The 57671-nt window shown below is 45.5% G+C and carries 56 protein-coding genes (1 of these 56 running past the window's edge); 28 read left to right on the top strand and 28 right to left on the bottom strand.

What is annotated here, in order from left to right; translation table 11 throughout:
• The 3 genes from ACVBIL_RS07960 to ACVBIL_RS07950 form a co-directional block, all read right to left on the bottom strand.
• A protein-coding gene (locus ACVBIL_RS07960; protein ID WP_447166443.1) for a hypothetical protein crosses the window boundary here: on the bottom strand, nt 1-228 show its 5' portion. It extends 75 nt beyond the left edge of the window; the window shows 228 of its 303 coding nt (coding positions 1-228); it begins with the start codon at nt 226-228; its stop codon lies beyond the left edge, outside the window.
• A gap of 137 nt (nt 229-365) precedes the next feature.
• Nucleotides 366-2534, bottom strand: coding sequence for an MGH1-like glycoside hydrolase domain-containing protein (locus ACVBIL_RS07955; RefSeq protein WP_447166442.1), 2169 nt, complete (start codon nt 2532-2534; stop codon nt 366-368).
• Nucleotides 2535-2733: 199 nt separating this feature from the next.
• The gene (locus tag ACVBIL_RS07950; protein WP_447166441.1) at nt 2734-3330 is read right to left on the bottom strand and encodes a YhgN family NAAT transporter; all 597 of its coding nucleotides are present in this window, start codon (nt 3328-3330) and stop codon (nt 2734-2736) included.
• 217 nt (nt 3331-3547) lie between these two features.
• Here ACVBIL_RS07950 and ACVBIL_RS07945 point away from each other — a divergent pair, with 217 nt between their 5' ends.
• Nucleotides 3548-5179, top strand: coding sequence for a metal transporter (locus ACVBIL_RS07945; protein ID WP_447166440.1), 1632 nt, complete (start codon nt 3548-3550; stop codon nt 5177-5179).
• Nucleotides 5180-5278: 99 nt separating this feature from the next.
• The gene (locus ACVBIL_RS07940) at nt 5279-6040 is read left to right on the top strand and encodes an NRDE family protein (RefSeq protein WP_447166439.1); all 762 of its coding nucleotides are present in this window, start codon (nt 5279-5281) and stop codon (nt 6038-6040) included.
• Between the two features lie 214 nt (nt 6041-6254).
• Here ACVBIL_RS07940 and ACVBIL_RS07935 read toward each other — a convergent pair whose 3' ends face one another.
• Nucleotides 6255-6677, bottom strand: a complete 423-nt coding sequence (locus ACVBIL_RS07935) for a YybH family protein (RefSeq protein ID WP_447166438.1) — start codon at nt 6675-6677, stop codon at nt 6255-6257.
• A gap of 140 nt (nt 6678-6817) precedes the next feature.
• On the opposite strand from ACVBIL_RS07935, the gene ACVBIL_RS07930 reads away from it, so the two are divergent.
• Nucleotides 6818-7369, top strand: coding sequence for a lysophospholipid acyltransferase family protein (locus ACVBIL_RS07930; RefSeq protein WP_447166437.1), 552 nt, complete (start codon nt 6818-6820; stop codon nt 7367-7369).
• 111 nt (nt 7370-7480) lie between these two features.
• Nucleotides 7481-8107 (top strand): LysE family translocator, encoded by a 627-nt coding sequence (locus tag ACVBIL_RS07925; RefSeq protein ID WP_447166436.1) that lies wholly within the window; start codon nt 7481-7483, stop codon nt 8105-8107.
• 112 nt (nt 8108-8219) lie between these two features.
• On the opposite strand, the gene ACVBIL_RS07920 is transcribed toward ACVBIL_RS07925, so the two are convergent.
• Nucleotides 8220-9473: a mechanosensitive ion channel family protein gene (locus tag ACVBIL_RS07920; RefSeq protein WP_447166435.1), complete on the bottom strand. Its 1254-nt coding sequence runs from the start codon at nt 9471-9473 to the stop codon at nt 8220-8222.
• 452 nt (nt 9474-9925) lie between these two features.
• Between ACVBIL_RS07920 and ACVBIL_RS07915 the strand changes: the two genes are divergently transcribed.
• From ACVBIL_RS07915 to ACVBIL_RS07890, 6 genes are all read left to right on the top strand, one after another.
• Nucleotides 9926-10462 carry a TonB-dependent receptor gene (locus ACVBIL_RS07915; RefSeq protein WP_447166434.1) on the top strand — a complete coding sequence of 179 codons (537 nt, stop codon included), beginning with the start codon at nt 9926-9928 and terminating at the stop codon, nt 10460-10462.
• Between the two features lie 562 nt (nt 10463-11024).
• Nucleotides 11025-11690 carry a DUF3157 family protein gene (locus ACVBIL_RS07910; RefSeq protein WP_447166433.1) on the top strand — a complete coding sequence of 222 codons (666 nt, stop codon included), beginning with the start codon at nt 11025-11027 and terminating at the stop codon, nt 11688-11690.
• A gap of 306 nt (nt 11691-11996) precedes the next feature.
• On the top strand, nt 11997-12737 hold the full coding sequence (locus ACVBIL_RS07905) for a sulfite exporter TauE/SafE family protein (protein ID WP_447166432.1): 741 nt from the start codon (nt 11997-11999) through the stop codon (nt 12735-12737).
• Nucleotides 12738-12836: 99 nt separating this feature from the next.
• Complete coding sequence (locus ACVBIL_RS07900; protein WP_447166431.1) at nt 12837-13856, top strand: D-cysteine desulfhydrase family protein; 1020 nt, start codon at nt 12837-12839, stop codon at nt 13854-13856.
• Between the two features lie 110 nt (nt 13857-13966).
• Nucleotides 13967-15373, top strand: coding sequence for a Na+/H+ antiporter NhaC family protein (locus ACVBIL_RS07895; RefSeq protein WP_447166430.1), 1407 nt, complete (start codon nt 13967-13969; stop codon nt 15371-15373).
• 79 nt (nt 15374-15452) lie between these two features.
• Nucleotides 15453-15839, top strand: a complete 387-nt coding sequence (locus ACVBIL_RS07890) for a RidA family protein (protein WP_447166429.1) — start codon at nt 15453-15455, stop codon at nt 15837-15839.
• Nucleotides 15840-15905: 66 nt separating this feature from the next.
• Here ACVBIL_RS07890 and ACVBIL_RS07885 read toward each other — a convergent pair whose 3' ends face one another.
• The 4 genes from ACVBIL_RS07885 to hutC form a co-directional block, all read right to left on the bottom strand.
• On the bottom strand, nt 15906-16841 hold the full coding sequence (locus tag ACVBIL_RS07885) for a LysR substrate-binding domain-containing protein (protein ID WP_447166428.1): 936 nt from the start codon (nt 16839-16841) through the stop codon (nt 15906-15908).
• A gap of 149 nt (nt 16842-16990) precedes the next feature.
• A complete protein-coding gene (gene hutH, locus ACVBIL_RS07880) occupies nt 16991-18523 on the bottom strand; it encodes a histidine ammonia-lyase (RefSeq protein ID WP_447166427.1) in 1533 nt (510 codons plus the stop codon).
• Between the two features lie 40 nt (nt 18524-18563).
• Nucleotides 18564-20228: a urocanate hydratase gene (gene hutU, locus ACVBIL_RS07875; RefSeq protein WP_447166426.1), complete on the bottom strand. Its 1665-nt coding sequence runs from the start codon at nt 20226-20228 to the stop codon at nt 18564-18566.
• Between the two features lie 179 nt (nt 20229-20407).
• Nucleotides 20408-21112, bottom strand: a complete 705-nt coding sequence (hutC, locus tag ACVBIL_RS07870; RefSeq protein WP_447166425.1) for a histidine utilization repressor — start codon at nt 21110-21112, stop codon at nt 20408-20410.
• Between the two features lie 176 nt (nt 21113-21288).
• On the opposite strand from hutC, the gene hutI reads away from it, so the two are divergent.
• The 3 genes from hutI (at nt 21289) to ACVBIL_RS07855 (ending at nt 25065) form a co-directional block, all read left to right on the top strand.
• Nucleotides 21289-22533, top strand: a complete 1245-nt coding sequence (hutI, locus tag ACVBIL_RS07865; protein WP_447166424.1) for an imidazolonepropionase — start codon at nt 21289-21291, stop codon at nt 22531-22533.
• A 569-nt stretch (nt 22534-23102) separates the two neighbouring features.
• The gene (locus tag ACVBIL_RS07860) at nt 23103-23246 is read left to right on the top strand and encodes a hypothetical protein (RefSeq protein WP_447166423.1); all 144 of its coding nucleotides are present in this window, start codon (nt 23103-23105) and stop codon (nt 23244-23246) included.
• A 769-nt stretch (nt 23247-24015) separates the two neighbouring features.
• On the top strand, nt 24016-25065 hold the full coding sequence (locus ACVBIL_RS07855; protein ID WP_447166422.1) for a murein transglycosylase domain-containing protein: 1050 nt from the start codon (nt 24016-24018) through the stop codon (nt 25063-25065).
• 136 nt (nt 25066-25201) lie between these two features.
• On the opposite strand, the gene ACVBIL_RS07850 is transcribed toward ACVBIL_RS07855, so the two are convergent.
• A complete protein-coding gene (locus ACVBIL_RS07850; protein WP_447166421.1) occupies nt 25202-26350 on the bottom strand; it encodes an alpha/beta hydrolase-fold protein in 1149 nt (382 codons plus the stop codon).
• A gap of 391 nt (nt 26351-26741) precedes the next feature.
• Between ACVBIL_RS07850 and mtnC the strand changes: the two genes are divergently transcribed.
• Nucleotides 26742-27422, top strand: a complete 681-nt coding sequence (mtnC, locus tag ACVBIL_RS07845) for an acireductone synthase (protein ID WP_447166420.1) — start codon at nt 26742-26744, stop codon at nt 27420-27422.
• A 54-nt stretch (nt 27423-27476) separates the two neighbouring features.
• Here the strand turns inward: mtnC and ACVBIL_RS07840 are convergent, their stop codons facing one another.
• Both ACVBIL_RS07840 and ACVBIL_RS07835 read right to left on the bottom strand, forming a co-directional pair.
• Entirely contained in the window at nt 27477-28406 is a 930-nt protein-coding gene (locus ACVBIL_RS07840; protein WP_447166419.1) for a hypothetical protein, read from the bottom strand.
• A gap of 148 nt (nt 28407-28554) precedes the next feature.
• A complete protein-coding gene (locus ACVBIL_RS07835) occupies nt 28555-29304 on the bottom strand; it encodes a DUF4344 domain-containing metallopeptidase (protein ID WP_447166418.1) in 750 nt (249 codons plus the stop codon).
• 120 nt (nt 29305-29424) lie between these two features.
• On the opposite strand from ACVBIL_RS07835, the gene ACVBIL_RS07830 reads away from it, so the two are divergent.
• Nucleotides 29425-29859, top strand: a complete 435-nt coding sequence (locus ACVBIL_RS07830; RefSeq protein WP_447166417.1) for an acyl-CoA thioesterase — start codon at nt 29425-29427, stop codon at nt 29857-29859.
• Between the two features lie 49 nt (nt 29860-29908).
• Nucleotides 29909-30181: a GNAT family N-acetyltransferase gene (locus ACVBIL_RS07825; protein WP_447166416.1), complete on the top strand. Its 273-nt coding sequence runs from the start codon at nt 29909-29911 to the stop codon at nt 30179-30181.
• Nucleotides 30182-30230: 49 nt separating this feature from the next.
• On the opposite strand, the gene ACVBIL_RS07820 is transcribed toward ACVBIL_RS07825, so the two are convergent.
• The 5 genes from ACVBIL_RS07820 to ACVBIL_RS07800 all read right to left on the bottom strand — a co-directional run bounded on the left by ACVBIL_RS07820 (nt 30231) and on the right by ACVBIL_RS07800 (nt 35578).
• Nucleotides 30231-30635, bottom strand: coding sequence for an acyl-CoA thioesterase (locus ACVBIL_RS07820; RefSeq protein ID WP_447166415.1), 405 nt, complete (start codon nt 30633-30635; stop codon nt 30231-30233).
• A 285-nt stretch (nt 30636-30920) separates the two neighbouring features.
• Nucleotides 30921-32717: an AMP-dependent synthetase/ligase gene (locus tag ACVBIL_RS07815; protein ID WP_447166414.1), complete on the bottom strand. Its 1797-nt coding sequence runs from the start codon at nt 32715-32717 to the stop codon at nt 30921-30923.
• Between the two features lie 292 nt (nt 32718-33009).
• Nucleotides 33010-34314: a hypothetical protein gene (locus tag ACVBIL_RS07810; protein WP_447166413.1), complete on the bottom strand. Its 1305-nt coding sequence runs from the start codon at nt 34312-34314 to the stop codon at nt 33010-33012.
• On the bottom strand, nt 34311-35153 hold the full coding sequence (locus tag ACVBIL_RS07805; RefSeq protein WP_447166412.1) for an ABC transporter ATP-binding protein: 843 nt from the start codon (nt 35151-35153) through the stop codon (nt 34311-34313). The genes ACVBIL_RS07810 and ACVBIL_RS07805 overlap by 4 nt, the downstream gene beginning before the upstream one ends.
• Before the next feature lie 50 nt (nt 35154-35203).
• On the bottom strand, nt 35204-35578 hold the full coding sequence (locus tag ACVBIL_RS07800; RefSeq protein WP_447166411.1) for a GntR family transcriptional regulator: 375 nt from the start codon (nt 35576-35578) through the stop codon (nt 35204-35206).
• A 91-nt stretch (nt 35579-35669) separates the two neighbouring features.
• On the opposite strand from ACVBIL_RS07800, the gene ACVBIL_RS07795 reads away from it, so the two are divergent.
• The 5 genes from ACVBIL_RS07795 to ACVBIL_RS07775 all read left to right on the top strand — a co-directional run bounded on the left by ACVBIL_RS07795 (nt 35670) and on the right by ACVBIL_RS07775 (nt 39788).
• Nucleotides 35670-37256, top strand: coding sequence for an alpha/beta hydrolase (locus ACVBIL_RS07795; RefSeq protein ID WP_447166410.1), 1587 nt, complete (start codon nt 35670-35672; stop codon nt 37254-37256).
• A 10-nt stretch (nt 37257-37266) separates the two neighbouring features.
• Nucleotides 37267-38001, top strand: a complete 735-nt coding sequence (locus tag ACVBIL_RS07790) for an ABC transporter ATP-binding protein (RefSeq protein WP_447166409.1) — start codon at nt 37267-37269, stop codon at nt 37999-38001.
• Nucleotides 38002-38026: 25 nt separating this feature from the next.
• Nucleotides 38027-39172, top strand: a complete 1146-nt coding sequence (locus ACVBIL_RS07785) for an ABC transporter permease (RefSeq protein WP_447166408.1) — start codon at nt 38027-38029, stop codon at nt 39170-39172.
• Nucleotides 39173-39258: 86 nt separating this feature from the next.
• Nucleotides 39259-39510, top strand: a complete 252-nt coding sequence (locus tag ACVBIL_RS07780) for a superinfection immunity protein (RefSeq protein ID WP_447166407.1) — start codon at nt 39259-39261, stop codon at nt 39508-39510.
• A gap of 47 nt (nt 39511-39557) precedes the next feature.
• Nucleotides 39558-39788, top strand: a complete 231-nt coding sequence (locus ACVBIL_RS07775; protein ID WP_447166406.1) for a hypothetical protein — start codon at nt 39558-39560, stop codon at nt 39786-39788.
• A 324-nt stretch (nt 39789-40112) separates the two neighbouring features.
• Here the strand turns inward: ACVBIL_RS07775 and mog are convergent, their stop codons facing one another.
• Entirely contained in the window at nt 40113-40646 is a 534-nt protein-coding gene (gene mog, locus ACVBIL_RS07770) for a molybdopterin adenylyltransferase (protein ID WP_447166405.1), read from the bottom strand.
• Nucleotides 40647-40993: 347 nt separating this feature from the next.
• Here mog and ACVBIL_RS07765 point away from each other — a divergent pair, with 347 nt between their 5' ends.
• Together ACVBIL_RS07765 and ACVBIL_RS07760 are read left to right on the top strand one after the other, a co-directional pair.
• Nucleotides 40994-42319: a BamA/TamA family outer membrane protein gene (locus ACVBIL_RS07765; protein ID WP_447166404.1), complete on the top strand. Its 1326-nt coding sequence runs from the start codon at nt 40994-40996 to the stop codon at nt 42317-42319.
• Between the two features lie 23 nt (nt 42320-42342).
• Nucleotides 42343-43272 carry a hypothetical protein gene (locus tag ACVBIL_RS07760; protein WP_447166403.1) on the top strand — a complete coding sequence of 310 codons (930 nt, stop codon included), beginning with the start codon at nt 42343-42345 and terminating at the stop codon, nt 43270-43272.
• Nucleotides 43273-43334: 62 nt separating this feature from the next.
• Here ACVBIL_RS07760 and ACVBIL_RS07755 read toward each other — a convergent pair whose 3' ends face one another.
• On the bottom strand, nt 43335-43805 hold the full coding sequence (locus ACVBIL_RS07755) for an NlpC/P60 family protein (RefSeq protein WP_447166402.1): 471 nt from the start codon (nt 43803-43805) through the stop codon (nt 43335-43337).
• A gap of 173 nt (nt 43806-43978) precedes the next feature.
• On the opposite strand from ACVBIL_RS07755, the gene ACVBIL_RS07750 reads away from it, so the two are divergent.
• Nucleotides 43979-44113: a hypothetical protein gene (locus tag ACVBIL_RS07750; RefSeq protein WP_447166401.1), complete on the top strand. Its 135-nt coding sequence runs from the start codon at nt 43979-43981 to the stop codon at nt 44111-44113.
• A 355-nt stretch (nt 44114-44468) separates the two neighbouring features.
• Here the strand turns inward: ACVBIL_RS07750 and ACVBIL_RS07745 are convergent, their stop codons facing one another.
• The 7 genes from ACVBIL_RS07745 to ACVBIL_RS07715 all read right to left on the bottom strand — a co-directional run bounded on the left by ACVBIL_RS07745 (nt 44469) and on the right by ACVBIL_RS07715 (nt 51240).
• A complete protein-coding gene (locus tag ACVBIL_RS07745) occupies nt 44469-45614 on the bottom strand; it encodes an ABC transporter permease (RefSeq protein ID WP_447166400.1) in 1146 nt (381 codons plus the stop codon).
• A complete protein-coding gene (locus tag ACVBIL_RS07740; RefSeq protein WP_447166399.1) occupies nt 45611-46576 on the bottom strand; it encodes an ATP-binding cassette domain-containing protein in 966 nt (321 codons plus the stop codon). The genes ACVBIL_RS07745 and ACVBIL_RS07740 overlap by 4 nt, the downstream gene beginning before the upstream one ends.
• On the bottom strand, nt 46573-47526 hold the full coding sequence (locus tag ACVBIL_RS07735) for an HlyD family secretion protein (protein ID WP_447166398.1): 954 nt from the start codon (nt 47524-47526) through the stop codon (nt 46573-46575). Before ACVBIL_RS07735 ends, ACVBIL_RS07740 begins: the two co-directional genes overlap by 4 nt.
• Before the next feature lie 261 nt (nt 47527-47787).
• Nucleotides 47788-48972, bottom strand: coding sequence for an NAD(P)/FAD-dependent oxidoreductase (locus ACVBIL_RS07730; protein WP_447166397.1), 1185 nt, complete (start codon nt 48970-48972; stop codon nt 47788-47790).
• Between the two features lie 96 nt (nt 48973-49068).
• Nucleotides 49069-50085, bottom strand: coding sequence for an NAD(P)H-dependent glycerol-3-phosphate dehydrogenase (gene gpsA / locus ACVBIL_RS07725; protein ID WP_447166495.1), 1017 nt, complete (start codon nt 50083-50085; stop codon nt 49069-49071).
• Between the two features lie 4 nt (nt 50086-50089).
• Nucleotides 50090-50575 (bottom strand): protein-export chaperone SecB, encoded by a 486-nt coding sequence (secB, locus tag ACVBIL_RS07720; RefSeq protein ID WP_012275179.1) that lies wholly within the window; start codon nt 50573-50575, stop codon nt 50090-50092.
• Between the two features lie 230 nt (nt 50576-50805).
• On the bottom strand, nt 50806-51240 hold the full coding sequence (locus ACVBIL_RS07715) for a rhodanese-like domain-containing protein (RefSeq protein ID WP_447166494.1): 435 nt from the start codon (nt 51238-51240) through the stop codon (nt 50806-50808).
• 238 nt (nt 51241-51478) lie between these two features.
• On the opposite strand from ACVBIL_RS07715, the gene gpmM reads away from it, so the two are divergent.
• Genes gpmM through ACVBIL_RS07695 form a run of 4 tightly spaced genes read left to right on the top strand, consistent with a single transcriptional unit; the run spans nt 51479 to nt 56168 of the window.
• A complete protein-coding gene (gene gpmM / locus ACVBIL_RS07710) occupies nt 51479-53023 on the top strand; it encodes a 2,3-bisphosphoglycerate-independent phosphoglycerate mutase (protein ID WP_447166396.1) in 1545 nt (514 codons plus the stop codon).
• A gap of 10 nt (nt 53024-53033) precedes the next feature.
• The gene (locus ACVBIL_RS07705) at nt 53034-54167 is read left to right on the top strand and encodes a murein hydrolase activator EnvC family protein (RefSeq protein ID WP_447166395.1); all 1134 of its coding nucleotides are present in this window, start codon (nt 53034-53036) and stop codon (nt 54165-54167) included.
• A 33-nt stretch (nt 54168-54200) separates the two neighbouring features.
• A complete protein-coding gene (locus ACVBIL_RS07700) occupies nt 54201-55406 on the top strand; it encodes a S41 family peptidase (protein ID WP_447166394.1) in 1206 nt (401 codons plus the stop codon).
• Nucleotides 55407-55412: 6 nt separating this feature from the next.
• Nucleotides 55413-56168 carry a divergent polysaccharide deacetylase family protein gene (locus ACVBIL_RS07695; RefSeq protein WP_447166393.1) on the top strand — a complete coding sequence of 252 codons (756 nt, stop codon included), beginning with the start codon at nt 55413-55415 and terminating at the stop codon, nt 56166-56168.
• Here the strand turns inward: ACVBIL_RS07695 and ACVBIL_RS07690 are convergent.
• Nucleotides 56154-56603: an Rrf2 family transcriptional regulator gene (locus tag ACVBIL_RS07690; protein WP_447166392.1), complete on the bottom strand. Its 450-nt coding sequence runs from the start codon at nt 56601-56603 to the stop codon at nt 56154-56156. The genes ACVBIL_RS07695 and ACVBIL_RS07690 overlap by 15 nt on opposite strands.
• A 53-nt stretch (nt 56604-56656) precedes the next feature.
• Complete coding sequence (locus ACVBIL_RS07685) at nt 56657-56911, bottom strand: YkgJ family cysteine cluster protein (RefSeq protein ID WP_447166391.1); 255 nt, start codon at nt 56909-56911, stop codon at nt 56657-56659.
• Nucleotides 56912-57671: the final 760 nt, after the last annotated feature.

Here is a 57671-nt window from a genome sequence, read left to right as displayed (position 1 = left end):
TTCAGCGTCGGTCATCTGCTCTGTGATCAAGCCTCGCTCTTTAAGATTAGCTTTTAATTGACTGGTATCGTGAATAGGTGGTGTTGAACTGCACAAGACGGGCTTGCGAGGTACATCATTATGAGAGTCAGTAACAATAGACTGCTGCTGGATGTCTTGAGAGTGACTATTGCAAGCCGACACAAAAACAACGCTAAGAAAAACAAACACAAAAACCGAAACTTTCATAGACCACCCGACACTGCTGAATCACAAAACAATAACAACAACAGCATCACATTAACAGCGTGGTTAATGTATTTAGGTGGCAAAATCAAATATAGCAGTATAATCCACCGAAATTCATGTAGTTAGCAGCAACACCTTCATAATTGATTATTATTCACATCGGCTAACCATGTCTGATAAATAAGCAGTAGTACTGAGGCGGACCAACTAAAATTGGTGCAATGCAGCCCCTCACCAGTAAGCGGGTTATAATTTTCTCTGATCGGACTTTGGCCTAAGATCCCCTCGCCCTGCAGCACTAATTGCTGGGCTAATGCCTTTGCTTGCTGTTGATATCCGTAACGCTCAATTCCCTCAAGACCAAATAGCGCCTGATCCAACCACACTGGGCCGCGCCAATATTGAGCCGCTGCAAAGTTAGGGCTATCAGCACTCACAGTAGGAAATGGAATTAAGGTACCAAATCGGTCGGCCCCAAGATGCCGCTCAACCATAATCTTGGCCTGGGCGTCACTCGCAGCTCCAGCCCAAAGAGGAAGCCAGCCTTCAACCCCTTTCCCTTGTTCTATCATCAACTCAGTACCTGTTACGGCATAACGAATATCATAGAAAAAACCAGACTCTGGGTCATACATATTCATCTGGATCTGCTTAGCTAACCGAGCTGCCTCTACATCCCATTTCTGCTGTTCACCATTACTTAATACATCAGCCATCTGCTGTAGGAAACGCTTTTCGGCATAAAGATAGGCATTAAGATCAACTGATTCCTGTGATACCGAATAGCCCACTAGCTGACCTGCACTATGGTTTTGCCACACAGCTAATGCACCATCCACATCAAATCGAGGCGCATTATCCATACCCGACTCCCATGCAGCAGCTTCAATAACGGCCTCAACATTAATTGAGCCGTCTTCATTAAGGTGCATCGGATGTAGGTTAGCGCCATACTCGGCTAACCCATTGTCATTATTGTCACGGTTGCGATACCACCAGTCATGATAGGCCACCAATTTAGGGTACATAGTCTTAAGAAAGGCAGCGTCTTTATCTTGTTCATAGATCTGCCACACTGCCCAAGCGGCCAGTGGTGGCTTACCATTACGCTCGTTCCAGTTGCCCCCTTCACCTCCGCGCAGACGATCTTTATTGTAGAAAATGGCATCGGGCAGATTACCTGCATCTTGCGGCCTAACGGCGTCTTGCGCCGTAAATTGATATTCGAACATGGCGAGTACATTAGACTTTGCCAGCTCAGTATCGAAACGAGCTAAGGCAACGGCCTGCTTCCAAGTGTCCCAAGCCCATACACCGTTAAACCACTTGTAGGTTATTGAAGGCGTAATCGCATCGTGTTTTAGTGCCCCCGCTGGACTACGCCAATTGTGCAACAAGGTCAGCATGCTTTTTACGCCCAATTGACGGGCCGCTTTATCACCGCCTTGAATAACGTTATCCATTCGCTGCTGCCACTTAACGCGATTATCAGCCCGCTGAGTGTCGATCAGGGTCCAGTTTGGCTCCTTATGCGCCGAGCGCTCGGCTTGAGTATGAAAATAACGCTGCGCCGATACAAAAACATGTTGTTGCCCAGCCGCTAGGGCTACGGGTTCAGCAATGGCGCGATAGCCCGATTTATCATTGAGATTGATCTTCATATCGCGATCAAACCACAAGTCATACTCAGCATCGGCCAACTGAATTCGCCAGGTTTCCATTACTGGATTAAGCTGCCAGCTTACATGGTTCGATCCCGCCTGCACTTGCTTTATCAAGTGGTAGTCAGGTTGCGAAGAATCGGAAGAAAACGGAGTACCGTGCCACACGAGTTGCCAATCTTGTGACTTATTCGACAAGTTAATTAACTCGGTGCGGATCACTGCGGTGCGGTTGTCGCTATAGCTTAGACTGAGATTGACTTGCAGATCAGACCAAGTAAAAGACTGCACTAGGCCATCAGGCTTACTATAAATTTCAATCTTATTGGCGCTTTCAAACGCAATAAACTCATCTTTATCTAAGTTAATCAGCTGCAAGCGCTGCAAACTATCACTTAAATGCAGGCTGTATTCTTGGGCAATAAACAGGGGGCCAGTAAAACTCGCGTAATAATCTGCATTATCAGGCAAGTGAAAACCATGCCAAGCACCTTGGTCGGTATACACGGAGCCAATAGCTAAATTGCCCTTATTATCACGCTGCTCCATTGAGCTGGGGGTGCCCTGGTAAGGCAACAGATTTTGATAATCGGCAGAATCGAGTGAAGACAGGCTTGCGATACAGAGTAAGAGACAATTCAGCATGAGTTATTGTTATTTTTGAATATTATATCCCAAGTATTACAGGCTAAAATTTGTTCTGCAAGCAAGTTTAACTTTAGTTCAACTAACAGCTTCTACATTAGACTTTAATCTATTTATATCTGCTAATAATTGCTGATGGAATCAGTAAGCAGCAATACCATCAGTCTGTTCATTAGAATAAGTGCTGTAAATATCGATCTTACTTGGCAGTGTGGCTAATATAATTGCCCACACCATCGAGGAACATCTGCACCGAGATCATCACCAGCACCATACCCATTAGACGTTCGACAGCCGTTAGACCTTTCTCACCCAAGACTTTAGTAAAGACTTTATAGAACAACAGAATGATGGCGCTGACGCCCCAAGCCGATAGCAGTGCGATAGTCCAATCGAGCATGCGTTCATTGTCCGTGTGCGCCAGTAAAATCAATGCTGCTAACACAGAAGGGCCAGCCATTAACGGAATCGCCATGGGCACGATAAAAGGCTCTTCACCTGCCGCCAGACCAACCACACCGCCGGGTTGTGGAAAGATCATTCGAATTGCGATCAAAAATAAAATGATACCGCCAGCAATACTCACAGATTCCGTGCGCAGATTCAGAAAGTTAAGGATCGCTTCACCTGCAAACAGAAATAACATCATGATCACCAGCGCAAACAGCAACTCACGGATCAACACACCACGACGCTTTTTAGGTTCAATATGACGTAATATCGACGCAAAAATAGGTAAATTACCTAAAGGGTCCATAATAAGAAATAACATGACTGCCGCAGAGAAAGTATCCATAATTAACTAATTCTATTCGCTGTAAAATATAATATTCTATAGTGTTTAACAGGTAACGTAACAAATGGAAGCGAAATAACACTACAAAAATTTACAATTAACGTGAATTAGTTGCGGCTGAGTTTCAATGTAAATTCAACATTGCACTCTGCTAATTAGCCACAACACTGATATACTGTGGCGTTTTTTTCGTGCTGCCGGTTTAATTTGGAACTCCATGCTGTATCTCTTAGCTAGCTGTATCGCACTTTTATTAGGTCCGCTGTTTTATCGATTTTTTTCGGAAGGCAATGGATTACAAAAAGGCCTAGACGGATTTATATTCGTGTCTCTGGGCGGCTTAGTGCTGATCCATATTCTGCCGGAGCTGTTAGAACATGGCGGGTTTCTTGCCATTGTATTTGTGGTTATCGGCATGTGGGGTCCCACTCTCAGTGAACGCCTATTCCACCGCTATTCAGAAGTGACCCACAACCTCACCTTGATTTTAGGTGTTGGCGGCCTATTGCTGCATACCATCACAGATGGTGGTGCGATGATCTTAGCTCAGCAAGAAGGCAACTCCATCTTGCTGGCGCTCGGAATTATTCTACATAGACTGCCTGTAGGCGTAGCGATCTGGTGGCTACTTAAACCACAAGTGGGTAGCCGTTGGGCCATGATCGTATTAGTCGCCATGATGCTATTAACCTGTGTCGGCTATTTTGCTGGTGAGCAGCTACTATCACAACTAACTCTAGAAAATACCGTTTACTTACAAGCCTTTGTAACCGGATCTATTTTGCATGTGGTGTTGCATCAGCCTCACGGCTCAACAGACACCGACAAGCAAGGAAAATACGAATACCAAGCAGGTATTGGCAGCTTGCTGGGTATCGTTTTGCTGGTGCTACTGCTAATGATGGATTCTGGTGGTCACGAGCATCATAACCATAGCCACTCTACCGAACATCTACTCGACTGGATGCTGACGATAGCACCAGTGTTATTACTGGCTTATGCCGTGGCGAGTCTGCGCTTTCATTTTGGCCTCACGCCTCATGATCAGCAGTTAAGCCGCCTTTGGTTGCAACGATTATTAGGACCTGAGGCCATTATCATTACAGGCCTGCTATTAGGCCCAATGTTTGCGCTATTACAAGCTATCTCAGTACTGGCTATTGGCTGGCAACTGACACGCTGTGATGTTCAGCCGACGGATCCCCACGACCACCTTCCCGATTCAGCGTGGCGCTTTGGCTTCGCACACTTAGTTGATCGCAGTGCGCCATGGATCCTATTAAGTTTAGTGTTGGCAAACCTAATTGGTCACCCAGCAGTGCCATTATCTAGCCCGCTTGTGCAGGTTATTGTGTTGCTATTAGTGTTTTTACCGATGCGTTTCTGTAATTTGGGCGCCGCTGTACTATCTTTGTCGTTAGCCTACAGTGGCTGGACAACGACAGCGGTAATGCTGCCATTAATTGCCGCCCCAATATTTAATTTAGCCCAGCTAAAACTGATGAATTGGACGCAAAAGGCCAGCCTGTTTGCGCTACTCATCACCTTGCTTGGTGCCATTGAGTTACTCCATCCTAAATGGCAAGGCTTGGTGCATCTGCCAGCAACGCTTAACAATATTAGCTTAGTTATAGTGGCCATTTTGTTTGCTAGCAGCTTGCTTCGATTAGGGCCACGTAAATTCTTAAGCCGATTAATGCTACTCAAGCCTAAGTCGCATGACCATGACCACGCTCATAGCCACTCACATGCAAACCCGCATGCACACGAGCACGGCGATAGTCATGCCCATAGTAAGAGCCATAGCGTCAGCCATGAAAAGAAACATAATCACAAACATCACCACTAGGCTTTAGACATTAGACTTTAGGTTCTAAACCTCTAGTCGCTAGCTTTTCTAAGTCATGGGCATTAACCTGTATCCATGACTTAGATTTGAGCTTTGTTTATGTGCATTCTATTTGTAGCCCTGCAAACCCACCCCGAGTTCCCGTTAATTATCTGTGCCAATCGCGATGAATTTCACTATCGCCCAACCGAAGCTGCTCATTTCTGGCCCAGCTCAAATAAGCTGTTAGCAGGTAAAGATCTCGAAGCTGGGGGCACTTGGCTTGGAGTGAATCAACAAGGCAAAATTGCAGGCCTGACTAATATTCGCGCACCTGAACTTAATCAAAACGATATGAAAAGCCGCGGTGAACTCGTGCTAAAAGCCTTAGAGGGTGATGGTATAACTCACGACTGGTTAATCCGCTATAGCCGTTTCTACAATCCATTTAACTTACTGTTCGGTGATGAAAACCAGCTGCAATGTTTCGATAGTCGCAGCCAAATTTTAAGCTCTCTCACTCCCGGTTTTCATTCCATCAGTAATGGCGCACTCGATGATATTTGGCCCAAGATGGCGCGCGGGACTCAAGCGATAGAACATCACATAGGCAATAACACCGCACCCGATATCGATGCCCTATTAAATATAATGACCGACAATACCCAAGCACCCGATACCGAGTTACCCGCAACGGGTGTGAGTTTAGAATGGGAACGCCACCTATCGTCAATCTACATTCAACATGAAGAGTACGGCACGCGATCGACCAGTATTATTTTGAAAGACAAACAGGGCAAGGTACATTTCACCGAAGTGAGGTATGACGGTAAAGGGCGTAACTTAGGTAGGGATGAATTCGTTATAGAGCCAACAAATTAAGCTCGCTCTTTATTTACCTTACATTTGGCTCATCTTACATCTAACTCAAGCAATAGTAAGATGAGCATCTAACACGCTAGCCTTTTGAGCCACGCTCATTTATTACAGCGTGCCCGATCAAAAAGAGTGAACCGATAACCAGCACTGTCGCCGGTAATAGAAACGCCATAAAAACTCCTTTTGCTATAGTGAATGTAGCTTAAGTCTAGTTGATTCAATCCGATGTATGGTCGTGAGTGATCACCCAGCGATCATCAATTTTCTCAACCAACAAACTAAACACACCATTAGGGTTATCTTTAGCTCGCTCTAATGACCAACGACCGACAACAATCGCCGCATAATTGCTGAGCATTTTAATTTCTTTAATCGTAAAAGTAAGCGTTCCTAAGGTCGCCTTGTCTGGGTAATGTTTCTTGTACGCGGCAAGTGTTTCTACCCAGCCGTAGCGAAACTTACCATTGGAAACAAAACGCATTTTTTCGTTATTCCAATATCCTTGCATATAAGCATCTAGGTCACCGCGGTTCCATGCAGCTTGTTGTTCCGCCAATATATTTGCAATATCATCAGTCGGCACCGCGTTAGCGTTAAATGCCAAACACAGCAATAAGACACTGATTGCTTTTTTAAACATTGCCACTCTCCAATTGGGCTTTATTCGGTGTACTATAACCCATCTCTCTGTCTGACGTCTTGCCGCTAATCATAGCTAACGATTGGCTAAAACTGCAGAAAACAACAATACTCATAAAAAGGCCGAAAGGTTTCCATTATATGTTTCAATTATTTTGCAAAGGGCTGCTAAAGCTCATTGGCTGGAAAATTTCCGGCGATCTACCTAAAGATAAACAATTCATTGCAATTGTCGCCCCCCACACCAGCAACTGGGATTTCATCATTGGGGTTATCGCCCGCGGCGCGCTAGGCGCACAAGTCAACTTTTTGGGTAAACACCAACTGTTTATTCCACCTTGGGGCTGGTTCTTCCGTGCCATTGGCGGCACACCAGTGGATCGACGCAAAAGCAATAATCTGGTCGATGCTGTAGTGGAACTATTTAAAAGTAACCCTAAATTCAGTCTAGCCTTGGCACCAGAAGGCACTCGCAGCCCGGTAATTCGCTGGAAAACGGGCTTTTATCATATCGCCAATAAAGCCCAAGTCCCTATTATTACCGTTGGACTCGATTTCGGTAGCAAGACCGTCGTGATTGCCGAAGGTAAAACACCAACGGGTGATATTCAGCTTGATATGAATGAGGTAGTCGACTTCTACCGTTCGATTCAAGGTCGCCACCCTAAGGTCATTCCAGACTATAAGGCCTAATTGCAGGCCAAGCCTGTCATTAGGTCATTACTGACTTTATCCCTGTCTTGATTGCCTAAATAATGTCTGGCGGCTATAGTGCTGCCAGTCATTCCAAATTGTATAAAATCTATGAGCTTTGATACCTGGTTACTCTACCTGTTCGCCATCTTGTTGATTGCAGTGTCTCCCGGCACCATGGCGGTTCTATCAATGGGCCACGGCATTCATTATGGTAAAACTCGCAGCATAGCCACTGCATTTGGCAGCGTAACTTCGGCCTTGATACTTATGATGGCGTCGGCAGCAGGCCTAGGTGCATTGTTAAGCGCAACGGAATATGGCTTTACCCTATTAAAATGGTGTGGCGCGGTATACCTGCTATTTCTTGGGATTAAATTACTGCTCACCAAGGGCGATGGTAAAGGCTTAGAGCTTAAGACAACCCAAGGTAAAGGCACGCCAAAACAACTATTCAAACAAGCCTTTCTAGTGGGGATTAGCAATCCCAAAGATCTACTATTCTTTGCGGCATTGTTCCCACAGTTTATCGATATTACAGCGCCTCAAGGGCCACAACTGGCCATACTCGCAACGACTTGGGCAGTGGTAGATTTCAGCTTTGTGATGATCTACGCCAGCATGGCGAATGTGCTCGCACCAACATTAAAGTCGAGTAATAAACTGCATTGGTTCGACAGAACCAGTGGCGGGGTATTTGTCGCATTAGCGGCGATTCTAGTGACGAGAGAAAACTAACTATCCGCCGTACAATAGCACCAATCGGAACAAAGCCAGCATTGAGCTGGCTTTCTGCATTTTTAACCGCGACTTAATGACCTCGGTGACTTAAGCGGTTAATGCTTAGCCTTTAGTGTTTCAAGCTGCGCACATCTGATCCGGTAGGCCCCTGGAATACTCTCAGACCGAATTCAGGCAATATCGCAAACAGGTGGTCAAAAATATCAGCCTGAATACCTTCGTAAAAATCCCAGCGGGTATCGTTAGTAAACATATAAAGTTCGATAGGCACACCGAGCTCAGTTGGTGCGAGTTGACGCACCATCAAGGTCATATCTTTACGGATCTTATCGTGCTGAGTTAAGTACTCTTGGATATAAGCTCTAAAGGTACCTAAGTTGGTTAGGTGGCGACTATTAACATACATGTCAGCATCTGTTACTTGGGCATTATATGTAATGATCTCCGCCGATTTTGCAGAGAAATAGTCTTTAAGATGATTGATCTTGTTTAAACTGCGCATGTCGTCTTCTGTTAAAAAACGCACCGATTGAATATCAATTTGTATTGCGCGTTTAATTCTTCGGCCACCAGATTCAGACATGCCACGCCAGTTTCTGAAGGAACCAGAAACCAAGGCGTAAGCGGGTAACATGGTCAGGGTTTGGTCAAAGTTACGCACTTTAACTGTGGTTAGCGATACCTCTTCTACCGTACCGTTGGCACCAAAGTTGTCCATTTCAATCCAATCACCAGGACTCACCATACGGTTAGCTGCAAGCTGAATTCCTGCCACAAAGCCTAAGATGGTATCTCTAAATACCAACATAACCAAACCCGTAGCAACACCTAAACCACTTAAGAAATAGACAGGCGATTGGTTTGCTAAAACTGAAATAGAGATGATGATAGCCACAAAGAACATGAACAGTTTAGCCAGCTGCACAAAGCTCTTAATCGGTAATCTGCGGCTCACTAAATTATAATCTGCAATTTCATTGGCAGCATCTAATGAGCTATAAATGGCGCGAACGAGTAACACCACAATCGTCACGTCGAGTAATCTATCGCTCAGGCTACTAAGTACTTTTTGGTCACTCAACGCCAGTGGCATCAATATATTCAAGATAAGAACGGGTACCAGTATCGCTATCTTCTCTAGCACTTGATGACGCATGAAAATATCGTCCCAATGGGCTTTAGAACGCAAAATAACCATATTCATGGTGGTCACTACGCCGCGCTTCACAAAGAAGTAACCAATAAAAGCAATAATAAGGCACGCAATCACCATAATTGCGCTAGACATACCATCAGAGGGCTGAGCATCGATACCGATTTTTGTAAGCCACTCCACTATCGATGAGCGTAATTCTTGATCCAAAGTCTCTCTCCAATATTGATCGGCCCCACCCGGAGCATATACCCAAACGACTTAAACATGCTCATTTCAGAGGCCTTGCGCGAGTTCAATTCTAGGCGTATTAGCGTAGGAATGGTAACTCCCTTTTAAGCTAGTGCAACAACGAAGTGAGCTTGCGCAAAGCCTTCTTCGATGGGGTTTAATGCACTTTCTGCTGCGTTATTGATCTTGCTAAGGGAACAACCATTAACTGCAATCAACGCCTTGCTTAAAGCGCATTAAATTCCCACTGAACCCTGCATCTTCAGGTGGCTTGGGTATAGATCTAAACAAAGTCCAACATCAGCGTCAAACAAGTTCAACACTGCTATTACAAACCTCTATTATTTCAGCTATTTTAACACTGTTGGTTGACTGTAAACAAAAGATTTAGAACAATATATCATCATATATCTGACGTTTAAGAGATAAGCATGAGTAGATTATTAGTAGCCAGCTTTGTCATTTTTTTTAGCCTTAACGCTATGGCAAATGATTACAGCCAAGACGAAGCTATCAAACCTACTCCGGTTATGGCTATAACTGTAGACTATATTCCCGCAGCGGAAAATATGTACGGAATCACTTTTGCTCCTCGTCATTATGACCGCGACTATGCCGACTGGGGCTATTACATAGGTTATGCCCAGAGTAAAAAAGAAGACGTTTATGTTGAGCCACCAGGTGAAGCCTACACCCGTGATACCCTCTGGCGCTTTGGCCTTAGCTATTCACTCACAACCGATCTCAGTTTCTATGGCGGCGCCGCGGCCTATACGACAGAGTACTCTTCAACTACCAATATCGTGCCTTATGTTGTTGGCGCCGAACCCGTCTGGGAAACCGATAAAGACACCCGATGGGGTGCCGAAATCGGCCTACGTTACGTTATTGGTAAACACCTGATGCTAGGTGCGGGCTATAACTCAGCCACCGAATCTGCCGTATTGAGTATCGGTTACTCTATGTAGCCATACCATTAATATCGATAGGTAGAAGACGGCCTAAATTACACTATTGGTTACGTCATTGGTAAACACCTGATGCTAGGTGCGAGCTATAACTCCTCAATGGAGTCTACCGTATTGAGTATTGAGTATCGGTTACTCCATGTAGCCATACCATGTAATATCGATAGGTAGAAGACGGCCTAAATTACACTATTGGTTACGTCATTGGTAAACACCTGATGCTAGGTGCGGGCTATAACTCCTCAATGGAGTCTACCGTATTGAGTATTGAGTATCGGTTACTCCATGTAGCCATACCATTAATATCGATAGGTAGACGTCGGCTTAAATTACACTATTGGTTACGTCATTGGTACACACCTGATGCTAGGTGCGGGCTATAACTCCTCAATGGAGTCTACCGTATTGAGTATCGGTTACTCTATGTAACGATAACCCTATCATTTAACGTAAATAATCTGGCCACTTTTGTGATGGCCACAGTCTAATTTAACTGTGATAGGTGTTAATCCTGCAACAGTTTGTCTATGCTAGGCCAATCTACGTTAATAGGTTAGCACTCATGTATAAAACCCTACGAACCTACGCCTCGATTGCGTTACTGATGTTTTCAATTCCCGCGCTTGCCGAAGAAGTGGCAAGAGTCACCTTAGACAATGGTGCCACTGTTAAACTCAACGACGACTTTACATGGGAATATGTCATTTTTGAGAGCCAAAGCAAGCCAGATACCGCTGTCCCTGTAACCTTGCCAGCAACCATCGCCACTGTAGCCGTGGCAGAAAGTAGCACGCCAGTAAAAAGTGAACCGAAAGTCACGACCGACGCAATACCAACAACACTGCCTGCCAACACAGAAACACTGACTTCGAGCGCTATCGCGCAATCTGCATTACTAAAATCAACCGCCAAAAGCGGCGTAAAAGTCAGCGTTCTTGATAGCCAATGGGATGATGACCGCCTAGGCCTGACCTTCGAACTTAGCAGCAACAGCCCAGAACATTACGTGATGATAGAGCTAGAGGTCAGCTTGTTTGCCGACTCAGGTATATTAATCAAAAAAGAAACCGTCAAAGTATGGCAAGCCGTTTTCAGAATGCCTGACACTTACCTGCGTAAAGGCCAGACTCGCGAAAGCCGTGTATTCTGGATTGAAGGTATCGACAAGGCTCAGTGGACTAAGCAGCTTATGAGTTTGAAAATGGGTGAAATGGACTCACGCATGTAAGCCATATTTAAAGTTAACGCCCTAATATCCAAAACGAAAGCCAGCCGTGATAGCCACGACTGGCTTTTTAATTTAATGACGTTTAAAGCTTAAAGAGTACGCTTTCTTTAGTTTGCAGCCCCACCCCCGCTCAATAAATGCGCCAGCATTCATCCTACAATAAAGATAAAAAAATCCGCTAAAACTGTGAGTTTACAAGTCAGCATAACATTTAGTTATACCTGTCTAAACGATAGTCAATTGACTCATACTAGGTACAGAACCATATAATCAGCGCATAGATTAATTATATTATCCGGTTAAGTTATGGAACTATCATTATTATTAATGACAGTATTTTTCGCGGCAACGTTACAAGCTGCAACAGGCTTTGGATTTGGTTTAATTGGCGTTAGCTTTTTACTTGTATTATTACAATCAAATTCAGCCATTCAAATTGTTATTATATTAACGCTCGCAATGTCATTAGTTCACTTTATTAAAATCCGCAAAATAGCACCAATGGATTTAGTCAAAAAAATAATGTTTGGTTGCGCGCTTGGTTACCCTATCGGGATCATTATATTTAGTAATTTCGACCTCACTGCACTTAAAATTTCTGTCGCGGTACTTATTCTAGCGATTACCGTTCAGAACATCTTAGAGATGATTAAAACCCATAAGGGGCATGAAACGACTCCTGCGAGCATGGGCAAAGGTTCCTGTTTTGGAGTGGGCACTATGTCCGGTGTGATGGCGAGTGCTATGGCGATGCCAGGCCCTGTTGTCGTTGCATACCTAACTCGCAGTGTGCTCTCTAAAGATCAAATTAGAGCCACTGTCATCACCTGCTCTACCTTCTCTTACATAGTGGCATTAGGCCTTCAAGCTTCTTTTGTCGGGATAGAAACTCAGACACTTAAAACATCAATGATGTTAATTCCTGCAACCTTTATAGGCGCATTCTTCGGGGATTACATATCTAAATACATCAACCCAAAGTTATTTAAAAAAATCACCTTGTTTGTTTTATTCGGTAGCGGACTAAACATTCTAATAAATATATAAAACAGAAAAACCGTTTTAATTAAAAACCAACAGCATTAACAAACTAATTTTTCTTACACATATTGATAAAACAATAAATTAATATCAAAGGAATCGAACATGCTTACTGATAAATATCCAAAAGCTAAATTGGCACACACACCTACACCTTTTGAATTTATGGCTAATATGACCAAAAAATTCGGTGGTCCAAAATTATGGATTAAGCGTGATGATGCTACTGGTCTAGCAATGGGCGGCAACAAGGCGCGTCAGCTAGAATTTTATGTTGGTAAGGCTCAATCTGACGGTTGTAACGCCCTACTCACCACAGGTGCGGTGCAGTCTAACCATGTTCGTATGACAGTTGCAGCAGCTCGTAAGATGGGCTGGCATATAGAAGTTCAGCTAGAACACCGTGTAGATGGCAGATTACCTGAATACGAAAACAGTGGTAACCCTTTCCTAGATAAGATCATGGGCGCAAAAATCCATAATTACCCCGTCGGTGAAGATGAAAATGGTGCCGATCAAGTGATGTACGACCGAGCAGAAGAACTTGCCGCCGAAGGCTATAAGCCATTCGTTATCCCGTTAGGTGCTGTAGGTAAAACGCCATGGGGTGCACTAGGTTATGTTGACTGTGTTGAAGAGTTATTGCTTCAAGCACAAGCGACTGGCATGAAGATCGATGCCATCGTACTACCGACAGGCTCTGCTAACACTCACGCAGGTGTTTTAGCGGGCTTAATCGCCCTAAACAGCGATATCCCAGTATACGGTTTCTGCGTTCGCCGCGACAAAGTGGCTCAGTTCGAGCGCGTATTAATTAAGACTCGCAAAGTACTGCAACTACTTGGTGTTGACGAAAATAAAGCGACTCACGACTTAGTTAAGTGTGAAGACTGGGTGCTTGGCCCAGGATATGGCCAATTGACGACTGAAGTTCATGAAGCAATCGAGATTTTAGGTCATGAAGAAGGGATATTATTAGACCCTACCTACACAGCTAAGAGCATGGCTGGCATGATCGGCATGATCCGCGACGGTCAATTCACTAAAGAGCAGAACGTGGTGTTTTTACATACAGGTGGTACACCAGCCCTATTCGGCTACCCAGAACTGATTGCCAATAAGTAAAAAATTAAAAATATGCCTGAGCGTTTTCTCAGGCATTTTGGCCAAAATTTTTATTCCAAGCATGGAGAGGCTAAGCCTCTTGCATCGCGACGGGATAGGTAGAATCAATTATGTCTCAGTCAACTAAGCTTGAGTTTCATATTGGAAAAATAGGTGGCATGGTTCCACTATTGACCATGGTTGGTCTAATGCTACTGCTTACCTTTAATGGCGTTGGAGGCCCAAAATCTGCTTGGGCTCCTGGCTTTATCGCCATCATCTTAGGTATGTTTCTGGTTAAGAGTAAGCGTGATTATTTTCAGTCTATTTTAGATGGCATCGCCGATAAAACCGGAGTGGTAGTGATCACCGCTTGGATTTTTGCAGCAGTTCTAGGCTCATTAATGAAGGCCGGCGGTCTAGTAGACGGTATCTTATGGTTTGGTATGTCTACCGGTATTCAAGGCAGCATGTTCCTTATCATCGTATTTATGTCTACCGCAATATTTGCTATGGGTACCGGCTCCTCAAATGGTGCCAATTTAGCCTTAGCACCCATTCTATTCCCAGCCGGTGTGTACCTAGGCGCAGATCCCGCCTTCGTTGCTCTAGCGCTTCTATCAGGCGCAGTATTTGGCGATAACGTTGCCCCAATTTCAGATACCACCATCGTAGGCTGTACCACACAGGGAGCCGATTTTGGCGCCACGGTTCGCCAACGTATGCCACTGTCTTTAACGGCGGGCGCTATTGCACTGGTAGCCTTGGTATTCTTTGGTCAAGGTGACGGTCTAGTCGAAGCCGCTGGTCAAAGCGGTGACAGCGCTCGTCCAGAAAGTTTACTGATGTTGCTCTCTGTTGCTGCCGTGGTTTTCTTCGCGCTTAAGGGTCGTCACCTATTGGAAGCCCTTAGCTACGGTATCTTAGTTGCTACGGTTGTTGGACTGGGTATCGGCGCTTTCGCGGTAACAGATCTGTTCACCGTTCCTTCTGAGCGCGGTGTATCGAATGGTATCATCGAAGATGCGATTGCGGGTGTAACCGGTGCTGTAGTATTCGTTATCTTAATCTTGGGTGTTATCAAGATTTTCATGAATAGCGGCATTATTGATGACATTCTCAAGTTCATCACTGAACGCGTTTCAAACAGCACTCGCAGCACTGAACTATTGATGTTCTTCTCGACTTCTGTGTCATCACTATTAGTCAGCTCAAATGCGCCATCTCAGTTGCTAGTGGGACCAACGCTTATTAAACCACTAGGTGAGAAGAACAATATTACTCCTGAGCGTCGCGCAAACTTGATGAGCGCCTCAGTGTGTTCAATCTTCTACATGATGCCTTGGTGTCTAGCGGTTATGGTCTGGTACTCGGCTGTTGAAACCTCAGCCATCTCTTCAGGCCTAGCGGTTCCAAGTGCATCAATCAGCTTTATGGCGCCATACCCTTGGGCACTATTGTGCGTAATGATGTTCTCAATCATCACAGGCTGGAAACGCTACGGCAATCAGGCTCAAGCTCAAGTACAACCAGCCTAATTTACAACTAATAACAATAAACGAATGACAAAAGCTGTGGCGGCGTAGGCCGCCACAAGTAAAAAAATAGGAAATAAAAATGACTAAAGTACTTAACACTGAATCAGCACCAGCAGCTATCGGCCCATATGTTCAAGGTGTTGACCTTGGTAGCATGATCTTTACCTCTGGCCAGCTACCAATCGATCCAGCAACAGGTGAAATGTCTGCAGATGTGGCAGAGCAGGCACTACAGTCACTAAAGAACGTTCAAGCTATCGTAGAGTCTGCGGGTCTAACTATGGCTAACGTGTTTAAGATGACAGTATTCGTAAAAGATCTAAACAGCTTCCCTATCGTTAACGAAGTTTACCAAAACTTCTTCGACAACTTAGGCGCTGCTTACCCAGCACGCTCTTGTGTTGAAGTTGCACGTCTTCCAAAAGATGCGCTAATCGAAATCGAAGCGATTGCAATAAGAAGCTAATCAGAATTGATTGATCAAATACCGCAGCATGCTGCGGTATTTTTTTGGCTTTTTATCATGTTCACATTAGCTTTCAGGCTCTTTATTCAGTGCCGGGCTTTCAAAATACTCAAATAAGATGTCTAAGAAAGCATTCACCATCCTAGGAGTCTGAATCCCTTTTGCCTGAACCACGTGGTATTCCCACTCAGTCACAGGTTCAAATGGCCGACTTACAATGCCATCCGCACCAGACTGCAGTACGAAAGGGTCTAAAATTGCGATACCCACGCCCTTCTTCACTAGCTGAAACAGAGTACTTTGCTCTCTCGCCTCAAGAATAATATTACGCTTAACGCTCTGCTTAAGAAACGCATCCTCGACTCGCGTTCGAAATGGACTGCCATAGGCCAAGGTCATAAAGCGTTCATGTTTCAGATCGATCGGTGAGAGTGAGCTTTTTTGTGCTAATGGATGTCCCTCATGGAGTAAAACCACCGCTCGGTGTCTGCGCAGAAAGCGACAGTTGAACTCCTCTTCATCCGCTTCAACGTTAGTGGTTATTGCAATATCGATTCTGTGGCTACGCACCATTTCCAATAGCTGAATTCTTGATGCCGACTCCAATTCAATCGACACATTAGGGTGCTCACTTAAAAATGCTGCGATCACGTCTGGCATAAAACTATTAGAGCAAATAGGCATCACGCCGACGCGCAGTCGACCCTGGTTATTGCGAGCAATGGCATCAGCCGAAGAAGCTAAACTGTTCATCCCAATAAAGACCCGATTAACATCTTTATAGAATAATTTCGCCTCTGGCGTTGCTTCTAATTTATTGTGTGTACGCACAAATAACGGAAAACCCACTCGATACTCAAGTTCAGACAGCAAACGACTCACCGCGGGTTGAGAAATATAGAGTAACTCTGCTGCGCCAGTGACGGTGCCTGACAGCATGAAACAGCGAAACGCTTCAATTTGACGAATTTTGATTTTCGAATCTGCTGGCAATGATTTCACCTAATAAGAGACAGCTATAGTCAGGCGATAGTAGCGAAAAGCACTTTTTGCTACTGAGTACCGCCTCTCAAATCCAGCAACTTACGACGCTAAAAAGCCAATAAAAAAGGGCCATTAGGCCCTTTTACTCACGACTAACTAAATAAAACCTATAGACTAGGTAAGATATTTGCTGGCAGGTATGCGTTGTAGCTGGCTGTTAGCAACAAGTTAGTTGCGGCTTCGATATCAGGGCCGAAGAAACGGTCCTTATCGTAGTAAGTCACTAACTCACGTAACTCAGCTTTTGCCTTTGCTACAGCCACACTCGGTTGCAGTGGCGCGCGGAAATCTAAGCCTTGCGCCGCAGCTAATAACTCAACCGCCAATACACCGCGGGTGTTTTCAGACATATCGCGCAAACGGCGCGCCGCAAAGGTCGCCATCGACACGTGATCTTCTTGGTTCGCCGATGTCGGTAAGCTATCGACTGATGCAGGATGGGCGTAAGTTTTGTTCTCTGATGCCAATGCCGCTGCCGTTACCTGCGCAATCATAAAGCCTGAGTTAACCCCGCCGTTTTCAACCAAAAATGGAGGCAGTTTCGACAGGTTAGAGTCAATCAACAACGCGATACGACGCTCAGCGATAGAGCCAAGCTCAGCAATCGCAATCGCTAAGTTGTCCGCTGCCATAGCAACAGGCTCAGCGTGGAAGTTACCACCCGAGATAATATCGCCAGTGTCTTGGAACACGAGTGGGTTATCGGTAACGCCATTAGCTTCTGTGCCAAGTACATCTGCCGCGTGGCGAATTTGAGTTAAACATGCCCCAAGCACCTGTGGCTGACAACGTAACGAGTAAGGATCTTGTACCTTTTCACAGTTAACGTGATCTAGGCTGATCTCAGACTCATCACCGAGTAAATGACGGAACACAGCCGCCGAATCAATCTGACCTTTTTGACCACGAGCTGCGTGAATACGTGCATCGAACGGGCTACGACTGCCCATTGCCGCTTCAACGCTCATGGCACCAATCACTGAGCTTGCAGCAAACAGATCTTCTGCGTTAAACAAACCTTCAAGGGCTAATGCCGTTGAAGCTTGAGTACCGTTAAGCAGTGCTAAACCTTCTTTGGCCGCCAGCTCAAGTGGCTTAAGCCCGGCGATTTCAAGACCCTGCGCGGCGCTAATTAGCTGACCTTTATAACTCACTTCGCCTTCAGCAAGCAGTGGCAAACACATGTGTGATAGCGGCGCTAAGTCACCCGATGCCCCCACAGAGCCCTTTTCAGGTACACAGGGATAAACTTCAGCATTCACCAGTGCAATTAGGAAATTAATCACCTCTAAACGAATGCCAGAAAAACCACGGCTCAGTGAGTTGATCTTCAATACCATCATCAAGCGCACAGTCGCATCGCTCATGGGTTTTCCGGTACCTGCAGCGTGAGACAGCACAATAGAGCGCTGTAGCAGTTGCAGGTCGTCAGCAGCAATCTTGGTGTTTGCCAACAAGCCAAAGCCGGTGTTAATGCCGTAAACCGTGCGGCCTTCATCCAATACTTGCTGTACTAGCCCTGCACTGGTGTTGATATCGGCGATAGCGCTTTGTGCTAGTTCTAATGTTACCTTGCCACGACTGATCTCACGGATTTGCGCTAGGGTTAACGTACCCGGAGTTAATACTAAATGACTCATGTTAATGCCTCTTATTCTTATACTGCTCGTTCGAGCTGGCTTATAGCATTGGCAGGTCAAGACCCTGCTCTTTTGCACAATTTTTAGCGATATCGTATCCGGCGTCAGCGTGACGCATCACCCCCGTTGCCGGGTCATTCCACAGTACGCGACCTAAGCGCGCCGCAGCGTCATCACTGCCGTCAGCCACAATCACCACACCAGAGTGCTGGCTAAAGCCCATACCGACACCACCACCGTGATGCAGCGATACCCAAGTTGCACCGCTTGCGGTGTTAAGCAGTGCGTTCATTAACGGCCAATCCGATACCGCATCAGAACCATCGAGCATAGATTCTGTTTCGCGGTTAGGGCTAGCAACTGAGCCTGAATCTAAATGGTCGCGACCAATCACAATTGGCGCTGACAGCTCGCCATTTTTTACCATTTCGTTAAAGGCGAGTGCCAAACGAGCACGATCTTTTAAGCCTACCCAGCAGATGCGTGACGGCAGACCTTGGAACGCGATACGCTCGCGCGCCATATCTAACCAGTTGTGTAGATGTGGATTATCAGGAATAAGCTCTTTTACTTTTGCGTCGGTCTTGTAGATATCCTCAGGGTCGCCAGACAGCGCCACCCAGCGGAATGGGCCTATGCCTTCACAGAACAGTGGGCGTACATAAGCTGGCACAAAACCGGGAAAATCGAATGCGTTTTCAACGCCTTCTTCAAATGCCATTTGGCGGATGTTGTTACCGTAATCGGTGGTCGCCGCGCCTGCAGCTTGTAGCGCCAGCATGGCTTTTACTTGCACTGCCATTGACTGCTTGGCCGCTTTAACCACTGCCGCTTCGTCAGTTTTACGCATTTCAATCGCTTGCTCTAGCGTCCAGCCTTGTGGCAGGTAACCATTTAGCGGATCATGCGCCGAGGTTTGGTCAGTCACTACATCAGGGGTAATACCGCGTTCAACCAGTTCGGCAAATACGTCAGCTGCGTTACCAAGCAGACCAACCGAAACGGGCTTGCCATTAGCATTAGCTTCATCAATCATCGCTAAGGCTTGATCAAGGCTAGTGGCTTTTTTGTCGACGTATTTTGTCCGTAGACGGAAATCGATACGAGTTTCATCCACTTCACAGGTCAATACTGAGTAACCCGCCATAGTGCCAGCTAGAGGCTGCGCGCCGCCCATGCCACCTAGGCCACCGGTTAAGATCCACTTGCCTGCAGACGAACCATTAAAGTGTTGCTTAGCCATAGCAACGAACGTTTCGTAAGTCCCTTGGACAATGCCTTGTGAGCCGATATAGATCCACGAACCTGCTGTCATCTGGCCATACATGGCCAACCCTTTTTTATCTAACTCGTTAAAATGTTCCCAGTTTGCCCAATGTGGCACTAGGTTAGAGTTAGCGATGATCACCCGCGGTGCGTTACTGTGGGTTTTGAATACGCCAACTGGCTTACCCGACTGCACCATTAAGGTTTCGTCTTCTTCAAGGCGCTGCAGTACCTCAACGATTTTGTCGTAACACTCCCAATCACGAGCCGCACGGCCAATACCGCCATAAACCACTAAGTCTTCAGGACGCTCAGCCACATCGGGATGCAAGTTGTTCATCAACATTCGCATAGGTGCTTCAGTCAGCCAGCTCTTACAGCTGAGTGTTGTTCCTGTCGGCGCGATAATGCGGCGGCTCGGATCGTGTCTCTTATCCATAGGTACTACCTCGTTCAATTTGTTTTTATGTTTTTCTTATCAGCTTATTTTTAAGCTTTATATTTACTGTCTTACTGTCAATTCTTTGGTAAATCATTAGTGAATCATTGCTAAAGCGTTTTGTTGATCGCTTTTACTTGCATAGCGGCAGCCCACTGCGTCTTAACTCCCCAGCGTCTTTAACTAAAGGTCAGGTGGCCACCTAATTTAAATCGACTGCCGGGATGCACTAAGCGCGCAAAACTCACCACACCTTGGCGTGACCAAGTTCGGCGAGTAATCTGTAAACACGGCTCTGAGGCTGCAATTTGTAACAGGGCTAACTGCGCAATATCGGCCATTTTGGCCTCGATAGTGTGCTTGGCTTCGGTTAACGGTGCCACCATCGACAAATATTCATGGGGAGTTTGCTGGGTAAAATCTTGTGCTAAATACTCAGGCACCAGTTTAGGGTTAACAAAGCGCTCTTCTAGCTGCAGCGGTGTACCTTGCTCGCAGTGGACTAATACCGACTGATAAACCGCGCCGCCCTCTTCTAGCCCCAGCGCAATCGCAATCGCGCCCGTTGCCGTGGTTTGAGTCAGCAACACTTGTTGCACACTATAACCGTGACCACGGTCTTTTATCTCGTCGGCAATATTGCGAATCGCCATCATCGAAGACTGGGTTTTTAGGCCTGCAACGAAAGTGCCTAAGCCTTGAGAGCGCTCTAATACGCCCGATTCAGTTAACTCAGTAACGGCACGGCGCGCCGTCATGCGGCTGCAATTAAACAACTCGGCCAATTGATTTTCAGATGGCACACGGCTATCTTCAGCCCATTCGCCAGACTCAATTTGCGCTAAAATATATTGCTTAATCTCTTCAAACTTTGGCGTTGCCATTAACTATCCCGTTGCTATTTAACTTGCAGCCCGCTATTTACATGCTCAAAAACTCGGCTACAATCCTAGCTTGTATATACAAGTAAATACAAGCTAGCTCACAAATTATTTTTAGTGCTGATATTTGGTGTTAGTATTCCAACACCGCAAAAAGAAACCAAAAAGAGAACTGCATCATGTCGTGGGATCAAGTCTGGATAGATATCAACATCGCCACAATGTCGCCAAACATTTCAGAGCCTTACGGTGCCATTACCGATGCAGCGCTTGCTGTACAGGACGGCAAAATAGCTTGGGTTGGTAAGCGTAGCGAACTGCCTGAATTTGATGTATTCGCTACCCCAATTTACAAAGGTAAAGGTGGCTGGATCACCCCTGGATTAATCGATGCCCACACCCATTTAATATTTGCAGGCAACCGCGCTAATGAGTTTGAACTGCGTCTACAAGGCGCGAGTTACGAAGAGATCGCACGCAGCGGCGGTGGTATCATTTCAACCGTCAAAGCCTGCCGCGAAGCCGATGAAGCCGAGCTATTTGAGCTGGGTCGTCAACGCCTAAACGCACTCGCTAAAGAGGGCGTGACCACCGTAGAAATCAAGTCAGGTTATGGCCTAGATATCGACACCGAGCTTAAAATTCTACGCGTCGCCCGCGAACTGGGTAAGCATCATCATGTAGACGTTAAAACCACCTTTTTAGGCGCACACGCTATTCCACCAGAATACAAAGACGCTCCCGGTAGTACAGAAAGGAGTGATGCTTACGTTGACTTAGTGATCAACGAAATGTTACCGCGCGTGATTGCAGAAAACCTTGCCGATGCTGTCGATGTGTTTTGCGAGAATATCGCCTTCAATTTAGAACAAACCGAACGCGTACTCACCGCCGCAAAAGATGCTGGACTGGATATCAAATTGCACGCAGAGCAGCTTTCTAATATGGGCGGCTCCGCCTTAGCAGCCAAGCTTGGCGCTAAATCGGTAGATCACATCGAATATCTTGATGAAGACGGCGTAAAAGCATTAAGCGAAAGCGGTACCTGCGCCACAATTCTTCCCGGCGCATTTTACTTTTTACGTGAAACCCAACACCCGCCAATCGATTTGCTGCGCAAATACAAGGTGCCTATGGTGGTCGCCAGCGATTACAACCCGGGCTCATCACCAATATGCTCCAGCCTATTGATGCTCAATATGGCCTGTACGTTACTGCGTTTAACGCCAGAGGAAGCGTTAGCAGGCATGACGCGCAATGCCGCCAAGGCGTTGGGCATTGATGACCATGTCGGCGTTATTGAAGTCGGCATGACTGCCGATTTCTGTATGTGGAATATCAGCACCCCAGCGGAGCTGGCGTACACCTATGGTGTGGCATCGTGTGTGGATGTGGTGAAAAACGGTCATCTCGTACACCAATGATGAGCTATGCCTGAGCGATGAGGCATGTTCATCGTTTTAGGTGTTGCTGTTAGTTTTTATCGTATTTGGAACTTCGGAGTGGCTTCCAGCAGCCCTGGTTCCAATTGCCTGCAGCTGGTGCTGGACAGGGTTTTGTATCTAATAACCTCAGGTGTGGCTTTCTACATCTAATGCAGCTAATGACCTGCGGTCGGCGTATGTGCAGACACTTCTTAGGCACGCTTTACGTCATCCCAGACCGCTCTACGATGGCAAACAACATCCCGGTTTAAAGGCCAGTTCGGCATCCTGCCTCTCGTTCGAGAGCTTGATAACTCCGTTATCTCTCACCATGCCATCAAAGGCCTAAGCCGCATCTACACTAGGTTAGAAAAGCACAATTCCTAGCTTTTAGTGTTCGCATAAAATCCGAAATCAATATCCACCCAGAAGTTACAGGAAACACCTATTCCCCATCGAAGTTGCCGAAGTGCGTAAGTAAAAATGCCGTAGAACCATCATGGATGATGGTTCAGGCTCGGAGGGACATGGATGTCCCATCTGAGCCGTTAGGCGATTTTTATTGAAGCATGAGGCCCGCATCTAATGCATGTAACTTCGTCGGGGCGGCAGGGGTGATCCAAGAGGGGATTGCTGTTGATCCCCTCTTGGCCGTGTGTGAGCTGGAAGCTCACGACCTTTATCAAGCGCAGCTTGATTGCTTATGTCTTTAAGCAAAACTTACATTCAACCACCCGTGCTTCCAATTGCCAGCAGCAGACGTATGTGCAGACACTTCCGTGACATGCTGTAAATCCATCCCTGGAAGCTCGGCCATGACAAACAACATCCCTGTTCAAAGGCCAGTTCGGCATCCTGCCTCTCGTTCGAGAGCTTGATAACTCCGTTATCTCTCACCAGATCATGGACGGTCACGGCCGTATCTGCACCGGATTAGAAAAGCACTATCTCTAGGTTTCTGTGTTCACAGATACAAGCTACAAAACTAAAATTAGCCACTGAATTTACAGGAAACTCCAATTCCCCATCGAAGTTGCCGAAGTGCGTTGGAAATTCTTTATAAACCAGAGTCACGTGATGCCGACAGGGATGTCGGCATAGCTTTCGCGGGGCAGGCCGTTCCTAGGCATCCATGCCTTCACGGCATTTGTGAATCCATTCACATCAGATGCCCCATCGGAAGCGTTAGTGATTTATCCATAAGCATGAGGATCAACAACTTCGTCGGGGCGGCAGGGGTGATCCAAGAGGGGATTGCTGTTGATCCCCTCTTGGCCGTGTGTGAGCAGGAAGCTCACGACCTTTATCAAGCGCAGCTTGATTGCCTAAGTTGTTAGACGAAGTCTAACTATAGAGTTCAGGCGTAGCCTGATAGATTTATCAAACGAAGTTTGATGATTAAAAATGAAAAGTTAGCCATCAGCTAACGCCTGAGCAATTACCATTGTATAATCACCCCACAAAAACCTAACCCACTGATAAATGTCTAAATACCTATCACAGCTACTTATACTCGTGTTCAGCGTAACCGCTATCGCCATAGCGAATGTCGCTAGCGCTAACAGTAGCGAATTAGACTTGAGCGACTACGATGCAGATGTAGCGGCACTGCTACAAGAATATCAGGGGCAAGACTCATACTCTCGGCCTATCGTGCCGTCGGTTTTAGTCTTTAAAGACAGCGCACAAGCTTCAACTTACGTCGACTTTAAACGTGGTTTAATCTTGGTCGAAACCCGCAGTAAAGCGCAGCTAAAAGAAGCTGTGGTACAGGTGCTACTTACCCAAATTGACCCTAAGGTCATCGACGCACAAACCGCAGAGGACTTTGGCTTAATCAGCAAAAAGAAGAAGCCTTTTTTCTGGGGGCAAGTGCTCGATAAAGAGGGCAAGGCGATTGAATTTGAATGGCGGGCATCACGCTATGCCGATGAGCTAGTCAATAAAAGCAAACGAGTTAACTCGCGCTTTCAAGTGGCTATTCACATGGTGAAAGAACACACCACCATAGCTGGTAATAAGTACATTAACTATGCCCGCAGCGCTAGCCGAAAACACGGGGTTAGCACAGATTTAATTATGGCGATTATCGAGACTGAAAGCTCGTTTAACCCGCTGGCTCGTTCACGCTCTAACGCCCTAGGCTTGATGCAGATTAAGGCTAACACTGCGGGCCGTGACTATTTCAATTTAATTCAAGGCTATAAACATACACCGTCGTCGGCTTACCTTTATGATCCGGCCAAAAATATCGAGGTCGGCACGGGCTATTTAAAGATACTTTCAAGCCGCTACCTTAAGGGGATTACCCATCCAAAGAAACGTGAATATGCGGTGATCTCAAGCTATAACGGCGGTGCGGGTAATCTGTGGAAGAGTCTCGACTCTAGGGGGAATCGCACCAAGGCCTTAGCGCGGATTAATAAGATGACGGTGAGTGAGTTTTATTGGTTTTTGACCCATCGTCACAACCGCCAAGAAACCCGAAACTACTTGAAAAAAGTCAGTAGTAGACAGAAGAAATATCTCTAACTTAATTACCTAATAGAAAGGTAAGTAGCACACTTCAGGCTCCTATCTCTTCACTGCAATCTTTTTAGGATTGCGCCATATAAAACGAAAACGATAGCCAATGGGCTATCGTTTTTGTCTTCAAATAGCTAATCCATTAGAGCTTACTTTGCTGTTTATACTTGGCCAGCTGCTTAGCGTATTTATTTTGATAAAACGGATGGTCGGTAATATCCAGCGCTAGAGCTTGGTACTTTATTGCCAACTCTATCTCTCCCAGTTTGGCGTAAGCACCGGCTACCGCATCATAAGCAGCATAGGCTTCTGGAGAGTCGCTAATCGCTACCTTATACACCTCAATCGCCTTGCTTGGTTCGGCCTCAAGGTAAGCGTCACCCAGTTGTATTAATGAGCTGGTTGCGGGCACTTTAAAGCCATATTTCTGCTCAGTTAAAAACTGGTAATGCGCCAAAATCGCCTTTGGGCCTTGCTTTGAAATGTCTGAATCTGCCGCTAACACTTGATGGTAATCATCGAATAACTGCTCAATGGCATAGGCTGTAGCGAGCACGGGTTGCGTCATGTAATAGCTGCCATCGAAGCGCTTTATACGGTAATCCAATGTGCTATTTGCATTGGCTTTTATGATAGTTTCCATTTCAGCAAACGACGCTAACTGCCTTTGCTCAAAGTCACTATCGCTAGTGCTCATAAACAAAAATCGAGGATTACCTTGCATATCAGCAAGCTTTTTCGGCGCATCTTTAATGACATAGGCAAAATCTTTACTTAGCACAGGGCTTGCTACAAAGTAGGCATTAAACAAGCTGGGGCGATTGATTAAGGTATATAATCCCAGCCCTGCGTTACCGGTAAAGCCATTTAAAATGCGAAAACCATTAGTGCGGTATTGCTTGTCGATAGCGGGCAGTAGGTTTTGTTCGAGGTAATCGAGTAACTGTTGATTACCGCGTTCTTCAATCGCTGCGCTTTTTAGTTCGCCTAAGCCTTGATGGCCATCAGGCGCCGTCACGATAATGGTCTCTAACCAGGGCCAATCACCGTTATGGCTCATCCAGTCATGCATGCCCGCGAGCAAGGCTTGGCTTCGTGGATGAAAATCAACTAGCACGATATATTCTTTATCTGGTTTGGTGCCATAACTGGGCGGTAACGTCACAGTAAACTCTGCGGGTTCGATTAGCTCTGAAGTTACTGTTAATGGCTCTACCACGCTATGTGTGGCGCTTACATTAACACTGAAGAGTGGCACGAATAAGCACGCGATAAAAAATATTCTCGTCATTTTCGATCCTTGAAGTTTACTCATTTAAAGCTAGCTATCTAGATCTAGCCATTTAAATTAGCGCCGTTGCCGCCACTCGCTAGCTAAGTAGTTAAGCAAATCGTTAAATAACTGACCAAGTTAACAGTAGATTACTTAATAAACAACTACGACTCAGGGTTTAGACAAAATGAACCACGAGCAATCAAAATAACCGCTGCGAGTGTTTTAATGAATAACTCAGCTTGGTCAGTCAATATTAGATATAAGTCGCCAACAATCAGAAAAAACTGTAAATTTAGTACCTAGTGAGCGCCGATTACACTAGCCAACTGAGCTAATTCAGCTTAGGATCTGAGCAATAAATCGATCTCGACTACAAGTAATCCACATTGCGGAGTAACCAAACATTATGGGTATCAGAGCCATCGTCGTAGATACAGCCGGTACGACTACCGACCTTAACTTTATTGAGGATGTACTATTTCCTTATTCAGCTAAGGCCTTACCCGCTTTTCTGGAACAGAATCAACATAATGTACTCGTAGATAACTGCATTTGCGATGTGCAAGATATCGCACTGGAGCCTGATGCCAGCCTTGCTCGCGTCACTGAAATTTTGCAGCAATGGATTAAAGAAGATCGCAAAGCTACGCCGCTAAAAACCTTACAAGGTTTGATCTGGAAGCAGGGCTATGCCAATGGTGAGTTTAAAGGGCACATCTTTCCTGATTTTATCGAAGCATTAGATGGCTACAAGCAACAAGGTTTACGTGTTTACAGCTTCTCTTCTGGCTCGGTTGAAGCGCAAAAACTATTATTTAGCCACAGCGATGCGGGCGATCTAAACGATAAGTTTAACGGTCACTTTGATACTCGCACGGGTAACAAGCGCTTCAAGCAAGCTTATTGCAATATCGTCAACACGATTAGCCTAAGCCCGAAGCAGATTTTGTTTGTATCTGACGTGCTTGAAGAGCTAAAAGCCGCTAGTGAAGCAGGCTTAAACGTAGTACAAATGGTACGCGATGATAGCCAACGCACTGGTGACTTTAGAACCATCACTAGCTTTAGCGAACTGAAAATCGACTAAACTAGAGCACATTAAAAAAGGGCCTTTATGGCCCTTTTTTGTTACTTTTTATGGTCAACTTACCACTGGAAAGGCGGGTGAAATACACTTTTTCACTTCAAACCTAAAGCCATCCAGTTGCGCCTTATCTCGATAAACCTCCATGATTTCATAATCGTTTAGTTCGACCACTCTTGAATCAACATCCTTTTGACACCTAGATTTACTGTCAGCTTCAAACTCAAATGCAAAGAGTGCAATCATCTGTCGCACAAATGCTTGGTACGCATAACGTGTTTGCAAATACTCATCTGTCATACCCTTTAGCTCTGTATCTTCGGCACTTATAGTGGTCGCAGTCGGTACCAAGCCAACAGTGATATCGCTAGTAATAGTTTGTTGTAATTGCTCTGCTTCAAGCTCTGGCAATACATATAAAACAAGGTGAGCAAGCAAGCCTGTTGCCAACATTAAACGCAATAGCCAAGTGAGTTTTTGAAAATGCACATTTTGGGTCAACTTAGGCAGTTTTATGCCTAATGGTGCGAGCATTAAAGCAAGCATTAAATAGAAAGGTACCAACAACTGCGCGGCGAGAATAACCAGGGCGGTGATAAACACAAACCATACTGGGATATAAAGCAAAATCGCTAAATTGTGAGTATAAGCAACATGCGCGGCAGACACTCCAATCACATCATTGACGACTCCGCCGGCCCAACTCAAAGCAAAGTTAGCCACCACAGCATAAAACAGCAACAGCACTGCTTTACCAACTAAGCTATGCCAAATTCGCTCAAAAATAGGTAACAGCTCTATCGTTAACGCCAACACAGTTAACACAGCAACCCAACTAAATGAGTCCGCAAAAATAGCAATCAATCCCGCTAACACATATAGGTATTGCGCGAAAGTCAGTACTGATAGCTTTTGCCCTAAGCCTGAAATTCGCTTTTGGTAGAAGCCCTTAACCGAAGATAATATGATTTGAAAAGCTGCGGGCATTGTTATTATTTTTGTTGCCGTCATAAAAAAACGGACCCCATTCATTATTAATTGCACAAGAAGCGACCACCATAAACGCTTAGCAACAATTTACCAACATTATCTGCTATAAGTAAACACGCTTAGTATTTGCCGACTTTCAAGTGCATTATTTTGCTAAATAGCGGCTTTTTAACCTCTCCCAATTATCACTTTGACGAGCGTACTCCTCTTCACACATCACCGCTCTTTCTATGCCTTGTTCAGAGCCTACCAGCAGACTTGCATATTTCTCAGGATTGCTACCATAAATTAGGCATACACTTGCATGGTATCGCTGTGCATCTAGGCTATGTTCATCACTAAAATCACCATCTGCCAGCTCATCAATGTCTTCATCTTCGAGCGCAAATAGGTCAGCTGCACTTAACGCAATTTCTGCGCCTTGTTCAAAAGCATTGATAAGTAATAATGTCGCCAAGGTATCCACCGCATCTTCTTCCCGCCCAAGTACGATTACATCATTAGCGTAAATATAGGCGTGGCCATACTCGTGACCTAATGTATGGAGCAGCGCATCTTGAGTGGCGGTTTTTGGGCTTACTCCCGTTTGCTGATATTCATCTTTGGTAAAGCGATTAAGCACCTCAGTGACGAAGTGATAAGGGATTTCTATTTGCATTGTCTCAGGGTCAAACAATGGTCCATCTTGCGAACCAAACACCACGGTTAATTTGTGTTGCATGGGTAAAGTTAAGTACAGCAGTTGCAACTGCGGCTCAATACTTTTAATTAACCGATAAGCCCTGAGCTCTTGTCGGGTTTCAGCCTCAATAAATTGATTTACTACCGCCGCCTGACTCAGTTGCCCAAAGCTGAGCAGTAACGCGATTGCTAACCATTTAGTCATTCTTTGCATATACCCCCACTTATACTAGTTAGCATTATCCATTGCCTTGTTGCCTGATAAACATGCTGTTATGCTGGTCAAAAGTTAAACGCCCGTTTAAATATTGGTACGAATCAACTAGAGAGCATTATGGATAATTTTCTTAAGCAATATCCCATCAACACCCAAATTATAGTCGCTTGGGGCGAAATGGATGCCTTGCAACACGTTAATAATGTGGTGTATTTCCGCTACTTTGAAACCGCCCGTATCGACTTTTTTAATCAGATAAACTTGCTTGATGAGCTACAAACTACCGCTATTGGCCCGGTGATCAGTGAAAACCAAGCCCGCTATAAACGTCCAGTCACCTTTCCTGATACCTTAACGGTTGGTGTTAGCATAAGTGACATTAAAGATGACCGGTTTATGATGCACTACAGTGTATATAGTCAAAACCAAAAGGCTGTGACGACACTAGGCAGTTCACAGGTGGTGATGTTTAACTTTAAAACGGGCCAAAAAGCTAAACTCACCGCCGAGTTACTCGATGCCTTAAAAACCTATGAGTACGAAATAAGCTAATCTTTTGACTCAAAGCCCTTGGACTTGCCTGACACAAAAAGGATAAATCATGAGTGAACAGATCATCCACCTTGCAGATGAAAGTCGATTCGTTATCAACCTAGACGGGGCGCAAGCCGTATTAGCTTATGAGCTGTTTGATAATAGTGCCGACCCATCGGCTCCCCGATGTAATTTCAACAACACCTATGTACCACCTGAGCTACGTGGTAAAGGCTTAGCTGAAAAGCTAGTGCGTAGTGGCCTAAGATGGGCCAAATCGCAAGGCTTTGAAATTGAAGCAAGCTGCTGGTACGTGCAGAAGTTTTTGAGCAAAAAATAACAACGTACTCAAACTCAAGGCTCATTTTCACGAGCCCATACTCATTACACTACTCGCCTGTCAGCAACGCTAACTGCTCTCGAATGCCAGCACCTAGCGGCTGGCTTTTCTCGCTCGTATAGTCGTAATGCACCATGGTCGTTTGCGCTTCCGCGGTCTTTTTGCCGTTCTGCCAGCAACTTTGAGTTAGCTCAAAACTGCTATTACCGATACGACTCACCCAGGTTTTTACCGTTACGTCGCTGGCAAAGTAGGTCGGTGCGTTAAAGCCGATAGTAAAGCCCGCGACAATCAAGTTCCACTTAGTGAGATCTTGTGTTGGATTAAAAATCTTGAAAATAGGCTCACGCGCCGCCTCAAACCACACCGGAATAACGGTATTGTTAATATGGCCTAGGGCGTCGGTTTCACAAAACCTTGGTTGTAGGGTCAGGCTAAATGCAGTCTCTTGCACGCTGGTATTCCTTGTTGTTATTGTTATTGCTGTGATCGTTATTAGAATTTTATCGGCTCCATTCTACCGATAAATAGCAGGCTTAAAAGAGCTGCAACGCAATTGCGGTTAACTGCGCTGGAATTAAAGATTTGCAGGTGGAAATACCAATAAATGAATGCAACATTTATGGCCAGACACAAATACCAACACTATCCGTCCATGGGTGTTGGCATAAATGTTCCAGACATAAAAAAGGCACGCTAATGCGTGCCTTTCACTAAATGACGATGACTTAAGCGCGTATTAGCGGCTATACATCTTATCGATTTCACGAGCGTACTTGTTGTAAATCACTTTACGACGTAGCTTCATGGTTGGGGTAATAAGGCCTGCTTCCATCGAGAATGCATCGGGTAACAAGGTAAACTTCTTAATCTTTTCAAAGCCAGCTAGCTCGCTTTGTAATGTCTTAAGACGCTGCTCAAAATGCTCAACCACGTGGCTATGACGCAATAGATCCAGCTGCGACTCGTAATTTACGCCTTTCTCTTTTGCCCAAGCCTCTAACGACTCAAATGCTGGCACAATTAACGCGGTTACGTAGTTACGCGCATCGGCAACAATCGCTACCTGCTCGATGAATGGGCAACAACCGACTTTGCCTTCAACACGTTGCGGCGCAATATACTTACCGTTTGATGTTTTCATGAGCTCTTTAATGCGGTCAGTGATAAACAAGTTACCGTTTTCATCGATACGACCCGCATCACCGGTTTTCAACCAGCCATCTTCAAATGTTTCGGCAGTTTCTTCTGGACGGTTGTAGTAACCACGCATCACAGTGTCGCCGCGAACCATGATTTCGTTATCTTTACCGAGTTTAATCTCAACTTCTGGTAGTACCTGGCCGTTAGAACCGGGAACGCGGTTAGCCAAGGTATTACAGGTCGCCGTTGCCGTCGTTTCTGTCATGCCGTAACCACATAGCACAGGTACATCGATGCTTTGGAAGAAAGCACTGACGTTTGGATCTAGTGCTGCGCCGCCGCAAGGCATAAACTTAAGACGACCACCTAACACCTGCTTTAACTTACTGAAAACCAGCTTATCGGCTAATTTCCACTGCAAGCTTAAGCCCAATGATGCTTTATGGCGACCTTGGCCCACTTCAGACTGCTTATGACCAACAGACATTGCCCAGGTAAACATTTTTTGGCGCATATCAGGTGCTTTAATCACCTTATCTTGTACGGCGCTATACACTTTTTCTAAGAAGCGCGGCACCACACATAATGTGTGCGGACGAACTTGAACAATCGCCTCTTTTACCGCCATTGGATTAGACAGGTATACGTTACGGCCACCACGACACAATACGTAGAAGCTCCAACCGCGCTCAAATACATGGCTAAGCGGTAAGAATGCTAACGACACATCACCAGGAGTAAAAGGTAATAATGTGTCATGCTGACGCACCATAGAGGCAATGTTGCGGTAATCAAGCATTACGCCTTTAGGGTCGCCCGTTGTGCCTGAGGTATAAATTAGCGTCAGTAGATCATCTAAATTCTTGTCGTTCAAACGCTTTTCAAGTTCAGCGTCTGCTGCCACATCAAGTTCACGCGCAAGTAGATCATCCAAATAAAAATGGTTTTGCTTATCTTGTAACTCAACGGATTGGTCGAAAACCACCACACTTGTCAGGCTATCGCATTGTGCAGCTAGCTCACATGCCATTGCATACTGCACCGCATCACCGACAAAAATCAGCTTGGCGGCTGCGTCGTTAACAATGTAAGCCGCTTGCTCCATAGTGCTAGTCGGGTAGATAGGCACAACGACAGCTTTAGCTTTGAGTAAGCCCAAATCGGCACAGGTCCACTGCGGGCAGTTCTGCGACAAAATAACTGCGCGGTCATGGGATTCAATACCAAACTGAATTAACACCCGTGCAATTTTAGAGGTGATGGTATCGAATTGAGTCCAGCTCACTTGATGCCAAGGCGCTGCAGTTTCGAATCCTTCGAGCGCAATAGCGTCGCCAAGTGATTGGCTCTGTTGCTGTATTAATCGTACTACGTGATATTGCTCGAGCGACATAAAATAACTACCTTTTAGCTTACAAGTGTTCCGCTTTTCGGCAAGTCTACTAGAAGACGCTCTAAACACTAAGAGTTTTTGCTCTATTTTTGTTAACTCAGACACAAAAAAAGACCGTCCTGCGATGTGAATAGCCTTTATTTAACAGCAAGTCTTTTAAGCTAAGCATCTAAGTTAAAACAAAAATAGTTTATTAACACCTGTAGCAATATCGTGCGATTTCCAGCACAAACAAATAGATTAAATTTTAACCATCTTGGTGAGTTTAGCGTTTTCTAAGCCTGATATCAGCCTATGAGCGCAGTAGATCACCTCGCCATAAGCGTTGTTTTGCTGCCCACAAGGTGAATATCGAGACCAGTAAAAATAGAAGATCCCATTTCACTAAATTCCATACCGGCTCACCCGTTTCGATATTTGATAACCCTATCGAAGCCCAGCCAGACAGTAAGCCCACTAAGAAAATCAAACCCGATATCTGCATCGAGTTACGACACATAGAGCCTAACCCCAATGTAGCCGCGCAGCCAAACAGAACGGTTAATACAATATGTAGCCAAATAGACACCGTAATCACAGGGTTTAACAGGCTAACTAAGCTCGCAGTGACAACCATGCTAATCACTAAGATGGCTAACAATCGATATTGCGCCTTCATAAAGGCATCAATCATTCCCTGCTTACCATCAAAGCCAGGTAGTACGTACAGGCTTTCAACCGCACGCCAGCGCTGGATCCGGCTCCAATGCAGCATGCCACATAAGATACAGTTAAATTGCACCAGTAAAATCAATACCGGAAACTGAACTGCCATAAAGTGAGCTGCAACAGCTAACAGCAGAGCCAGTAGCGGCATAGCAAATAACATGATGCTAAACACTGGGCCAATAAAATAGTTAGCCGGATGCAAGCTACGCTCGAGTCGATTTAACCAACTAGAAGACTGTGGCGATGGAAACCAAAGCCAACCCATCTCCAGACCATTAAGATACACGCTGCGCGCCTTACTGTTCCAACCTAAACCAGAGAGCTTGCGCCATAAAACCGCCCCTAAGACCAAAACGGCAAACAGTAATAGAAAGGGTCCGCCTTGGGGTAAATGCCCAACTAAATATGGCTGCATAGGTAAAGAGATATACAGCAGAAATGACAGATGAAAGGCATTGCTCCTTGTCAGGCTAAGGTACACAAACCCTAGGCCAAGAAACTGTGTCATCAGCAATTCATCTATGTTCTCCAACGAGCCATGAGCCACTAGAAACATCAGGGCGATAGCCATACTCGCGACAAATAATGCTAAAGCCTGCAACAGCACACTTTGGCGATATTGCGGCACTAATATGGCCCACTCGGTTGCCGCTAAGCGGTTCATCTGCCACCCAATCGCCACGCACGTAGAGGCAACAAACATGTTCATTAACAGCAGCAGAGTATCTATTTTTCGCTCCGCATCATCGGGCAGCAGAAACGGCAACCCTAGCGCCATAATCAACCCCAGTAAGCCCACACCAAGAAAGCTGACGCAGCCGAGATCAAATAACCAAAGCCGCACTGACCCCTTTAGCCATTTTCCTGACATGATAAAGCCGTGCTTCATGAGTGCAGCTCCATAAATAGCTGCTCTAAATTAAGTGGTTCTGCCGCAAGCAAGCCAGCAAAGCTATGCTGATAATTATCCACCAGCACCTTGTTTCCCTGCCGATTTAACACCGCTAGATCATCAGGCAGCTGAGCATCATCTTCAAGACTCAGCAATTTGACCTGTTCACGTAGCTCATCAATCTCTTTAAACAGCACTAACTCACCGTTCTTAATCAACGCAAGATGGCTGGCAACACGTTCAAGATCAGAGGTGATATGGGAGGAAAACAATACACAAGAGCCTGACTCGATGGCGAGATCAAACAAGTCAGCCATAAATTTACGCCGCGCGATGGGATCTAAACTGGCAACAGGCTCATCTAATATCAGCAGTTTTGGGCGGTAAGACATAGCCATGATCAAGGCCAAAGATTGACGCTGCCCCACAGATAGGCGCTGGACTTGCTGCTTGAGATCAAGGTCGAAACGTTGCAACCACTCAGTTTCTAACGCGATATCCCACTCGGGATAAAAGCTACGGTGCAGATCGAGCGCTTTTGTTACGCTAAAACCTTCATAGCCAAAGGGTTGTTGCGGCACGTAGCCTATTTGAGTCTTAAGCTTAGAGCTGAGTTCATTGACAGACGAGCCGAGTACCCGCACCTCACCAGAGCAGGGCTCCATGATCCCCAATGCACAGCGCATCAGGGTAGACTTACCCGCACCATTTTGCCCTAGCAACCCCACAACCATACCGGGATAGAGCTGCAGATCCAATGATTTTAATGCGCTTTTCCCATCAAAGCGCTTACTTACCTGAGTGAATGCTAACGTCGGCGTTTCGTTCGTTTCCATCGAAATTTGTCCTTTAATCGCTTCAACTAAGCGTATTCATTTACTGGGCGTTACTTTTGCCAGCGCTCTGTCAACAAGGCGTGTAATTCATCTAAGCTCACTCCTAGCTGTAACGCCTGTGCGACTAACGCATCCACTTGCGGATAGAGTAGTTGCTGGCTATTCGTTGCTTCAGTTTGCCCTCTTTGAGCCACACGAGTGGGCTGACCACGGCGGCGCTCTAACCAACCTTGCTCAACTAACTGCTGAATCGCACGTGAGACTGTCATTGGATTTACAGTAAGGTGCTCAGCCATTTGGCGCACTGACGGCAAGACTTGCTCACTTTGTAGTTGACCACCCACAATTAAACGCACAATCTGCTGGTTCAATTGTCGATAAATAGGTTCACCACTGCTGGGGTTGACATTTAATTGTTCTAACATTAGCCTTTAGTCACTGTATTAATACATTGATACACCGATACAGTAACAAAGTTAACATAGATGCGCTAAATTGCAAAAAGGAATCAGTATCATGCTCCATGGAATGTACACTCAATTACACGCTCAGGTTTCATCGGCGTTGTGGCGTCATAAACGTATTGCCACGAGTGTATTGCTTAGTGCAGGTTTTTTAATGTTTCCAGCTCAAGCCGAAACTCCTTCCGTCACTGCTGACAGCTCAAATCTCAACAATCAACAAGCTTGCTATGTCGACGGATTATCGGAGCAGATGCAATGCGGCTCTATCTCGGTTCCTGAGAATTACGCCAAGCCAGATGGCAAACAGATTCAAATTCATTATGTGGTGATGCCAGCCATCAAACCAAGCGATAAAAAAACAGCACTGCTAGCCATTGCCGGCGGCCCTGGGCAATCGGCGATTGAGAACGCCCAAGGCTTCGATCGCATGCTGACTAAAGTGCGTCAAACTGAAGATGTCATTCTTATCGACCAGCGCGGCACTGGTCAGTCGAGCCCACTGCAATGTATTGGCGATGGCTTTGAAAGTGCTCTGGCGGTTAATGAAAGTGATTTTGATACCCGGGTTGAAACCCAAAAATGCCTAGATAGCCTCGAAGCCGACGTCACCCAATACGGCAGCCTTAGCGCACTTAAAGATTTTGAAGCGGTTAGACAGCACTTAGGTTATCAAAAACTGCACCTGTACGGCGTGTCTTACGGCACGCGTATGGCGCAACTGTATATGCGTCACTATCCTGAGCACCTGGCTACGGTCACCCTAGATGGCGTAGTGCCTATGCAGCAAAGTGTACTCGCTATTGGCAACGCCATCGCCCGCGCCTTCGATCTGCTTATCGAAGATTGCGCCAACAACAGTCTTTGTCATGCACAATTCCCTGAGCTTAGAGCCGATCTTGAAAAGGTCGATGCTGAGCTAACACAAGCGCCAAAAATAAGCCAAGTGCCCGACCCACTCACTGGCGAGTCGACACAACTGACCATGACCCGTAGTAAGTTCAAAGGTGCGCTGCGCATGGCACTGTATTCGCCAAGTACTCGCTCGCTTATTCCCCATGCGATTCATCAAGCCGCTAAAGGTAACTTTCAACCTGTGACGGGCCTATACGCTATGGGCATAGACAATGCGGGTATCGCCATGGGTATGCATGCCTCGGTGGTATGCGGTGAAGATTGGCAGCGTCTTACACCTGAGCTGCGAGCCAAAACCAGCGAGAGCTACTTTGGTAAAGAGATGCTAAAAACTTTTGCCGACTCCTGCGCAGTGTGGAATATGCCTGCGGTCGATGCCAACTTTAGCGACCCCATTGCCAGTGATATCCCGACCCTATTGCTCTCTGGTGAGTTAGACCCCGCTACGCCACCAAGCTGGGGAGAGCTTGCCATGGAAAAGCTAACCAATGCTAAACACTTTGTCGCCCCTTATGCGACTCACGGCGTGGCTTACCAGTCTTGTGGTAATGACCTTATTGCAGAGCTCGTTGAACAAGGCTCTGTAGCAGAGCTAGATGCTAAGTGCTTACAGGAAGATATTCGCCGCAACTTCTATCTCAATGCCAGTACAGTAGAAGCCATTCCTAGTGACAGTACTAAGCAAAAAGATGAACAAATAGACAAACAAACAGCCCTGAATAAGTAAGGAAACCACCATGATCAAAGTATCAAATTTATCAAAACGCATCGGAGATGTGCAGGCGCTGGATGATTTAAGTTTTTCAGCGTTAGATGGCCAAATTACCGGTCTACTCGGCCCAAATGGCGCGGGTAAAACCACCTGTTTACGCACCGTGTTTGGCCTTTTAAAGCCTGATAATGGTAACGCCGAAATCGATGGTATTGATATCGCGGTATCACCGGTCGCTGCCAAGCAACAATTAGGCTTATTCCCTGACCCATTTGGTTTGTATGAGCGCTTAACCCCGCGGGAATACATTAGCTACTTTGCCGAGCTTAATGGCTTGTCTCGCAAAGAAGCTAAGCTCGCCACCAGCAGTGTGATTGAGAAATTACACCTTGCCGATATTGCCGATAGACAATGCAAAGGCTTTTCTCAAGGCCAACGGATGAAAACGGCGTTGGCACAAGCCATAGTCCACCAGCCTACCAATATCATTCTCGATGAGCCAACGCGAGGCCTTGATGTCATGAGTACTCGGGTACTGCGCGATATTTTACGTGACTTGAGAAACCAAGGTCACTGCGTGTTGTTTTCAAGCCATGTGATGCAAGAAGTCGCCGCACTTTGCGATCAAGTGATAGTGATGGCCGAAGGCCGAGTGGTTGCCATAGGCAGCCCAGATGCATTGTGCCAGCAAACCGGTAAGGACTCGCTCGAAGATGCCTTTATTCAACTAATTGGTACCGACGAAGGCATCGCTGCCTAATTATTGGCGATAAAAGGATTTCAAAATGAGTAATAAAATAATCGCAATGATCCGCAAAGAGCTGATCGATGCGGCTCGCGATAAGCGCTCAGTCATGGCAGGTCTTTATTATGCTGTTGGCGCACCACTGCTGATGTGCGGTATGTTTTTTCTGTTGATTGGTCAGCTTACCAGCCCAGAAGATCTCAATATTAAGATTGATAACGCCAATGGCGCACCAGACCTCGTAAAGTTCCTCTCTAGCCGTGGAATTTCTCAGAGTGATGGCGCTGAAGAGACAGAGACTAAAGATATTCAACTGATCATCAGTGAGGACTATGCGGCCAACATGGCTAAAGGGCTTAGCGCCGAAGTGACGCTGATTGCCGATGCCTCAAATGAAAAACTCCAGATCTCTATTCGTCGCCTAGAAAGCCGTTTACGCGAATACAGTAGCGAGATGGGTAGCCTACGCCTGATTGCCCGCGGCATCGATCCTAGAGTAATGCAACCCATTAAGCTCAATGTTGAAGATGAAGCCACGCCAGATTCAAAGGCCGGTATGATCTTAGGCCTAGCCACCATGACCATGATCTACGCGGTATTTATCTCAGGCATGAACCTCGCCATCGACACCAGTGCCGGTGAGCGTGAGCGTAACTCGCTAGCCTTACTGCTAAGCCATCCGGTTTCGACCTGGGAAATCGTGATTGCTAAGATTGCCGCTGTGACGGTATTTGCCATGGTGGGGCTCGTCCTCACGCTCATCGTCTCTAAATTCGCTTACGCCTTTGTACCTTGGCAAGAGTTAGGTTTTGCCGTGAGCTTAAACATTAACTTTATTCTGATGATGATTGTTGTTGGTGCGCCAGTCGCGATTATGGCGGCTTGTTTACAGCTATTTGTGTCCTTTATGGCTAAGAGCTTTAAGGAGGCGCAGTCGTACATCACTATCGTGTTGATGGTGCCTATGATGTTAGCCATGGCAGCTAGCTACAATATTGCACCAGAAACAATTCAGTGGTTACCGGTTTCAGGCCAGCTACAGGCACTAATTGAGTTTATTAAAGGCCGCGAGCTACCAATGATGCAGCTAGCAGTGTCATCCGCTCTAACCTTGGCTATCGCCCTAGGTCTTGCTGTAGGTATGCAGAAGTCACTAAAGAGCGAGAAGATTGTGTTTGGTTTATAACCGAAAGTTACTGGGCTTTACGGGGAGTTTACACCCGTAGAGCCCTTACAGATTTAAATGACTCTTTAAGGAATGAGGAAATAAAAATGGAATTTATTGATAACATTTTAGCCAGTGATAACTATGCTTTTATGGCAATGCTTGCTGTTGTGGTAGTGGTTATTTGGTTTCTACCCGCCATGCTGGCATTAGTGTTTAACCGCAAGCACTTCAAACTTATTTTACTCGCCTGTATCCCGGCGGGTTTTTCACTGATTGCATGGGGTGGCGTGATGGTTTGGGCGGTAACTGGCAAGGCCGTTGATAAATATGCGAATCGGGATAAGGCTAAAAGTTAACGCTAGCAATCAAAAATGGAACACTCTCAAACCTAAGGAACATCGCTATGGATTTACCTCTTATTATTTTGATTATCTCTATTGTCGCCATTGCTACTGCGGGTGAAGCCTTTAAACATTATTTAAAGTCGCGCAAAATCACCAGCTCAGAGATCACTAACAACGAACTTGAGTTACTGCGTAAACAGAACCGACATTTAGAGCAGCGGGTAGAAGTGCTTGAAAAAATTGTGACTGACAGCAGCTACGATCTGAAGTCGACCATCAACTCACTGTAATTGCTTGCTTCAATTACCATACTCATAGGTTAATAAGGCTAGCTCTAAGCCTATGCTGTCGCCATTCGCGACAATTAACAGCAGTCATGAGTGTTAAGCTTGAGCTACTTACTCCCATGCTGGAGCTTGTTGCTTTGGCTTAATTTCAGCACAGAACCAAACCTATTCGCCCACTTTATTGCAATCCCTAGTCTACTGCTGCTCCGGGCTATAGTGCTAATATTATTGCCCGTAAAGGTGGCTAATATCGACAGCGCGGGTGCTCATTTCGCTACCCGCGCCAGTAGGACCCTCAAAAAGAGAGACCGATACGCCTATCTTTAATTACTTAGCTTTAGGTCTAAACGGCTTGATGACTGACTCGTCACACTCTAAGAATGGACCGTCCATTAGATCGATACAGTATGGAATTGCTGGGAACACCGCGTCTAAACACTCACGAATAGACTTAGGCTTACCCGGTAAGTTAACGATAAGTGAGTCACCACGTAGGCCAGCTGTTTGACGCGATAAAATGGCTGTCGGTACAAACTTAAGCGATTCGGCGCGCATCAGCTCACCAAAACCAGGCATCATACGATCGCATACCGCTTCTGTCGCTTCTGGCGTTACGTCGCGCTTAGCAGGGCCGGTGCCACCCGTCGTAACGATAAGACTACAGTTTTGCTCATCAGCCATCTTGATTAAGGTTGCTGAAATCACATCTTGTTCATCAGGGATCACTTCGTAAACAGGCTCCCACTCAGACGTGAGGTATTCGTTCAGTACGTCGATAATCGCCTTACCGGAGAGGTCTTCATAGATACCCGCGCTGGCTCTATCACTTACCGTTACAATACCGATTTTAGCTTTGCTCATTCTCTGTTCCTTTAATCTGATCATGGATAAACTTGGCTTAGTTTATCGTGAACGTTTGCGTCTCTATAGTCTGGCGTTAAAGTAGCACAAAGTTAACAAATTAAACTCGATAAATGTTGGGTTCAATGCAAAAACTGCGACACCATAATTTATTGGCTATTCCCTCACCAACACCCCACTCCCGTTCAAAATAGCAACAGAATAAAAACCATTTACTGCAAACGAGATATAAGTCGCAATTTTTTTGATATTACGCCCTGTAGCAACACTTGTTTTCGATAAATTCTACCGTACTCTTGCGCCTACTCGGATTCAGCAGAATTCACACCATGCCAGAGGCACACTAATTGAATACCACACAAGGCTTATTGCGCGTCACTTTAGCGTTAGCAACGATCCTTTTTTGCAACATAGTCAACGCCACTCAAACCCAGCTAGAGCTACCCATTAAAAGTGACGAACTGCCATTTTTCACAAGTCAGGATGAAGCCGAACAGCGCAGCCAAGCCTATAAACAGGCCATGGATGACCTTAGTTATAAAGCTGATGAATGCCAAAGCGATCTGGCATGCGATGAGATCGATAAAGCGCAAACCGACCTTGATTACGCCAATCGCAGCCATATTGCTAAAAACGGCTTAGCCATGTTCGATATTTTGGGTGGACCTGCTTTCACACCAGAGAACGGCTTAATGCTAGCACTTGGCGGTCTTTACTCCTTTAAAACCGAGCGAGAACAGAGAGACTTGCAGCGCTCTAGCGTGTCACTGTTTGCGATTGCCAATAAGGGCGATGGTGACATGGGCTACAGCCTGCGCTCGAGACAAAATCTATTTTTTGATAACGATGATATCCGTTACAACGGTTTGTTTGTATTAGCGGATCAGAGTGAGAACTTCTGGGGTGTGGGTTATGACGCAGGTAAACAGCAGTCGGCATCTGACGACACCCTACTGAATAAGACCTCGCTGACTTATCACGCCAACTTAGACTTTAAGAGTGATTACGGCTTCTACTTCGGCCCTGCGCTGCGAGTCAATTACTTCGAACCCGACCAGAATAGCTTGCCACCGACGGCGATTGATGATGACAATTTTCAACAATTTAAAGATAAGCCTTTGTCTGTAGGCTTAGGTTTTTCAATCAATTACGACAGCCGTGATGTCACGGTAAACGCCTGGCAGGGTCAGTATCTGAATGTTGAATATATCAATTACAATTCTGGCTTTGGTAGCGATAACCAGTACCAAAAGATGCTACTCGACCACCGCTATTACCTCACGTTAGCCTTAGGCAAAGTGCTGGCTTTTTACAACGCTTATCAGTGGAGCGAAGGCGAAGTGCCTTACTATGATCTGCCGACACTAGGCGGTCAGTCATCACTTCGCGGCCTCTACCAAGGACGATACCGCGACAGCGAAGCGATTGAACACACCATAGAATACCGTCACACCTTCTTGCGTGATAACGGCGAACTGTCAGCTCACGGTGCAACGCTGTGGGCGGGGGTTGGCTCAATTGCAGGCACTAACACCCAGCTATACGAAAAACTGCTATATAGCTATGGCTTTGGCTACCGCTATGAGTTGCAACCTAGGATGAACGTCCGTGTCGATCTCGGTTTTAGCGATGATGACAGCGGTTTTTACCTCACCTTTACCGAAGCTTTTTAAATACACTCCTGAGATCGAGATAAATGAACAAACACCTTGTGATTGTGATGCTACTAAATGCCATCACCTTTAATGTGTGCGCCAATAGCGACACGGCCGATATTGAACGCCAACAGCCTGCTCACTGGAGCCATTTGCCTATTTGGGGCGATAAAGCCCGTGAGTTAGGTTATGAGTTGCCCATTCCTGTCGGCTTTAATATCTATTACAACAAGCAATCAGTTGCTTACGATGCCAAAGACAACTTCAATCTTGGCCTAACGGGCACAGGCTTGTTTAACAAGCTTAATGCCAATGTGGTGATCCCCGCCGATGATGTGATCATTACTGGTGAAGATGAAAGTATTCAGCTTAGAGCAGATGCTTGGGTGCTGCCATTCCTAAATGTGTACGGTCTTGCTGGCTACACTAAGGGGCATAAAGATATCCTCGCCGATCTAAGTAATGCCGAAATCATGATTAATGGGAGTGTAACTAGCAATGGGCTCAACATGGTGCTACCTATTCCTATCGAGTACACCGCCTACAACTTAGGATTAGGCGCGGTGCTGGCAGGGCAAGCAGAAGTGATCCCGGGGATGCATCCGTTTATCTTTACCGGTGTAGCGGCGTTTACCAACTCGTGGACTACGACGACCGACAGCACGATTCAAACCTATATCGCCTCAGTGCGTATGGGGCAAAGATACGATGTCGGCGGCGATAAGCTTGCCTTCTTAGTAGGTTACAACTACCAGATGATTAACCAAAAAATCGGCGGTAATTATGAATTTAAAACAGCTTTAGGGGCACTAAATATCGACTATGACGTGCATTTAGTCAGCGCAGAAAGCCACAATATGTCGGTCAGTATGGTGTACGATTTTGGCCCTAAAGATGAGTGGAACATATTTATCGAATACGGATTCTTAAACTGGGATCAAGTTTTGCTTTCTGTAGGTCGTCGCTTCTAAACCTTACAGTTTCGGGTTTGCAAAGTGCTAGCTCAAGTTTGCTAGCACTTTGGGATAATCGATTATGGCCGTCTCGATAACCAATATTTTTGCTTCCAGTAACTGTTATTCAAACTAGAAATCATCACACCTTTGCTCGTTGACGCGTGTAAGAATTGCGAATCCCCGATATAGATCCCCACATGATGTGTACTCCAGCCCGTTTTGAAAAAAACCAGGTCACCAACGCGGAGCTGACTCTTACTGACGCTTTTACCGATATCTTTCTGCTTTTCTGTCGTTCTTGGCAGCTGCATGCCAAAGCGGCTCTGATAGGTCTGCACCACAAATCCAGAGCAATCTATGCCCTTTTTACTCATGCCACCTAAGCGATAAGGCACGCCTTTCCATTGTCGATGCATTTGTATTAATTGGCTTTTTGTCTGCTCCTCACTCGAAAGTAACTGAGCATTACCCGAGACGATTGACTCTGATGGGGCACTTGAGCATGCACTTAATATCGCGGCTAACAATACAATTAATAAGGTTCTCATCTTAATCCCATTATTTAAACAATCATTTGAATAATAACTTAGTCATATAAATATAAAATTAAAATCTAACCAGAAGCCAATTATTTATTTATTAAAACTTTCAAATTGTTATTTTTAAACTATACATAGATATACGCGCTAATAACCCAAAGGATTTGATGATGGAAAAACAGTTGTTTAACAAATATACTCAGAATGACTTTATCCACTTAAAAACTGGCGAAGAGGACTCCGTGCTTCTCGAAGAGAATGTCAATCTAGACGAACAAGAGGATGAGACCACAAGCTACATCCTTGGCTATAACTGAATATACTGCCGCGCAGAATGTCATTATCGCTAATGTTCTGGTGACTATCGCGGCGACATTCTTTATTCTCGCGAATATGACTCAAGGTTCAAGATTAAAAGTTTCCATATTGAATGTCGCTATCTTAAAAATCTCTATATCAAAAACCTAGCCTTAGTATTTAACTGCGACTTTTAGCCTTGAGCATTATTAAAACTCAAAACGCATTTAGCTCATTTTAATTTTCACATCCAACAACACTAACTAAAATCAACAATAAATAATCACTTACCATTCACTATTAGGCAATAATTAATCACGAGTATGCAGGAGAATTAAATATTAATTCATACACTCGTTCACTTTAAATCGATTATTAGCCTAAATTCTTTTTAAACCTCATCGACGCAATAATCAGCCCTATCACGGTAAATATCGCCAACCAAGTCACGTCATAAGTCATATCGATAATTTCAACATCTCGCAGTACCACACCCCGAATAAGTCGCATAAAGTGGGTCGCCGGCAGCGCCTCAGCAATATACTGCGCCGCCACAGGCATACCCTCATAAGGGAACATAAATCCAGACAGAAGAATCGACGGCAGAAGCACAAAAATAGTCATCTGCATCGATTGCAGCTGACTTTTAGCAATCGTGGAGATGACCAAACCTAAGGTTAAGCTTGCCATAATAAACAGCAATGTCGCGCTCGCTAGCTGTAAAAGGCTACCATTCATTGGCACATTAAAAATGCTGTAACCTAGCCCGAGAATAATAATGACCTGCAAGATGCCAATAAACATGTAGGGAATGATTTTACCCAGCATCAGCTCTATAGGACGAATAGGTGTGGTGATCAACATCTCTAGATTGCCCCGTTCACGCTCGCGTACGATGGCGGCTGAAGTGAACATTATCATGGTCATCGTCAGAATGACCCCCACCAGCCCAGGTACAATATTCACCGCAGTGCGCTGCTCAGGGTTATAAAACAGCGCGACCTCAAAGGTTGGCGTGGTACGATTGGCCGGCTGCCCAAGCAGTTCGGTTAAGGGCATTGCACGCAAGCCCTTTATTGCAGCAGCGACCATGGTATCGGAGCCATCGACAATCCATTGTGCCACTGGGCGGCTGGTTTCCTCATCGCTTGAGGGCGGCGTGCCAAAGCCTACCGTTCGGTGACGCACTAAGCGTTGGCTAACATCGTTGGGGATCACTAATACTGCACGCACTTCACCCCGAGCAATTGCGGCCTGAGCGCTGTCTATATCATAAAAATGCTGAGTAAACTCCACCACTTGGGTAGCTCGTACGGTTTGAATTAACACACGACTTAAGGCGGTTTGACTGTGATCGACCACACCAACAGGGATATCACGAATATTGGTATTAATGGCGTAACCAAATAGCATCAACTGAATAAGTGGGATCATCACCACCATACCAAAGGTCATTCGGTCGCGTTTGAGCTGAGTCAGCTCTTTCATCACAATCGCCTGTATTCGGTAAAGCGTCTTCATTGGCGCCCCTTACCCGTACAGGTAACAAATACATCCTCAAGGCTTGGCCTAACAATATTCAGCGCATTTAAAGAGAGTGAGGTCTGTTGCGATAATAGATCGATAGGGTCGTTACAGCTATCTTTAACTAAGACTCTTAATCTAGAGCCAAGTTGCGCGGCGCTGATCACCTCAGGAAGCGCCATCAGCACTTGTTTTAACTGCCTTAAGTTACTCGACTCAGCCTCGACTACCTGTGCGCCCATATTTTGCATCAGCTCATCGGGCGAACCATCGGCCCGTTTTACCCCCGCTTCCAATATCGCTAACTTATGGCAACGCTCAGCTTCATCCATATAGTGAGTAGATACTAAAATGGTGGTGCCCTGTTCACACAGATCGAACAGCTTCTCCCAAAAATCACGCCGATTCTCAGGATCGACTGCCGAGGTCGGCTCATCGAGAAACAGTAACTCAGGTTTATGTATGGTTGCAGCCGCTAACCCTAATCGCTGCTTCTGGCCTCCGCTCATGCTGCCTGCAAGTTGATCGGCTTTTTCACCTAAGCCATAGGTGTGCAGTAACTCTTGAATGCGCGTGGTTTGTTCACGTCGAGATAGGCCGTAGATTTTAGCGATAAACTTAAGATTTTCTTTAACGGTTAGATCATCGTACAAAGAGAATTTTTGCGTCATATAGCCGATTTTCAACCGTAATTTTTCAGCATCTTGAGGCAGCTTAAGCCCTAGCACTTCAATCTCACCGGAGGTCGGTAATAACAAGCCCGTTAACATGCGAATAGCCGTGGTTTTACCGCAACCATTGGGGCCGAGAAAGCCATAAATCTGGCCTTTCTCAACCTCAAAATCAAGATTTTGAATCGCCTTTAAGCTACCAAAGTCACGGCATAAAGCTTTGGTTTTGATGACCGGATTGTTGTTCCTGTTAACCGACAGGTTGTTTTTGATGACCGACTGACTCATGGCATCTCAACCTGAGCTGGTACACCACTGGGTAATGAAGCTGAACTATCTGGGAGTTGCACCTCAGCGAGATACATCAACCGTGCTCGCTCCTGTTGGTTTAGCGCATAGTAAGGAGTAAAAGCAGGCTCGTTAGCGATCCAACGCACTCGCCCCTCGATAGGGTCATCGATACCATCGACATAAACGAGCAAGGTGTCATCAATATTTATCTTTACCCGATACGGCTCGGGGACGTATATGCGTGCAAATGGGGCTTTCCCGGCTAGCACTATCGCAAGCGGACTGCCTTGAGTCACCCGCTCACCAAGATTCCATGGCAAGTTATCTAGAATGCCATCGCGGGTCGCTCGGATAGTTAAGTCTGATAGCTTTTTTTGCTCACCCAGTAATACGGCCTCAGCAGCTTCTAAATTTGCCTCGGCAGAACGAATATCTTCGACTCGCGAGCCTGCGAGCAGTTCTCGCAGATGCTCCTGTGCATTCTCAAGATTGGCATTACCTAAATCCCGATTTGCCAGTGCGCGATCAAGGTTGGATTGACTGGCTAAGTTATCTTTTGCCATGCTAGCAATTCGGCGGTAATTGGCTTCACTCTCTTGCTGCGTTGCTTGCGCGCCAGACACATTCGCTCTAGCGGCTGCAATTTCCTCCTCACGGGCACCTTTAAGTAGCTTCTGATAATTTGCATTGGCTTGCGCCACATCGGCAAGCGCCTTAGAGACCTGAGCTTTTTGTAATGTATCATCTAGTTGCACCAGCACAGTACCTTTGGTCACCATACTACCTTGAGCAACAGGCAGTGCCACGACCACTTCGTTGGTGGTTGCCGTTAACGCGATACGCTGTCGCTCTAGACTGCCGAGCGCCACATTTTTAGAGCCGTTATCACACGCCGCCAGCGTCAACAACAAAGAAGAAATAATCATCAGTATGCGCACAATTAGCATCCTTAAAAATCTGCACTAAACTCAATACTTATCTGACCAAGATACGCGGAATTGATGACTAATCAAGCATGTTAGTTGTTATTATTTAACTCTTTTTTATGTGGCTGTAGATAGCAAAAAAGAGCACCTAAGTACTCTTTTTTATGTTGCGGTCGATACGAGTCAAGTTCGCTTTAGCGCGCTCAGAAGTGTATTTGTAGTGCGCGCTGATAGAATTCTTGCGTGCTAAGAATAGCAACTTTATTACTCCAAAACAACAAGTTACACATCCAGCCCTGCGGCAACGCCTGAGCTCCAGGCCCATTGAAAATTAAACCCGCCTAACCAACCACTGACATCCATTACTTCGCCAATAAAGTATAGGCCTGAGACTGACTTTGCCTCCATGGTTTTAGATGATAGTTCATTAGTATCGACGCCACCTAGGGTGACTTCTGCTGTGCGATAGCCTTCGGTGCCATTCATTACCAATGTCCAAGCCTCAAGATCGACAGCCAACTGCTCACGCTCGACATGTATCAGCTGATTGAGTGCTTTGTTAAGCAGCGCCTCTTCAAATAATACTTCAACCAAGCGCTTTGGTAGCCATTGCGACAAGGCATTGCGTAGGCTCTGCTTTGGACTCGCTTCAACAGCTTGATCAATCTTGGCACGCACATCTTCGCCAGGAAGGAGGTTGATACTTATCGATTCACCGGGGTTCCAGTAGTTTGAAATCTGCAAAATCGCTGGGCCAGATAAGCCGCGATGAGTAAATAGCAGAGCTTCACTAAATTGAGTGCCATTTTTTGCGGTAATGGTGCTGGGTACGGCAATACCCGATAGCGGTTCAAAGCGCTGCTTTTGGTCACTATGCCAAGTAAAAGGCACGAGCCCGGCATGAGTCGACAACACCCTTAAGCCAAACTGCTCTGCAATATGGTAGCCGTACGGCGATGCACCTAGCTTTGGCATTGATAAACCGCCCGTTGCCACAACCAGTGATTCACAGCTGTATTGCTCTTTATCGGTTTGCACTTCAAACAAGCCATCGGCATTTTTACTTATCGCGCTGATTTCAGTGCGTAGTTTAATCTGCGCGCCAGCCCACTCACACTCGGTAAGCAGCATGGTCACGATCTCTTTTGCTGAGTCATTACAAAATAGCTGGCCATGATCGCGCTCATGGTACTCAATGCCATGACGCTCTACCAAATCGATAAAGTCGCTCGAACGATAACGGGCTAATGCTGACTTAACAAAGTGGCTATTGCCACAGATAAAGTTTGCCGGCTCGACTTTTTGATTAGTAAAGTTGCAACGGCCACCGCCGCTGATCAGGACTTTTCTGCCCGCTTTCTTAGCGTTATCAAGCACTAATACATCACGGCCACGGTAACCTGCAGAGGCTGCGCACATAAGGCCTGCCGCTCCAGCTCCAATAATGATGACGTCATGATGTTTCACTCGATAACTCCTAAAGTAAGCTTCACCTAGGCACAAACGCTAGGCATAAAAAAGGGCGCTATTTTAGCACCCTTTGTCATATTCTTGCACAAAACACTAATCAGCCGATGTTTCGGACTTTTTCTCGCGACTTAACAGCTCTTTAGCGGCATCAACCGGAGACTTACCCTTATACAGAACTTGGTAAACTTGCTCGGTAATCGGCATCTCGACGCCTAAACGCTTAGCTAGCGTGTAGACCTCTTTAGTGTTGCGATAACCTTCAACCACTTGACCAATCTCTTCTTGAGCTGCTTCAACATCTGAGCCTTTGCCCAATGCTAAACCGAAGCGACGGTTACGAGACTGGTTATCGGTACACGTTAGTACCAAATCACCTAGCCCAGCCATACCCATAAAGGTAGAGGCTTGCGCCCCCATAGCTTCACCCAGTCGAGTCAACTCAACGAGGCCGCGGGTGATAAGCGCCGTTCTAGCATTAGCGCCAAAACCGATACCGTCAGAAAGGCCTGCACCAATAGCGATAACGTTTTTAACTGCGCCGCCCAATTGCAGACCTATAAAGTCATCATTGGCGTAAACTCGCAGACGCTTAGGGCTATGCAACAACTCAACTAAATCGTTAGTGAATTGAGGATCGGTACCCGCAATCGAAATCGCAGTCGGCATACCTGCTGCAAGTTCTTTAGCGAACGTTGGCCCTGATAACACCGCTAATGGATACTCATCGCCTAACACTTCACGGGCAACATCTTGTATTAAACGGCCAGTCTCAGGCTCTAAGCCTTTGGTTGCCCATACAATACGAGAGTCTTTACGCAAAAGTGGTTTAGCTTGAGTCAACACTAATCCAAATACATGGCTAGGGACAACCACTAGCACATTATTAGATGCTGCCAATGCAGTCGCTAAGTCAGCTTCTGGGATCAGTAAGTCAGGGAGTGGAATACCCGGTAAAAACGCTTCGTTAGACTTATCGTTTTTCAGGTTTTCTATGTGCTCGGGTTCGTGGCCCCAAAGCATGGTTCTGTGGCCATTACTCGCTAAAGAAATGGCAAGGGCGGTCCCGTAAGAGCCCGCCCCCAGTACCGTAATGTCGGCAGTGTTTTTCATGCGATTAAGCGTTAGCTTCTTCTGCTGGTGCATCAGCTGCAGCAGCTTGACGCTGTTGAACATACTGAGCAAATAGTGCGTCAAAGTTAACTGGTGCTAGGTTTAGTTGTGGGAAAGTACCACGGCTAACTAGGCTACCAATTGCTTCACGAGCATATGGGAAAAGAACGTTAGGGCAATATGCACCTAGAGAGTGAGCTAACTGCTGCTCAGTTAGACCAGCGATAGCGAAAATACCCGCTTGCTGAACTTCACATAGGAAAGCCGTTTCTTCGCCGTTCTTAGCAGTAACAGTCAAAGACAGTACCACTTCATATACGTCATCAGATAGTTTGTTGCTGCGAGTATCTAGATCAAGCTTAACTTCTGGGTTCCACTCTTTTTGGAAAACAGCTGGGCTGTTTGGTGTTTCAAAAGAGATATCTTTTGTATAAACACGTTGAATGTTGAATTGTGGACCTTGTTGTTCGTTGTTTGCTACTTCAGCCATACTATCCTACCTTAAAAAAATGTTAATGAGGCTACTTCAAAAGAGCCAGTCTCAGGGCTTGGCAATCATAGATAAATCTAATTTGCTGTCCCCATTCTTGATTTATTTAGTCAACAGACGCTTTTTTGGAGGGACCATGTCCCTCAATTCAATGCCGGTAACCACTATAAGTTAAGCGCTAACACTCTAATCAATTACTTAACAAAAAAGCAATGGCCACACCGACACTTCTATCTTTTGCTTTTTGAAACAGGCAAGTTATTTGACTGCCATTCACCCATACCACCTTTCAGGTTGTTGACGTTTTCAAAACCGTGCTTAACCATCAGCTGAGCCGCTTGAGACGAAGTCATTCCAGCGTTGCATACCATTATAATGGGACTCGCTTTTGAGTTTTCAAGGGCAGCAAGCTGATTATTTTTTATATCAGCTAGCGGAACATTGATAGCGCCAGCGATGTGACCCTTCTTAAATTCTTCTTTGCCGCGCACATCAACCACTTTGGCATCTTGCTTGTTCATCATCTGGGTGGCTTCTTGATGGTTCACATTTTTAACTTTAGACACGCTAGACTTAAATACCACAACGATAAGTCCAACGAATAAACCAACCCACGCCAAACTTAACATTGGGTTAGCTTTAAAAAATTCCATATATTCTTGCATCGTTAACTGCCTACTTTTTTCAGGGCCAAATATAATGAGGGCACAGAGTATACCATCGCTTGGGGCAGAATACAGAATGTTAGTCACGCTTGCTGAGTCTCTGCGGCCTGCAAATAACATCGATAGTACGATTCGATAACCGCAATCTAAGTAAATTTCTTTATGCATGATGCTAATTGGTAGTAAGATTTAACCAATTCCGATTTAAATCTTATTTTTTAAACTTAAAGGTACTACCATGACGACACGCAAACGCCCGTTGGCATTGTTGATCCTCGATGGCTGGGGTTACCGTGAAAACACACAGAAAAATGCTGTTTTTCATGCAAAGACACCAGTTCTAGACCAGTTAAATGCCCAATATCCAAACAGTTTAATCTCAGGTTCTGGTATTGATGTTGGCTTACCCGACGGCCAAATGGGTAATTCAGAAGTCGGACACATCAATATTGGTTCTGGTCGTATTGTTTACCAAGAGCTAACGCGTATCGGCAAGTCTATCGATGACGGTGAGTTTGATAACAATCCAGCACTGACTGAAGCCGTCGATGCTGCAATTAAAGCCGATGGTGCGGTCCATATCATGGGGCTCTTATCTCCAGGTGGCGTTCACAGCCACCAAGATCATATCGAAGCCATGTGTCGTCTTGCGGTCAAACGTGGCGCTAACAAAGTCTATCTACATGCATTTTTAGATGGTCGCGATACACCACCACGCAGCGCTAAATCGGGTCTAGCTCACTTTGAAGCGCTATTTAGCAGCTTAGGCACGGGTCAAGTCGCCTCTCTTATTGGTCGTTACTACGCCATGGATAGAGATAACCGCTGGGATCGGGTATCACAAGCGTACGAGCTGATCACCGAAGGCAAAGGTTTACACCAAGCAACAACGGCCGTTGAAGGGCTTGAAGCCGCTTATGCTCGTAATGAGAATGATGAGTTTGTTGGCAGTACGGTTATTCCTGATGCTCAGGGCAATATTGCTAAGCTTGCCGATAATGACTCACTGATTTTTATGAATTTCCGCGCCGACCGCGCTCGCCAGATCACCCGTAGCTTTGTCGATGTCGACTTCGATGGTTTCGAGCGAGCCGTTACACCAAAAATCAACTTTGTGATGCTGACCGAATATGCTGGCAATATTAACGCCGCAATCGCTTATCCATCGAGCAATTTAGTTAATACCTTAGGTGAGACACTACAGAATCAAGATCTAACTCAGCTACGTATCTCTGAAACAGAGAAGTATGCGCATGTGACCTTCTTCTTCAACGGCGGTAAAGAAGATCCGTTTAAAGGCGAAGACCGCATTTTGATCCAATCTCCAAAAGTGGCGACTTACGATCTACAACCTGAAATGAGCTCTACCGAGTTAACCGATAAATTGGTTGCAGCCATTGAGTCAACTCAGTACGACGTCATTATCTGTAACTACCCAAATGGTGACATGGTTGGCCATACTGGCAATTTCGACGCAGCAGTTAAAGCCTGTGAAGCCGTCGATACCTGTATTGGTCGTGTTGTTGAAGCACTACAAAAAGTGGGTGGTGAGTGTTTGATTACTGCCGACCACGGTAATGCTGAGCAGATGACCGATGAGTCAACGGGTCAAGCCCACACGGCACATACCAGCGAACTCGTGCCATTAATCTATGTTGGACGTGAGGCAGAGATCGAAAAAGGCGGACGTTTGAGTGATTTAGCTCCGACTATGTTAACCTTGATGGGACAAGAAGTGCCTGAAGAGATGACAGGCCGCGCGATTATAAAAATCAAAGAGTAAAAACTAACACGTGAACATTCGATTTTTAATCCAAGCCAGCATTATTGCTGGCTTTCTATCACTTCCGTTAGCGGTTCATGCGACCGATATTGAGCGTCGTCAGTCTGAGCTCAAATCGATTCAAGCTCAGATTAACAAGCAGCAGTCCGCGGTAAAAAATACCAGCAAACAAAGAGAGCGATTAGTTTCTTTATTAAAAGAGGATGAAATCGCGATTGCTCAAGCGGCAAGAAAAGTAAACACAACCAAGCAAGACCTTGGCAAAACAGACAAGAAAATTGCACAACTAGACAGTAAACAGCTTCAGTTAGAGAAATTAAAAAAAGCACAACAAAAATCACTGTCTAATCAACTTGCAAGTGCCTATTTAGCGGGGAATCACGATTACAGTAAAATGTTGTTAAATCAGCAGTCTCCAGCAAGCATTGAGCGACTACTGGCTTATTATCAATATTTGAATGACGCTCGTATTGACTCAATAAATCAATTACAGACAACCTTAAAAGAATTAGACCAAATTCAAGCTGCTCAACAAGAGCAACAAAGCCGTCTTAATAAATTGGTGCTTGAGCAGCAACAGCAAGCTAAAACCCTCAATCAAGAGCAGTCTCAACGACAAAGCACCCTAACGCAGTTGCAAAGAACCCTGAGTAATAGTGGTGCGAAACTCGAACAACTGCAAATCGAAGAAGCCAGTCTTAAAAGAGTGGTTGAGCAAGCCTTACTTGCAATGAAAGATAACCCTTCATATGAAGGGTTATCTAGCCGTAAAAAACTAAAGTGGCCCACTAAAGGCCGCATAAAGTCAGCCTTTGGTAGTCGACGTTCCGGTCAGGTTAAGTGGAAAGGTGTCACTATTTCTGCCTCTGAAGGACAGAATGTGACAGCCATTGCAGGCGGCAAGGTGATTTACGCTGACTGGTTACGTGGTTTTGGTATGGTTTTAGTTGTCGATCACGGCAAAGGTTACATGAGTTTATATGGCCATGCTCAGGCACTTTTAAAGAATGCCGGAGACGCCGTAAGTAGAGGTGAGTCGATTGCATTAGTTGGACGTTCGGGTGGACAGACCGAGCCTGGCCTATACTTTGAGGTAAGGCACAAGGGGCAAGCTGTCGATCCTGCAAGGTATTGCAAACGTTAGGCCATACAACCCCTTAGTATATAAGGGGTTTCTATGTCACAATTTATACGTTACTTCAGCTGCGTAATTGCAGGCTTAGCGCTGGGGTTATCCGTCACCTTATCCGGTCAAGAGCATACCCCACAATATAATTCCCACATCAACTACCCTGTTCTGCTCGATGTTATCGACACCATAGAAACCTACTATGTACAAAAACTCTCTGAAGAGGAGCTTATAGAGGCCGCAATCGAGGGGATTTTTAATAAGCTCGATCCTTATTCAAGCTTTTTAGATAAGCAGACATTTGCCAACATACAAGACAGTAACAGTGGTGAATACTTTGGTTTTGGTGTCGAAATAGCCACAGATAACGATCAAATTACCATAGTAACCCCCTTTGCAAAATCGCCAGCTGAAGCTGCAGGAATAAAACCCGGTGATCGCATAATTAAACTCAATAACCAGTTAGTTACCGCTGAAAAGTTAGAGAGTATTCTTCAAGAGATTAAACAACATAGTATCGACAAACGCCCGATCAAATTGGAAATGTTACGGGCCAATTCAAAGGCTCACTATACCGTGACTATTAGCCCAAGCCTTATCGCAATAAATTCAGTAGAAGCGGAGATCTTAGACAATAAAATTGGCTATATACGTCTGTCTAGTTTTCAAGAAAATACCACTCCAGCGTTGGTTAAACAGCTTTCAGATTGGCAGCCAGAAAAGTTAAACGGCATCATTCTCGACCTGAGAAATAATCCAGGCGGCCTGCTAGATCAAGCGATAACTATCGCAGATATTTTTCTCGATAAAGGACGAATAGTTGCAACAGAAGGACGTTTCTTTGATGCTAATTCCGATTATTTCGCCTCGCCACAAACCATGGCGACCAATATTCCACTGTCGGTACTCATCAATAAAGGCTCAGCATCTGCGTCAGAAGTACTCGCTGCAGCTTTACAAGAAAATGGTCGTGCAAAGTTAATAGGCCAGACAAGCTTCGGAAAGGGAACCATACAAAGCCTAATTCCGACGTTAATGGACGGCAATGCGATAAAACTGACCATAGCCAAATACACCACGCCAAATGGCAAAGACATAAACTCCAAAGGTATTGAACCAGATATAAAAATCGAACTTGAAGCTGTATCAGATGATGAAAGTATGCCTATAATCGAAACAAATTCACTCCGTGAGTCTGTTGCTCAAGATAAATTGGTCAACTCGGCTATTGCATGGATCCAAGCAGAAAAATAATAATCAGTGCGCTACTTTCTTTTATTGATATTTTTGTTATTACCAAGCTCAAGTGTATTCGCCAGCAAAATTGCCATCATCATTGACGATATTGGATATCGTCAATCTGATAAGGCCGTGTTAAGCCTCCCGGCCAATATCACTCTTTCTGTATTACCACATACACCATTAGGCAAAAGTCTTGCCTTAAAGGCCCATCAACAAGGTAATGAAATTTTAGTTCATCTGCCGATGCAAGCATTAAACGGCAAAGCCATTGGTCCAGGCGCTTTGACTAACACCATGAGCGAAACTGAACTAAAAGCTCAAATTACAGACTCAATCAATAGTGTACCGAATGCTAGTGGTGCCAATAATCATATGGGGAGTTTATTGACTCAGCTCAACGACCCTATGCGCTGGGTCATGGAGTCATTGCAGCAACACGATTTGTATTTTATCGATAGCATGACCACTAAATTTACCCAAGCTGGCGCTATGGCGGAGTCCATGGGAGTACCATTACTAAGAAGGGAGATTTTTCTAGATAACGACAGATCGACAGTAGGATTAGAAAAGCAGTTTAACTATGCTATCTCTTTAGCGCAGACAAAACGCAAGATAGTGGTTATTGCCCATCCCTACCCAGAAACAATTGAGTTTCTTAATGAAAACCTACATAGATTGCAGGGCGCTAATATCGACTTGGTGCACACCTCACTGCTGTTACCGCAACGTGTAGCGACCAAGCCATTGTCAGATAAAGCTTTACTGCAAGATTGAGATAGATAGGTCTGGTAGTAACGACTTAAGATCTTGCTTATTGGTTACGATCATATCTAGAGTGTAGGCATCTAGCACAGCCAAATAAGCATTCACGGCATCAGCCAACACACCTTTTAGCTTACAAGCTGGAGTAAACAAACAATATGGCTTACTGCAGTCGATAGGTGCCAAAGAGTTTTCTAAAGCGCGCACCACTTGGCCGATATTGATCTCCGATGCTGGCTTAGCAAGCTTAAACCCACCGCTCTTACCTCGAACGGTTTGCAAATAACCTAACTTACCTAAGTGATGAACCACTTTAGAAATATGGTTTGCAGACAGGTCAAACACTTCCGTGATCTCAGAGATCCGAAATAGTGATTCACGCTCAGAGTGCAACGCTAAATACATCAACGTTCTTAAACCATAATCAGTGTAACGAGTTAATTGCATTGATTCACAATCCGTAAAATACGTATTTAAACGCAGTTTTATAAAAGATGGTATTAAGCACCAGTAGCTGCTTCCAAAGAACTAATTAGCCATAAAGCTTCAGCATTCGTTTTACCACAAACATCTTCGGTAGCAGCAAATGAACCGCATACGACAGGTCTTAGTGCTTGTCCGAACAACTTACATAAATTGCCATCATCTAATTGTATGCATCTAACCCCAGCGGGTTTGCCATCTGGCATTCCTGGAATAGGAGTTGTAATAGATGGCGCAATGCAACATGCACCGCAACCTAAGCGACAATTCATTTTATAGCCTTAACATATATAAACGCTATTATAGCGGGATCAATCAACAGAGAGTTGTGCGACGTCACACACTATACAGCAAGCCTGTCAATCAGTTTAGAAATCCGTGATCAGTGCATACTCTTTTTATTGCATGATTACCAAAATTTGGCAGAAAACATCATGCCGATAGCAGAATATGAAAAATCTAACCAACTAAACTACGAAATGCATGGAAGCACAAATGTCACGCAGATCATGGGCGGCAGGGAGTGGCCACTCCTTTAGCAAAGTGCTTACGCACGATACTAGATTCTTTTTAAGTCGCTAGCTTGCCAAAGCGAGAAGACGTGCACATGGTTATTGAGCCTCACTAGGTTCTGACTTTTTACTTCCCCATGTTCGAGTGGTTAATTCTCGTAATAAAGAGGCCAGACAAAAACGAAAAAAGCCCGTTGCGTTAGCAACGGGCTTATCACTTATCTTTCGAGAATACGGTTTTGTCTTCACTTTTACAAAAGTGAAAATAAAAGTGGCGCATGGAAATGACCGAATCGGTTCACGCAGTGAACACATGGGGGCGGAGAGGTTGCGTTTTATGTACGAAGTACATTGCAATCTTGTAGCGCGTAGCAGTGGTGACCGCCAGGGCCTTTCCTTGGCATCCATGCCACCAAGGCATTTGTTAATCCTAAACATCAGAAGGCGGAAATGTCGATTATGCAGGAGCAATAATCTACTCGACATCGGGAGTCGCTCTTTTCACGCGACCTATATGGAT

Source organism: Shewanella sp. 125m-7 (assembly GCF_052977045.1).
Note: the sequence above shows the minus strand (reverse complement) of the source record. Positions and strands in the feature narration are given on the sequence as shown.

What these genes read in the sequence shown, in the direction of transcription:
- ACVBIL_RS07955 (WP_447166442.1), bottom strand. Translation starts at nt 2,534, where the DNA reads ATGCTGAATTGTCTCTTACTCTGTATCGCAAGCCTGTCTTCACTCGAT.
- ACVBIL_RS07950 (WP_447166441.1), bottom strand. Translation starts at nt 3,330, where the DNA reads ATGGATACTTTCTCTGCGGCAGTCATGTTATTTCTTATTATGGACCCT.
- ACVBIL_RS07945 (WP_447166440.1), top strand. Translation starts at nt 3,548, where the DNA reads ATGCTGTATCTCTTAGCTAGCTGTATCGCACTTTTATTAGGTCCGCTG.
- ACVBIL_RS07940 (WP_447166439.1), top strand. Translation starts at nt 5,279, where the DNA reads ATGTGCATTCTATTTGTAGCCCTGCAAACCCACCCCGAGTTCCCGTTA.
- ACVBIL_RS07935 (WP_447166438.1), bottom strand. Translation starts at nt 6,677, where the DNA reads ATGTTTAAAAAAGCAATCAGTGTCTTATTGCTGTGTTTGGCATTTAAC.
- ACVBIL_RS07930 (WP_447166437.1), top strand. Translation starts at nt 6,818, where the DNA reads ATGTTTCAATTATTTTGCAAAGGGCTGCTAAAGCTCATTGGCTGGAAA.
- ACVBIL_RS07925 (WP_447166436.1), top strand. Translation starts at nt 7,481, where the DNA reads ATGAGCTTTGATACCTGGTTACTCTACCTGTTCGCCATCTTGTTGATT.
- ACVBIL_RS07915 (WP_447166434.1), top strand. Translation starts at nt 9,926, where the DNA reads ATGAGTAGATTATTAGTAGCCAGCTTTGTCATTTTTTTTAGCCTTAAC.
- ACVBIL_RS07910 (WP_447166433.1), top strand. Translation starts at nt 11,025, where the DNA reads ATGTATAAAACCCTACGAACCTACGCCTCGATTGCGTTACTGATGTTT.
- ACVBIL_RS07905 (WP_447166432.1), top strand. Translation starts at nt 11,997, where the DNA reads ATGGAACTATCATTATTATTAATGACAGTATTTTTCGCGGCAACGTTA.
- ACVBIL_RS07900 (WP_447166431.1), top strand. Translation starts at nt 12,837, where the DNA reads ATGCTTACTGATAAATATCCAAAAGCTAAATTGGCACACACACCTACA.
- ACVBIL_RS07895 (WP_447166430.1), top strand. Translation starts at nt 13,967, where the DNA reads ATGTCTCAGTCAACTAAGCTTGAGTTTCATATTGGAAAAATAGGTGGC.
- ACVBIL_RS07890 (WP_447166429.1), top strand. Translation starts at nt 15,453, where the DNA reads ATGACTAAAGTACTTAACACTGAATCAGCACCAGCAGCTATCGGCCCA.
- hutH (WP_447166427.1), bottom strand. Translation starts at nt 18,523, where the DNA reads ATGAGTCATTTAGTATTAACTCCGGGTACGTTAACCCTAGCGCAAATC.
- hutU (WP_447166426.1), bottom strand. Translation starts at nt 20,228, where the DNA reads ATGGATAAGAGACACGATCCGAGCCGCCGCATTATCGCGCCGACAGGA.
- hutC (WP_447166425.1), bottom strand. Translation starts at nt 21,112, where the DNA reads ATGGCAACGCCAAAGTTTGAAGAGATTAAGCAATATATTTTAGCGCAA.
- hutI (WP_447166424.1), top strand. Translation starts at nt 21,289, where the DNA reads ATGTCGTGGGATCAAGTCTGGATAGATATCAACATCGCCACAATGTCG.
- ACVBIL_RS07860 (WP_447166423.1), top strand. Translation starts at nt 23,103, where the DNA reads ATGAGGCCCGCATCTAATGCATGTAACTTCGTCGGGGCGGCAGGGGTG.
- ACVBIL_RS07855 (WP_447166422.1), top strand. Translation starts at nt 24,016, where the DNA reads ATGTCTAAATACCTATCACAGCTACTTATACTCGTGTTCAGCGTAACC.
- ACVBIL_RS07850 (WP_447166421.1), bottom strand. Translation starts at nt 26,350, where the DNA reads ATGACGAGAATATTTTTTATCGCGTGCTTATTCGTGCCACTCTTCAGT.
- mtnC (WP_447166420.1), top strand. Translation starts at nt 26,742, where the DNA reads ATGGGTATCAGAGCCATCGTCGTAGATACAGCCGGTACGACTACCGAC.
- ACVBIL_RS07840 (WP_447166419.1), bottom strand. Translation starts at nt 28,406, where the DNA reads ATGCCCGCAGCTTTTCAAATCATATTATCTTCGGTTAAGGGCTTCTAC.
- ACVBIL_RS07835 (WP_447166418.1), bottom strand. Translation starts at nt 29,304, where the DNA reads ATGCAAAGAATGACTAAATGGTTAGCAATCGCGTTACTGCTCAGCTTT.
- ACVBIL_RS07830 (WP_447166417.1), top strand. Translation starts at nt 29,425, where the DNA reads ATGGATAATTTTCTTAAGCAATATCCCATCAACACCCAAATTATAGTC.
- ACVBIL_RS07825 (WP_447166416.1), top strand. Translation starts at nt 29,909, where the DNA reads ATGAGTGAACAGATCATCCACCTTGCAGATGAAAGTCGATTCGTTATC.
- ACVBIL_RS07815 (WP_447166414.1), bottom strand. Translation starts at nt 32,717, where the DNA reads ATGTCGCTCGAGCAATATCACGTAGTACGATTAATACAGCAACAGAGC.
- ACVBIL_RS07810 (WP_447166413.1), bottom strand. Translation starts at nt 34,314, where the DNA reads ATGAAGCACGGCTTTATCATGTCAGGAAAATGGCTAAAGGGGTCAGTG.
- ACVBIL_RS07805 (WP_447166412.1), bottom strand. Translation starts at nt 35,153, where the DNA reads ATGGAAACGAACGAAACGCCGACGTTAGCATTCACTCAGGTAAGTAAG.
- ACVBIL_RS07800 (WP_447166411.1), bottom strand. Translation starts at nt 35,578, where the DNA reads ATGTTAGAACAATTAAATGTCAACCCCAGCAGTGGTGAACCTATTTAT.
- ACVBIL_RS07795 (WP_447166410.1), top strand. Translation starts at nt 35,670, where the DNA reads ATGCTCCATGGAATGTACACTCAATTACACGCTCAGGTTTCATCGGCG.
- ACVBIL_RS07790 (WP_447166409.1), top strand. Translation starts at nt 37,267, where the DNA reads ATGATCAAAGTATCAAATTTATCAAAACGCATCGGAGATGTGCAGGCG.
- ACVBIL_RS07785 (WP_447166408.1), top strand. Translation starts at nt 38,027, where the DNA reads ATGAGTAATAAAATAATCGCAATGATCCGCAAAGAGCTGATCGATGCG.
- ACVBIL_RS07780 (WP_447166407.1), top strand. Translation starts at nt 39,259, where the DNA reads ATGGAATTTATTGATAACATTTTAGCCAGTGATAACTATGCTTTTATG.
- ACVBIL_RS07775 (WP_447166406.1), top strand. Translation starts at nt 39,558, where the DNA reads ATGGATTTACCTCTTATTATTTTGATTATCTCTATTGTCGCCATTGCT.
- mog (WP_447166405.1), bottom strand. Translation starts at nt 40,646, where the DNA reads ATGAGCAAAGCTAAAATCGGTATTGTAACGGTAAGTGATAGAGCCAGC.
- ACVBIL_RS07760 (WP_447166403.1), top strand. Translation starts at nt 42,343, where the DNA reads ATGAACAAACACCTTGTGATTGTGATGCTACTAAATGCCATCACCTTT.
- ACVBIL_RS07755 (WP_447166402.1), bottom strand. Translation starts at nt 43,805, where the DNA reads ATGAGAACCTTATTAATTGTATTGTTAGCCGCGATATTAAGTGCATGC.
- ACVBIL_RS07745 (WP_447166400.1), bottom strand. Translation starts at nt 45,614, where the DNA reads ATGAAGACGCTTTACCGAATACAGGCGATTGTGATGAAAGAGCTGACT.
- ACVBIL_RS07740 (WP_447166399.1), bottom strand. Translation starts at nt 46,576, where the DNA reads ATGAGTCAGTCGGTCATCAAAAACAACCTGTCGGTTAACAGGAACAAC.
- ACVBIL_RS07735 (WP_447166398.1), bottom strand. Translation starts at nt 47,526, where the DNA reads ATGCTAATTGTGCGCATACTGATGATTATTTCTTCTTTGTTGTTGACG.
- gpsA (WP_447166495.1), bottom strand. Translation starts at nt 50,085, where the DNA reads ATGAAAAACACTGCCGACATTACGGTACTGGGGGCGGGCTCTTACGGG.
- secB (WP_012275179.1), bottom strand. Translation starts at nt 50,575, where the DNA reads ATGGCTGAAGTAGCAAACAACGAACAACAAGGTCCACAATTCAACATT.
- ACVBIL_RS07715 (WP_447166494.1), bottom strand. Translation starts at nt 51,240, where the DNA reads ATGCAAGAATATATGGAATTTTTTAAAGCTAACCCAATGTTAAGTTTG.
- gpmM (WP_447166396.1), top strand. Translation starts at nt 51,479, where the DNA reads ATGACGACACGCAAACGCCCGTTGGCATTGTTGATCCTCGATGGCTGG.
- ACVBIL_RS07700 (WP_447166394.1), top strand. Translation starts at nt 54,201, where the DNA reads ATGTCACAATTTATACGTTACTTCAGCTGCGTAATTGCAGGCTTAGCG.
- ACVBIL_RS07690 (WP_447166392.1), bottom strand. Translation starts at nt 56,603, where the DNA reads ATGCAATTAACTCGTTACACTGATTATGGTTTAAGAACGTTGATGTAT.
- ACVBIL_RS07685 (WP_447166391.1), bottom strand. Translation starts at nt 56,911, where the DNA reads ATGAATTGTCGCTTAGGTTGCGGTGCATGTTGCATTGCGCCATCTATT.